The sequence below is a fragment of the Stenotrophomonas terrae genome, assembly GCF_039674165.1.
Taxonomy (GTDB): domain Bacteria; phylum Pseudomonadota; class Gammaproteobacteria; order Xanthomonadales; family Xanthomonadaceae; genus Stenotrophomonas; species Stenotrophomonas terrae_A.
The window spans coordinates 1-52418 of sequence record NZ_JBDJMY010000030.1; the positions used below are offsets into that span (position 1 = coordinate 1).

General features: G+C 63.7%; 37 protein-coding genes. 24 read left to right on the forward strand and 13 right to left on the reverse strand.

The genetic code is table 11. From position 1 onward, the window contains the following. Positions 1-131: 131 nt before the first annotated feature. Both ABE493_RS13175 and ABE493_RS13180 read right to left on the reverse strand, forming a co-directional pair. On the reverse strand, positions 132-2141 hold the full coding sequence (locus tag ABE493_RS13175; protein WP_346499369.1) for a M13 family metallopeptidase: 2010 nt from the start codon (positions 2139-2141) through the stop codon (positions 132-134). Between the two features lie 501 nt (positions 2142-2642). After that, a complete protein-coding gene (locus ABE493_RS13180; RefSeq protein WP_346499400.1) occupies positions 2643-4748 on the reverse strand; it encodes a M13 family metallopeptidase in 2106 nt (701 codons plus the stop codon). 169 nt (positions 4749-4917) lie between these two features. Between ABE493_RS13180 and ABE493_RS13185 the strand changes: the two genes are divergently transcribed. After that, the gene (locus ABE493_RS13185) at positions 4918-6519 is read left to right on the forward strand and encodes a phytoene desaturase family protein (RefSeq protein ID WP_346499370.1); all 1602 of its coding nucleotides are present in this window, start codon (positions 4918-4920) and stop codon (positions 6517-6519) included. A gap of 73 nt (positions 6520-6592) precedes the next feature. Further along, complete coding sequence (locus ABE493_RS13190; protein WP_346499371.1) at positions 6593-8170, forward strand: tetratricopeptide repeat-containing sulfotransferase family protein; 1578 nt, start codon at positions 6593-6595, stop codon at positions 8168-8170. 307 nt (positions 8171-8477) lie between these two features. Here ABE493_RS13190 and ABE493_RS13195 read toward each other — a convergent pair whose 3' ends face one another. Together ABE493_RS13195 and ABE493_RS13200 are read right to left on the reverse strand one after the other, a co-directional pair. After that, complete coding sequence (locus tag ABE493_RS13195) at positions 8478-11198, reverse strand: TonB-dependent receptor domain-containing protein (RefSeq protein WP_346499401.1); 2721 nt, start codon at positions 11196-11198, stop codon at positions 8478-8480. Positions 11199-11898: 700 nt separating this feature from the next. Then, a complete protein-coding gene (locus tag ABE493_RS13200; protein ID WP_346499372.1) occupies positions 11899-14988 on the reverse strand; it encodes a TonB-dependent receptor domain-containing protein in 3090 nt (1029 codons plus the stop codon). Between the two features lie 274 nt (positions 14989-15262). Here ABE493_RS13200 and apbC point away from each other — a divergent pair, with 274 nt between their 5' ends. Further along, entirely contained in the window at positions 15263-16120 is an 858-nt protein-coding gene (apbC, locus tag ABE493_RS13205; RefSeq protein ID WP_346499373.1) for an iron-sulfur cluster carrier protein ApbC, read from the forward strand. Between the two features lie 174 nt (positions 16121-16294). Next, on the forward strand, positions 16295-16867 hold the full coding sequence (gene dcd, locus ABE493_RS13210; protein WP_346499374.1) for a dCTP deaminase: 573 nt from the start codon (positions 16295-16297) through the stop codon (positions 16865-16867). Between the two features lie 69 nt (positions 16868-16936). Here the strand turns inward: dcd and ABE493_RS13215 are convergent, their stop codons facing one another. From ABE493_RS13215 to ABE493_RS13225, 3 genes are read right to left on the reverse strand one after another with little or no spacing between them, the layout of a single operon-like run. After that, positions 16937-17104, reverse strand: coding sequence for a LiaI-LiaF-like domain-containing protein (locus ABE493_RS13215; RefSeq protein ID WP_170183049.1), 168 nt, complete (start codon positions 17102-17104; stop codon positions 16937-16939). Between the two features lie 32 nt (positions 17105-17136). Continuing rightward, positions 17137-17559, reverse strand: a complete 423-nt coding sequence (locus tag ABE493_RS13220; protein WP_346499375.1) for an HIT family protein — start codon at positions 17557-17559, stop codon at positions 17137-17139. After that, positions 17556-18215, reverse strand: coding sequence for a dienelactone hydrolase family protein (locus tag ABE493_RS13225; RefSeq protein WP_346499376.1), 660 nt, complete (start codon positions 18213-18215; stop codon positions 17556-17558). Before ABE493_RS13225 ends, ABE493_RS13220 begins: the two co-directional genes overlap by 4 nt. A 302-nt stretch (positions 18216-18517) precedes the next feature. On the opposite strand from ABE493_RS13225, the gene rimO reads away from it, so the two are divergent. Beyond that, positions 18518-19882 (forward strand): 30S ribosomal protein S12 methylthiotransferase RimO, encoded by a 1365-nt coding sequence (gene rimO, locus ABE493_RS13230; protein WP_057630849.1) that lies wholly within the window; start codon positions 18518-18520, stop codon positions 19880-19882. Next, positions 19879-20715 carry a DUF3025 domain-containing protein gene (locus ABE493_RS13235; RefSeq protein ID WP_346499377.1) on the forward strand — a complete coding sequence of 279 codons (837 nt, stop codon included), beginning with the start codon at positions 19879-19881 and terminating at the stop codon, positions 20713-20715. Before rimO ends, ABE493_RS13235 begins: the two co-directional genes overlap by 4 nt. Here the strand turns inward: ABE493_RS13235 and greB are convergent. After that, on the reverse strand, positions 20699-21202 hold the full coding sequence (gene greB, locus ABE493_RS13240; protein WP_346499378.1) for a transcription elongation factor GreB: 504 nt from the start codon (positions 21200-21202) through the stop codon (positions 20699-20701). The two genes, ABE493_RS13235 and greB, sit on opposite strands and share 17 nt — an antisense overlap. 102 nt (positions 21203-21304) lie before the next feature. Between greB and ABE493_RS13245 the strand changes: the two genes are divergently transcribed. Further along, on the forward strand, positions 21305-22753 hold the full coding sequence (locus tag ABE493_RS13245; RefSeq protein WP_346499379.1) for a rhomboid family intramembrane serine protease: 1449 nt from the start codon (positions 21305-21307) through the stop codon (positions 22751-22753). Between the two features lie 220 nt (positions 22754-22973). Here ABE493_RS13245 and ABE493_RS13250 read toward each other — a convergent pair whose 3' ends face one another. Both ABE493_RS13250 and ABE493_RS13255 read right to left on the reverse strand, forming a co-directional pair. Next, entirely contained in the window at positions 22974-24239 is a 1266-nt protein-coding gene (locus tag ABE493_RS13250; RefSeq protein ID WP_346499380.1) for a hypothetical protein, read from the reverse strand. A gap of 78 nt (positions 24240-24317) precedes the next feature. Then, positions 24318-25823 carry a helicase HerA-like domain-containing protein gene (locus tag ABE493_RS13255; protein WP_346499402.1) on the reverse strand — a complete coding sequence of 502 codons (1506 nt, stop codon included), beginning with the start codon at positions 25821-25823 and terminating at the stop codon, positions 24318-24320. Between the two features lie 123 nt (positions 25824-25946). Here ABE493_RS13255 and ABE493_RS13260 point away from each other — a divergent pair, with 123 nt between their 5' ends. Further along, positions 25947-27530, forward strand: coding sequence for a transglycosylase SLT domain-containing protein (locus tag ABE493_RS13260; protein ID WP_346499381.1), 1584 nt, complete (start codon positions 25947-25949; stop codon positions 27528-27530). An 810-nt stretch (positions 27531-28340) separates the two neighbouring features. Here the strand turns inward: ABE493_RS13260 and asd are convergent. After that, positions 28341-29183 (reverse strand): archaetidylserine decarboxylase, encoded by an 843-nt coding sequence (asd, locus tag ABE493_RS13265; RefSeq protein WP_346499382.1) that lies wholly within the window; start codon positions 29181-29183, stop codon positions 28341-28343. After that, positions 29180-29827, reverse strand: a complete 648-nt coding sequence (locus ABE493_RS13270; protein ID WP_346499383.1) for an SCO family protein — start codon at positions 29825-29827, stop codon at positions 29180-29182. The genes asd and ABE493_RS13270 overlap by 4 nt, the downstream gene beginning before the upstream one ends. Before the next feature lie 214 nt (positions 29828-30041). Here ABE493_RS13270 and prmB point away from each other — a divergent pair, with 214 nt between their 5' ends. The 13 genes from prmB to ABE493_RS13335 all read left to right on the forward strand — a co-directional run bounded on the left by prmB (position 30042) and on the right by ABE493_RS13335 (position 48428). Beyond that, positions 30042-30971, forward strand: coding sequence for a 50S ribosomal protein L3 N(5)-glutamine methyltransferase (gene prmB, locus ABE493_RS13275; protein ID WP_346499384.1), 930 nt, complete (start codon positions 30042-30044; stop codon positions 30969-30971). A 74-nt stretch (positions 30972-31045) separates the two neighbouring features. Next, the gene (aroC, locus tag ABE493_RS13280; protein ID WP_346499385.1) at positions 31046-32143 is read left to right on the forward strand and encodes a chorismate synthase; all 1098 of its coding nucleotides are present in this window, start codon (positions 31046-31048) and stop codon (positions 32141-32143) included. Next, entirely contained in the window at positions 32136-33188 is a 1053-nt protein-coding gene (locus ABE493_RS13285; RefSeq protein ID WP_346499386.1) for a 2-hydroxyacid dehydrogenase, read from the forward strand. Before aroC ends, ABE493_RS13285 begins: the two co-directional genes overlap by 8 nt. 83 nt (positions 33189-33271) lie before the next feature. Then, complete coding sequence (locus ABE493_RS13290) at positions 33272-34297, forward strand: aspartate-semialdehyde dehydrogenase (RefSeq protein WP_346499387.1); 1026 nt, start codon at positions 33272-33274, stop codon at positions 34295-34297. A gap of 116 nt (positions 34298-34413) precedes the next feature. Then, positions 34414-36282, forward strand: coding sequence for a FimV/HubP family polar landmark protein (locus ABE493_RS13295; RefSeq protein ID WP_346499388.1), 1869 nt, complete (start codon positions 34414-34416; stop codon positions 36280-36282). Between the two features lie 14 nt (positions 36283-36296). Next, a complete protein-coding gene (locus tag ABE493_RS13300; RefSeq protein WP_346499389.1) occupies positions 36297-36656 on the forward strand; it encodes a VOC family protein in 360 nt (119 codons plus the stop codon). Between the two features lie 44 nt (positions 36657-36700). Continuing rightward, positions 36701-37474: a tRNA pseudouridine(38-40) synthase TruA gene (gene truA, locus ABE493_RS13305; RefSeq protein ID WP_346499390.1), complete on the forward strand. Its 774-nt coding sequence runs from the start codon at positions 36701-36703 to the stop codon at positions 37472-37474. Then, the gene (locus ABE493_RS13310) at positions 37471-38130 is read left to right on the forward strand and encodes a phosphoribosylanthranilate isomerase (RefSeq protein WP_346499391.1); all 660 of its coding nucleotides are present in this window, start codon (positions 37471-37473) and stop codon (positions 38128-38130) included. The genes truA and ABE493_RS13310 overlap by 4 nt, the downstream gene beginning before the upstream one ends. Positions 38131-38346: 216 nt before the next feature. Next, positions 38347-39039, forward strand: coding sequence for a hypothetical protein (locus ABE493_RS13315; RefSeq protein ID WP_346499392.1), 693 nt, complete (start codon positions 38347-38349; stop codon positions 39037-39039). After that, complete coding sequence (locus ABE493_RS13320; RefSeq protein ID WP_346499393.1) at positions 39039-41039, forward strand: flotillin family protein; 2001 nt, start codon at positions 39039-39041, stop codon at positions 41037-41039. Before ABE493_RS13315 ends, ABE493_RS13320 begins: the two co-directional genes overlap by 1 nt. A gap of 141 nt (positions 41040-41180) precedes the next feature. After that, the gene (locus ABE493_RS13325) at positions 41181-46547 is read left to right on the forward strand and encodes a DNA repair ATPase (RefSeq protein ID WP_346499394.1); all 5367 of its coding nucleotides are present in this window, start codon (positions 41181-41183) and stop codon (positions 46545-46547) included. After that, complete coding sequence (locus ABE493_RS13330; protein WP_346499395.1) at positions 46540-47262, forward strand: hypothetical protein; 723 nt, start codon at positions 46540-46542, stop codon at positions 47260-47262. The genes ABE493_RS13325 and ABE493_RS13330 overlap by 8 nt, the downstream gene beginning before the upstream one ends. Before the next feature lie 62 nt (positions 47263-47324). Beyond that, entirely contained in the window at positions 47325-48428 is a 1104-nt protein-coding gene (locus ABE493_RS13335) for a toxic anion resistance protein (protein ID WP_346499396.1), read from the forward strand. 181 nt (positions 48429-48609) lie between these two features. Here the strand turns inward: ABE493_RS13335 and ABE493_RS13340 are convergent, their stop codons facing one another. Continuing rightward, positions 48610-49500: a LysR family transcriptional regulator gene (locus tag ABE493_RS13340; RefSeq protein ID WP_430980781.1), complete on the reverse strand. Its 891-nt coding sequence runs from the start codon at positions 49498-49500 to the stop codon at positions 48610-48612. A gap of 95 nt (positions 49501-49595) precedes the next feature. Between ABE493_RS13340 and trpB the strand changes: the two genes are divergently transcribed. Genes trpB through trpA form a run of 3 tightly spaced genes read left to right on the forward strand, consistent with a single transcriptional unit; the run spans position 49596 to position 52274 of the window. Then, entirely contained in the window at positions 49596-50813 is a 1218-nt protein-coding gene (gene trpB / locus ABE493_RS13345) for a tryptophan synthase subunit beta (RefSeq protein ID WP_346499397.1), read from the forward strand. Beyond that, positions 50813-51472 carry a hypothetical protein gene (locus tag ABE493_RS13350; protein WP_346499398.1) on the forward strand — a complete coding sequence of 220 codons (660 nt, stop codon included), beginning with the start codon at positions 50813-50815 and terminating at the stop codon, positions 51470-51472. The genes trpB and ABE493_RS13350 overlap by 1 nt, the downstream gene beginning before the upstream one ends. A 1-nt stretch (position 51473) precedes the next feature. After that, positions 51474-52274 carry a tryptophan synthase subunit alpha gene (trpA, locus tag ABE493_RS13355; RefSeq protein ID WP_346499399.1) on the forward strand — a complete coding sequence of 267 codons (801 nt, stop codon included), beginning with the start codon at positions 51474-51476 and terminating at the stop codon, positions 52272-52274. Positions 52275-52418 lie beyond the last annotated feature (144 nt).

Consider the following 52418-nt stretch of genomic DNA (forward strand, 5'->3'; position numbering starts at 1 on the left):
CATGGCCCGGAATGTGGAACCCCCGGAACCGCACCCGCCGTGCTGGGCTCGGCACTACAGAAAGCAAACGACCAAAACGCAGAAAGGCGCGGAATCCGCGCCTTTCTGCTTTCTTCAATACCGCAACCGCATCAACGCCAGATCTTGATCTGCTCGGCGTCGGTGCGCTGCATCGGCTGGCCCGGCTTGCAGCTGAAGCTGGCGCCGAATGCCGGCAGGTTGGACAGCGGGGCGTTGCTGCGCCAGCGGCCCGGTGCACGTACGTCGGTGCGCAGACGCTGCACGGCTTCGTTCGGCGACAGCTGCTGCGCCCACAAGCTGGCCCAACCCTTGAAGAAGTCCTGCTTGTCGGCCGGCTTGGCGTCAGACTGGGCAGCGCTGAAGGCCTCGAAGGCGATCTCCATGCCCGAGATATCGGCCATGTTTTCGTCGCGGGTCAATTCGCCATTGACCTTGGCGTCCTTGACGCCCGGGAACGGGTAGCCGCTGTACTGCGCGGCGACGCGGTTGCCCAGCAGCGTCCAGGCACTCTTGTCGGCCGGCGTCCACCAGCTGCGCAGCTCGCCCTTGGCGTCGATCATGGCGCCCTTGACGTCGATGGCACGGCTGACTTCGTGCGCGACCAGGCCACCGAAGGCACCGAACTTCTCGGCATTGCTGGCGTTGCCGGCAAAGATCGGACCCTGCAGTGCGGCAGCGGTGACGATCAGACGGTTCTGGGCGATGTCGTAGGCGATGGACGGCTGCTGCGGCAGCACGTCCCAGCGGCGGTCGGCATTGCCCTTGCCGATGCGCTTCATTTCCTGGGCGTGGCGCCAGGTGGAGGCGATCAGCATGTTGCCACCAAAGCTGCCACGGCCCATCGGCTGCACGGTGTAGTCCAGGTCACGCAGCGGCGTGCCGATCTCGATCTTCATCGCTGCCAGCTTGGCTTCGGCCTCGGTCTTGGCCTCGGCGCTGAGCCAGGTGCTGCGCTTGACCGCGGCGATCTGCGCTTCGCGGATCTGGTCGACCATGATGCCGGCCTGGCGGCGGGTGTCGCGGTTCAGGTAGGTGTTGGCGTACTCGTGGCCCAGCATCGGGCCGGCGGCCACGTTGATGGCGTCAAGCACGGCTTCCGGACGCGCCGGGGCGATGGTCTGGCCACGCAGCACGCGGCCACGGAACTCAAACTCGGCATCGCGGTAGGCCTTGGACAGGTACGGCGACATCGAGTCACCCACGCGCCAGCGCAGGTAGGCCTTCCACTGGTTGGCCGGCAGGCGGCTGACCATGCTGTTGAGCTGCTGGAACAGGGCCGGATCGGCCAACGACACCAGGTCGTCGTTCACGCCCTGGGCCTTGAGGAAGGCGTCCAGCTGCAGGTTGCGGTAACGGCTGTTCAAGTCCTTGGTGGAGACCGGCGCGTAGTTGTTGAACGGGTTGTTGATGTCGGCGACCGAGTGCGCGCTGCGCGCCAGTTCGGTTTCCAGCTGGATGACCAGCGCCGATTCGGCATCAAGCTGCGCGGCCGGGGTGCCGGTCAGCGCCAGGATCTGCTTCACATAGGCGCGGTAACGGCCCATCAGCGCAACGGTGTCGGCATCGGTGCGGGTATAGAACGCCGGGTCCGGCAGGCCGGTGCCGCCCTGCATGAAGTAGCCGATGTGGCGGTCCAGCGCCTTCAGGTCCACGTCCGGGGCGAAGTTGAACGCCACCGGGATGCCGACCTGGTGCAGCGCGGCAATCGAGGCCGGGATGTCCTTGGCCTTCTTGATCGCGTTGATGCGGGTCAGCAGTGGTGCGATCGGCTTGGAGCCGTCGGCTTCCACGGCGGCCTCATCCAGGCCACTGGCCCAGAAGTCGCCCAGCAGCTTCTGTACGTTGCCCTGCGGGGCGGTCATCGCGCGATCAAGCAGCTGACGCTGCTGGGTGCGGGCATTGTCTGCCAGGGTGCCCAAGGCGCTGACCGCGCCGGTCTGCGGCACCGGGTTGGCCTTGAGCCAGTTGCCGTTGGTGGTTTCGTAGAAGTCCGTACAGGCCGCGCTCACTGCCGGTGCCCGGGCCGCAGGTTTTTTGCGGGCGGCCTGCGCATCGTTGGTGGACAGTACCGTCACCAGAGAGAAGGCCAGGGCCAGGGTAAGTGGGCGAACGTTTGGCATGTGGTGCATATCCGCAGAAGGACAAAGTGGGCGGAGTTTAACAAGCTGGCGCGGGATTGGTGCCGGGGCAGGGCACGGATTTGGGTACTGCATCAAAACCGGCGGTTGTAGGAGCGGCGCAAGCCGCGAAGCTGGCGGTGCCTGAGCTTCACGGCTGACGCCGTTCCCACAAGCGAAGCCGGGATTCTTGTAGGAGCGGCGTAAGCCGCGAAGCCACAGCAGATGAGGCAGGCGGCATAGCCGGGATTGCGTGCTGGAGCGAGGGCCAGGTTCGCTATCCGATACTGTGAGAGTTGCTAGCCCCGGAGTTTGTGGGAGCGGCGTCAGCCGCGAAGCAAACGCAAACGATGAGGTTGGCACTGCCGGGATTACGTTTATTCGGGGCGCTTTGGCTGGGTCAGCTTCGCGGCTGACGCCGCTCCCACAACCGCCTTTGGCAGCTGGCAAAAAACAAGGCCCGGCAATGCCGGGCCTTGTTTGGGTCTCACTGCGGGGCAGCGATTACCAGATCACCACCTGCTTGTCGCCAGCACGGACCATCGGCGAGCCGGCCTTGCACTGGAACGCAGCTGCGAAGGTCGGCAGGTTCGACGGCGCACCCATGGCGCGGAACTGCGCCGGGGCGTGCGGATCGGTCGCCAGGCGGACCTTGGCGTTCTCGGCGGTGTACTTGGTGCGCCACACGGTGGCCCAGTTGAAGAAGAAGCGCTGGTCACGGGTGAAGCCGTCAACCTTGGCGTCTTCCTTGCCGGTCGACGCCTTCTGCAGCGCGTCGTAGGCGGTGGCCAGGCCACCCAGGTCGGCGATGTTCTCGCCCAGGGTCAGCGAGCCGTTGACGCTCTGGTCGCCCACCTTGTACTCGTTGAACTGGTTGACCAGCTTGCCGGTCAGGCCTGCGAAGCCCTTCGAATCCGCCGGGGTCCACCAGTTTTCGAAGTTGCCGGTCGGGCCGAAGCGGCTGCCCTGGTCGTCGTAACCGTGGGTCATTTCATGGCCGATGACGGCACCGATGCCGCCGTAGTTCAGCGCGTCGTCGGCGTTCGGATCGAAGAACGGCGGCTGCAGGATGGCGGCCGGGAACACGATCTCGTTCTGCAGCGGGTTGTAATAGGCGTTGACCGTTTGCGGGGTCATGCCCCACTCGGTCTTGTCCACCGGCTGGCCGATCTTGGCCAGCGCCCACTTGTAGTTGAAGGCATTGGCAGCGCGCACATTGCCCAGGTAGTCGTCGTGGGTGGTGCTCAGGCCGCTCCAGTCACGCCACTTGTCCGGGTAGCCGATCTTCGGGGTGAAGGTTTCCCACTTGGCGATGGCCTTGGCCTTGGTTTCGTCGCTCATCCAGGCCAGGCCTTGGATACGGTCCTTCAGGGCGCCGGCCAGGTTCTTGACCAGCTCTTCCATCTTGGCCTTGGACTCCGGCGAGAAGGCGACCTTGACGTACATCTGGCCGAAGGCGTCACCGGCATCGCTTTCAATCGTGCCCAGTACCTGCTTCCAGCGCGGCTTGATTTCCTTCTGGCCGTTCAGTTCCTTGCCGTAGAACGCGTAGTTCTCCTGCACGAACTCATTGCTCAGGTAGGGGGCGGCGCCGTCCACGGTGTGGAAGCGCAGGTAGGCGCGCCATGCAGCTGGGTCGGTATCGGCCAGCATCTTGCTCACTTCCGCGTGGAAGGCGGGCATGGCCAGCGAGAACTTCTCCGGTGCAGCAACGCCCTGCGCCTGGAAGAAGGCAGCCCAGCTGAAGTTCGGGGTCAGCTTGTCGGCATCGGCCACGGTGACCGGGTTGTAGTACAGCGAAACGTCGCGCGAGAGCTCGACGCTGGACTTGGAAGCCTTGGCCAGGCGGGTTTCGAACTTGATCACGTCCTCGGCCTGCTTGGCGGCATCAGCTGCGGGCACGCCGCTGAGTTCCAGCACCTTGGCCACGTGGGCCTTGTAGGCGTTGAGCTTGTCGGCCTTGCTGGCGTCGGTGTAATAAGTGGTGTCCGGCAGGCCCAGGCCGCCCTGGCTGGCGTAGGCCATGTTCATGGCCGAGTTCTTGAAGTCCGCTTCCGGGCCGAAGCCGAACAGGAAATTCTCGCCCTTGGCGGCGGTGGTGCGCAGGTAATCGGCCAGCGCGGCGGTGTTCTGCAGGCCGTCGATGGCGGCCAGGTCGGCCTTCAGCGGGGTGATGCCGAGGCTATTGATCTTGGCCTCGTCCATGCCGGCGGCCCAGAAGTCACCGACGATCTTCTCGATGCCGGTGGCGTTCTTCATCGCCGCGGCCTGCTCGGCCAGCTGGTGCTGCACGGCAACCGAGCGTTCGTCGAGGATGGTGAAGGCGCCCCAGCTGGTGCGGTCGGCCGGAATTTCATTGGCGTTGAGCCACTTTTCGTTCACGTAACCGTTGAAATCGGTACACGCGTCCTTGCTGGCGTCCAGGTCGGCGGCAGTGAAGGCGTTGTAGGCCGGCAGCTTGGACTCGTCCAGCTTCAGCTCATTGGCAGCAGGGGCGGCCGGGGCAGCGGCGGTGGCCGCCGGCGGGGACTGCTCTTCCTGCTTGGGGCAGCCGGTCAGCGCGGCGGCGACGGCCAGCGACAGCAGGAGAATCTGGGGTTTGCGAACGATCACGGGAAAGGCCTCCGGGCCGGTTTCGAAGCATGAGTGGGGCCTCGGAATCCGGGGCCGAAGCAGGAAGATACGCCTGAAACCGATGCGGAAGGGGTGTAGAAGGTAATGGGTGGCCGCCGGCTTATTCCTATGGGCGGTGATGGCGGGCCGATGCTATACAGCTGCAATGACCAAGACATCGACCAAGCAGTGGGACGCGATCCTGATCGGCGGCGGCCATAACGGGCTGGTGTGTGCGGCCTACCTGGCCAAGGCCGGCAAGCGCGTATTGGTACTGGAGCGACGCGGTGTGGTGGGCGGCGCAGCGGTAACCGAGGAATTCCACCCCGGGTTCCGCAATTCGGTGGCCTCTTATACGGTGTCGCTGCTGCAGCCCAAGGTGATAGCCGAGCTGGAGCTGGAGCGGCATGGCCTGCGGGTGGTGTCGCGCAAACTCAACAACTTCCTGCCCTTGGGCAATGGCGAGTACCTGCTGGCAGGTGCCGGGCGTACCGCCGAGCAGGTCGCACGCTTTTCGGCGCGTGATGCAGCGCGCTTGCCGGAGTACGAACAGCGGCTGGAGATATTCGCAGATGTGTTGCGTGCGCAGGCACTGCAGGCGCCGCCCAATATCAGCGGCGCGAGCTGGTTGCGCGCATTGCCCGAGCTGTGGAAAGCAGGGCAGTTGGGCCGGCAGCTGCAGCGCCTGGATCCGGCGCTTCAACAGGAGCTGATGGATCTATTCACCATCTCCGCGGCCGAATACCTGGACCGCTGGTTTGAAAGCGCGCCGATCAAGGCCTTGTTCGGCTTCGACGGCATCGTCGGCAACTACGCCAGCCCGTATGCGCCCGGCACCGCCTATGTGCTGTTGCATCACGTGTTTGGCGAAAGCAACGGCGTCAAAGGTGCCTGGGGGCACGCAATCGGCGGCATGGGCGCGATCACCCAGGCGATGGGACGTGCGGCGGTCGAAGCTGGTGCCGAGATTCGTACCGATGCCGCCGTCGAGAAGGTGCTGGTAGAGCAGGGGCGTGCAGTCGGCGTTGCACTGGCGGGTGGCGAAGTGCTGCGTGGCTCGGCCATCGTTGCCAACGTCAATCCGAAGCTGCTTTACGAGCGTCTGTTCGATCCTGCCGATGTACCTGCGGCCACGTTGGAGCGCATGGCCAATTGGCGTTGCGGCTCGGGCACGTTCCGCATGAACGTGGCGCTGTCGCGGTTACCTGATTTCAGCGACCTGCCGGGGGGCGGTGATCATTTGACCGCAGGGATAATCATCGCGCCCAGCCTGGACTACATGGACCGCGCCTATCTGGATGCGCGTCAATATGGTTGGTCACGCGAACCGATCGTCGAGATGCTGATTCCCAGCACCTTGGATGATTCATTGGCGCCAGCCGGGCAGCATGTTGCGAGTCTGTTCTGCCAGCACGTAGCCCCGCAGCTACCGGATGGACGCAGCTGGGACGATCACCGCGAAGAAGTCGCAGATCTGATGATCGCCACCGTCGACAAGCATGCGCCGGGCTTTGCAGCTTCCGTGCTGGGCCGGCAGATCATGAGTCCGTTGGATCTTGAGCGCACGTTCGGCCTGATCGGCGGCGATATCTTCCACGGCGCGTTGAGCTTGAATCAGCTGTTCAACGCACGGCCGATGCTGGGGCAGGCTGGCTACAAGGGGGCGTTGCCCGGACTCTATCTATGCGGTTCGGGCACGCATCCGGGCGGTGGGGTTACGGGGGCGCCTGGGCATAACGCGGCGCGCGTGTTGCTTGAGAATTCCTGACCTCCTGCTCGCGAAGTTGAGCTTGTCGGATACGATAGGAACCCGCATTTCCAAATAAGTGTCAGGTGCTTTGATGAGCCAGCAGGTGATGCAACTCTACGCTCGAGCGGTGGAAGCGCTGAACCGCAAACAATGGCGTGAAGCTTGGGCCGTAGCGCAGCACTTGCTTGAGTCTGGCGTGGAACATGGCGGGGTCCACTTTGTCGCAGGTGTGGCGGCGATGGAGTTGGGGCATATGAAAGCGGCAATTGTGCATCTGCGCATGGCCACGCGAATCAGTCCCGAGCGTGCGGATTACGCAACCCAGATGGCGCGCCTCCTTGTCGCGTTGCGCGCGCCGCAGGAAGCATTCCAGTATGCCGAGGCAGCGGCAGCGCTTGAGCCCGAGGATGCGCACACGCTGGATACACTTGGCGTGGTTTTTACCCGGCTCAATGAACACGTCCGTGCGTTGGAAGCATTCACGGCCGCTGTTGGCAAATTGCCTGGTGAAGCGGTTTTTCATTACAACCATGCAACGTCGCTGCTGTTCTCCGGTCGAATTGCAGATGCGGAGTCAGCTTATCGTCGATGTCTGGAGCTGGCGCCAACCTATTGGAGGGCCTATACGTCGCTGGCCAATCTGCGTCGCTGGCGGAGTGATGAGAACAATGTCGCGCTCTATGCGCAGGCACTTGAGTTGGCTGGTCAGAGTTCCGAAGGGTGCCTGTACGTCAATCTCGCACTGGCGAAAGAGCTGGAGGATGTAGGCGATTACCCTTCAGCTTTCGCGAGTTATACCAAGGCCAAGGATTCGCAAAAATCGCTGCGTAATTATCAGTCTGAAAAAGACTTAATCTTGTTTGAGGGCTTGCGCGAAGCCTTCGATGGCGTGGGCGATGTTTCGCCAGGAGCGGCTAGCGAAGAGCCCATTTTCGTTGTGGGAATGCCACGAAGTGGCACTACCCTAGTTGAGCGCATCGTTTCCAGTCATCCTGACGTTCATTCGGCTGGCGAGCTTGAGAACTTTCCGGTGACTGTCAAGCGCTTTTCCGGCACGCGTACCAATGCGGTGACCGATATCGAGACGATGATCGCATTGCATGGGATAGACTGGAAGGCGCTTGGTGAGGCCTATGTAGAGTCAACCCGGCCCGGTACGGCTGGTTGCTCGCGCTTCGTTGACAAGCTACCGCATAATTTTTTGTATCTCGGGCACATCGCCATGGCGTTGCCTGCTGCGCGGATCGTGCTTCTACGGCGTGACAGCATGGATACATGTCTGAGCAACTTCAGGCAGCTGTTTTCATTGACATCTTCCGTCTACGACTATTCGTTCGATCTACTCGATACAGGGCGCTATTACCAGATGTTTGATCGGCTGATGCGCTATTGGTGTGATCGGTTGGGTGACCGCATCCTGATAGTCAACTATGAAGATCTTGTTGACGATCAAGAAGGTCAGACCCGGAGAATCATTGAATTCTGCGGTTTGGAATGGAATGACGCGTGCCTTCGTTTTGAGGAGAATGCCGCGCCCGTTGCGACAGCCAGTGTCGTTCAGGTTCGATCAAAGGTGACCAGGGATTACATCGGGCGCTGGAAGCGATATGGTGCAGCCGTCGATCCCCTTGCGCAGCTGTTGACCGGGGAGAGCGGTTCCAGCGTGTGATCGGGAAGCATGCTTCTCGCTGACGGTCCGACAGACCGTCCGCAGCATTCCCCAGAGGTGGCAGGTCACCGCGGTACACCGCGGTCGCGCCGGTCGACTGCCCACCCAGGTAGCGCATCTGCTGCCTGGAGCTATCTTGCCAGCTTGTTCGGTCAAGCTGGTGAATAACGGGCTGATTCCGCTGAGTTCGACGGCGGGTAGGCAATGTGGCGACTCGACGTCGGTGATTTCTATAAATGGGAATTCAAAAAGGCCCCGTCATAACGACGGGGCCTTTGTCTTTCAATCGCCAGGGTTCAGCTGGCAATCATTTCTTGCCGAATGCGTAGCGTGCTTCGATGTAGTAAGCACGTCCGTATACGTCGAAGTTGTACGAGTTGTACGGCGCGTTCGAGGTGCCAGGGTACGAGAAATCGTACGGCGGCATCTTGTTGAACACGTTGTTCACCATGAACGACACATCCATGCCCTCAAACAGCTGGTAGGAGATGCTGGCGTTGTGCTTGCTATAAGAGCCGAACTTCGCTGCGCGATTGCTTGCATAGCCAAGGTCGCTGATCGTGGCAGCATAGTTGGGGGTGGAGTCGATCCAGTTCACGTACCAAGTTGCAGAGAAGTTGCCCTTTGCCCAGGTCAGAGATCCGTCGGCCTTACGCTTCGGATCCGAGCTCCAATAGGGGTCGTTCAGCAGGTCAATGTAGCTGTCTTCCGGATACTGCTGGTACTTGTGGCTCAGCTTCTGCGTGTAGCTGGCACGAACACTTAGGTCGCCCCAGTTGCCGAAATCGTAGCCGTAGTTGAATGAAGCGTTGATCGCCTTGAGTTGCTGATTGGAGACATTCACCTTCGGGGTGAAAATCTCTGTGATGTTACCTGCGGAGTTACGCGTCACCTGATCCATGGTGATCTGGCAGAGCGGCGAGTTGACATCGTCGACGCCAGTGCGGCAGCGGTAGTCCTGCATCGACAGTTGGTTGGCGCTCTGCTGGGTGACCTCGTCCGAGATATCCCAGTTAAAGTAGTCAACGGTCAACGCCATCCGATCAAGCGGAGACCAGACAAAGCCTGCACTCCAGACGTCTGCATTGATCGGCTTCAGTTCAGTGCTGCCAACCTGGGTGCCGAAGAACTGGCGATTGGAGTAGGCGGTGGGGCAGTTATCAATATCGCCTGGGCCGAAGCCGCGCTGCGAGCACTGATAGTAGTCAATGACGCGGCTGTAGTAGCCACTCTCGCCTTGGTAGAGATCTGACAGGGTTGGGGCGCGGAATGCGGTGCCATACTTGCCGCGGAATAGCAGCGAGTCGATCGGGCGATACTCCAGACTGACCGCGTAGGTCGGTTTGTCGATGGTCTGGCTACCTGCCTTGAAAGCATCGTAACGGCCTGACAGCGAAATCGTCAGCGGCTCCCACAACGGAAGACGCAATTCGGAGGTGACCGCATAGCGGTCACGATCACCGCCACCGGCGACAGCCGTCTGTCCCCAGATCGAGCCATCCATGTAGCCCGCATCAGGGGTGTAGTCCCACTTCTGCTTGCCGAACTCGGCGACAACGGCGATGCCGGCATCGCCGCCGGGCAGCGTGAACAGGGATCCATTGGTTACCTGTGCACGCAGCATCGCGTCGGAGGTCTTGCTCTTGCTGGAAGCACGGCCGGTAAAGCTGGCGAATTCTTCCGGCGTGATCGGCGAGAAGAATGCGGCGTAGTTGGGCGTGTATACCGGGTAAGCACCATATAGCGGGTCTAGGCCCTGTTCAGCGCCGAGGACTCGATCAATGAAGAACTGATCAACCTTGTCTGCGTAACGGACGAAGCTGTTCTCGTCCAATTCGTACTTGGTGTAGGTGCCGCCGAAGTCGTAGTCCCAGTTGGTGCCTCCAAATACGCCTTTGGCGCCAAAGGTCACTCGGACGGATTCGCCCGTGTCTCGCGACATTGTATTGTTGAAACCGCCCGGGCCCATTTCTTCCGGTGCGAACGCGCGCTGCAGGTTCACCAGATCGCCAAGACTCGGGTCATAGTAGTAGCCGAAATCTGCACCCGTGCCCCACCACAGATAGCCGGATCCAGAGTGATATTTGGTCTGATCGTGGCTATAAAGAACATCGCCATAAAGCTGCAGGTTGTCGTTTACGTCGAAGGTGCCATGCAGATACGCCTGCGTGGAAGTCTTCTCGTTCATCAGCGTGCGGTAGCCTGCTGTGTTGAATGAACCACAGTAATATTCGTCGCCGAAACCGGGCCGCTGCTGCAGACCCTCGGTGCCGCCAAACAAGCCCTTCAGGTTTTCGCAGTTGTTTGGATCAGGGAATCGATAGCTGGTTTCGTAGCCAAGAACCACGAAATCTCGACTGGCCAGCGCGGGAGAATAACCGTCCGGATTGAACTGCTTGGTCAGATCGCGCTGGTAGCCCCAGATCGGCTTACGCTCTTCGTGCTGGATGCCGCCCAAGATGTTCACGCGACCATCAGCCGAAGTCCATCCATCGGCAATGCTGGCGCGGAAGCTTCCACCGCCACCCTCAGCATATCCACCACCGCGGATGGTCATCACCGTGCCATCCATGCTCTTTTTCAGGATGACGTTGATGACGCCGGCAATCGCATCTGAGCCGTAGAGAGAGGACTGTCCGCCCGGGAGGATCTCGATGCGTTCGATCAAGTCAACAGGAATGCCGCTGATGTTGTTGAACGTATCGCTGCCGTTGTAGAGGGCCGGATAGTTGGACATCGGCCGGCCATCGATCAGGTACTTGACGTAGCCCGGCGGCAAGCCGAACAAGCTGACTGTCTCCGCACCCTGGGTAAACGAGGCGGAGGTCTGTGCACCCTGCACGCCACCGGTCGACATTGAATTTTTCTGAAGAACTTCGGTGACCGAGCTGAAACCACGCGACTTGATGTCTTCAGCAGTGATGACCGTGACGGGGGTCGCGGTCTCGATCTGAGTCTGGGGGATGAGCGAGCCGGTGACCGTGACCTTGTCCAAGGTCTTGGCACTGCGCGCTTCATCCTGGGCCATCGCGGCGGCCGGGATCAAAACTGCGGTCAACAAGGCGCTGGTGAGCGCGCTGCGTTTGATGGAACTGCGCTTGTACGTCTTCACTGAAGTATGTCCCCTACTCAATCTGGAAGTTGTAGCCCCGGCAGTGCTTCAGGAGTTGTCTTGTTGACATCGGACAAGAACTGAAGGTGTTTTTGCCATGAACGTAACCTGACTTTAACGAACTAATTACGTCTGTGCACCAATTTTGTAAAAATCAGTCAATTGAAATGATGTAGAGGGGGGGGGGGGGCGGTGGCGCCCTGTGAGTTTTCAAGGCGGCCGCGCGCATTCAACCCTGGTAGACATTCAGCCATCCTCAAATTCGAGAGCATTTGAGAGATGGTGTGAGGTGGCTGGTTGCGACGGTTTTCACCGGGCTGGCGCAGTTGGCAAGGGTTCGCGGCGGAGTGCCGGGATCCAAGGCGGCAGATTGATCTCCCCGGGATGCATCTTCTGCTGTGAGAGAACCGATTATTCGAGGGCCCGTACTATCGCCGGGATCAAATCAGGGAAGGTGATACGAGCAGGTGATCCGCGCGCTTTGTCTGCAGCCCAACCGAGCACGAGTGCTGGCTCGAAACGCCTGGCATCGCGCCGGGTCCTTCGCTGGCGATTCCCAAAAAAAACAAGGCCCGGCGATTGCCGGGCCTTGTTTTCAACGCTTTTCAACTATTACTTACTGGAACTTGTAACGCAGGGACAGCATGAAGCGGCGGCCCAGCGAGTCGAGCACGTAGGGGAACGGGCCGACGTCGTCAGTGAGGTTGATGACCGCCAAGTTCAGGCGTGCATTCTCGGTGAAGCGGTAGCTGACGTTTGCATCCCAGGTGGTCCAGCTGTCGCGGACGAAGTACTGGCGGCTTTCCGGGGTGGCGACCAGACTGAACTGTGCGCTGCTGGTGTAGTTCGCCGCGAAGCCTGCGCTCCAGTTGCCGATCTTGTGCTGGGCGGTCCAGCGGAACTGGCGCTTCGGCTCAGTGAAGGTGCCGACCTGTTCCACGAACGGAACGTCCGCACTGGCGGCCTGACCACGGTTCTTCGGCATATAGCCGTAGAAGCCGAGGTCCAGGCGACCGAAACGGTCCATCTCCAAACGGTAGTCCACTTCGGCGGTCCAGCCGCGGAACATCAGGACCGGGCCGTTGCCGTACTGGGTCTTGATGTCGGTGGCGGCAGCGGTGACCGGGTCACGGGTAACCAGGCTGCAGAAGCGGTTTGCATTGGCGACGTCACTGGCGTTGAAGCTCGGGTTGTCGAAGCAGCCGGTGATGATGTCGTTCGGGCTGAGGGCGGTGATGACATCGGTGATTTCGATGTCGTACCAGTCAGCGGCGACGCGCAGGCCGTTGAGCCATTCCGGTGCAAAGACAATGCCGGCGGTCCACGACTCCGCCCTTTCGTTCTTCAGGCCGGTGTAGCCGTTGCTGGAGCCCAGCGTGGTCGTCGGCGAAGCAACGAAGGACGACGGGTTCACACTCGGGTAGGCAGCGAAGAATGCATTGCAGTTGTTGCGACGCACGGTCGGGTTGGCGCCGCCGCCGATCGATGCCAGGGTGCAGACTTCCGGAATGGCGTAGAAGGCCGGCTGCTGGTTGGTGTACAGCTCGGCAATCGACGGTGCGCGCATCGACTGGGTCTTGTTACCGCGCAGCTGGATGCCTGCGAACGGCTCGTACTGCAGGCCGTACGTGAATGCGGTAAAGCCACCAGCGACTGAGTTGTCGACGCGACGTACCTTGCCGGTGATGTCCAGGCGGTGCAGGCCCGGCAGGCCCCAATCCGGGTTGAACAGCGGCGCGAGGAACTCGGCGAACAGTTCATTGGTGTTGTATTCGCCGTGAGCGGACTGGATCGGCACCGAACGGCCCTGGCCCAGGCGCTGGTACTCGCTCGGGGTGAAGGAGCCTTCTTCGCGGCGGTGTTCATAACCACCGGCAACCGCGAACTCACCACCCGGCAGGTCGAACAGGCCGCCGGTAATGGAGGCGTTGATCACGGTCTGGCGGGTCTGTGCCTTGGCGACGGTGTTGGTGGAGACGTAGTCCAGTGCTTCGCGCGATGCCTGGTTTTCACCGAACAGGTTCAACGGACGGCAGGCGGCATCGACGGTGGTGCCGGCAGCGGCCGAGTCACAGACGATGTTGCCCGAAGCATCGCGCTTGACGTTGATGGCGTTGATGAAATTCTGCTGGATCAGGCCCGTGCCGAGGTAATCGAAGTCACCGCGGCCATGAACAACGCTGGCCTCCCAGTTGAAGTTGCGCTGGCCGATGTCGAAGTAGCCGTCGGCGCCGATGACAGCGCGGGTCAGACGGGTTTCAGTGCTCGAGTTGTTCATGCTCAGGTCGCGCGAGGAGCGCGACAGGCGGAACTGGGTGATGCCATTGTCAGCCAGGATCTTGCGCGACTCGGCACTCAGGTACGGGTTGTTGGCGTTGAACAGCAGGGCGCCGCTCAGGGCGCCGGTGCCGTTGTTGTTGGCGCGGCCGAACGAGATCGCGTTGTATACGTTCTGGTCCAGGGTTTCGCGTGCGGTGGCTTCGTAGCGGGACAGTTCGAAGAAGCCGCGCACGGAGTCGGTGAAGTCGAAGCTGCCGTTGGCATAAACGGTACGGCGCTCAAGATCAGCGATCAGCGGCAACGTCTCGTTCAGATTCAGGCCGTCGCCACCGGAGGCATTGCCGCCCGCATAGCTGGTACCCGGGTCGAACTCGACCAGGTTACCCGAGTTGTTGAACTGCCACAGCTTGTTCTGCGGACCGAAGCCGGCGATGGCGCCAAGCGGGTCGCGCTGATAGTTGGCGACATTTGGAACGATCAGACCGCCGAAGGTCATGCTGGCGATACGACGATTCTGGATCCAGACCTGATCGGCGATGCCGTCGGCCGGGCCGGTATTGAACGGAATGCCGCCGTCGATGCGGCCGTCGCTGCCCGGGGTGCGGCCCGGCTGCCACAGCGCTGCGTTGGCGGCGGTCGGGTTGGCCTGCAGGCTGTAGCCCTTGCGGTAGAAGTCACGCTGAAGGGCGTTGACGCCTTCGCTGTTGTCGAGCTCGGCTGCAATCGTGATGTTGCCGCGGTCGTCAGCGAAATTGGTGCCGAAGATGGCTGCCCACGAATAACGGTCGTTGTCGTGCTTGCTGGTGGTGCCGTAGCCCAGCTCGACTTCTGCGCCCTGGAACTTCTCGCGCAGGATGATGTTGGTCACGCCGGAGATGGCGTCGGAGCCGTAGGTTGGAGCACCGCCGACGCTCAGGTTTTCAATGCGGTCGACCATGATGCTCGGGATCGCATTCATATCAACCTGGATGCCTGAACCACCGCCTGCGCCGAAGATGGTCGGCGGGGTCGAGGTTACGTAACGGCGGCCGTTGACCAGGGTCAACAGGCGGTTGCTGCCCAGGCCGAAGCGGCTGGCAAAGTTCACACCGGCGCCGAAGCCGGCCTGGTCGCCACGCGAGCTGACACCGGCGGAAATGCCAGGCACCGTCGTCAGCGCGTCGATCAGGTTGGTCTGGCCATAGGCCTCCATGGTCTCGCGGTTTACAACAGCGGCGGGCTCAAGCGTGTCGAAGCCTGCGCGGTAAATGCGCGAGCCGGTGACCGTGATCCGGTCAAGCTGGGTGGCCTCCTTGTCTTCAGCAGTCTTTGCGGCCTCCGCTGCGGGAGTGTCCTGCGCGAAGGCGGGTCCGGCCACGGCTACGAAAAGTGCTGATGTCAGCGCCAGGCTCAGCGGGTGACGGCTGAGCGACTTGTGATTTGCCATTGAATCTCCCTCATGGAGTCGTTGTTGTCGGCCTTGGCTCGGCAAAAACAGGGCCTTCATCCTGGTTTCAAAAAAGTTTCATCTGCCGATAACTTTGGATTAACACACGGTTAACATTTTTAGTCAACGGTTAAGCTCCTGCTCATAAGTGCTTGAAATGCAAAATGAAATACCAATTTCAGTAAAGTGCCGCGGCGAATTCAGCAAAGCCGTCCCTGACCGTGGCTTTCTGCTTGACGCTATAGTTCCGGCCTAGTCTGGGAATGCGGGAGTCATGGTGGGCGGTTCGATCACATTGGGCGGTGCCCACAAAGTGCAGAAGGGGCTATCCCCCCATTCACGTATCCGCAATGTCATTGCGGTGGGCTCTGGCAAGGGCGGGGTGGGCAAGTCCACCACGGCGGTGAATTTGGCCCTGGCGCTGAAAGCGTTGGGTGCCCGGGTGGGTGTGCTGGATGCCGATATCTATGGGCCCAGCGTGCCGGCCATGCTGGGTTTGAGTGGGCGGCCGGAGAGCCCGGACAACAAATCCATCGAGCCGCTGCGGGCATTCGGGGTCGAGGCGATGTCGATCGGTTTCCTGATCGAGCCGGACTCACCGATGATCTGGCGTGGGCCGATGGCTACCTCGGCGCTGACCCAGCTGTTCAACGACACGCTGTGGGATGACCTGGATTTCCTGTTGATCGACCTGCCGCCCGGTACGGGCGACATCCAGCTGACGCTGTCGCAGAAGATCCCGGTCGCCGGTGCGGTGATCGTCACCACGCCGCAGGACATTGCCACGCTGGATGCGCGCAAGGCATTGAATATGTTCGAGAAGGTTGAAGTGCCGGTGTTGGGAATCATCGAGAACATGGCGGTGCATACCTGCAGCAACTGCGGCCATGTCGAGCATCTGTTCGGCGAAGGCGGCGGTCAGCGGATGGCCGAGCAGTACGGGGTGCCGTTGCTGGGCTCGTTGCCGCTGGACATCGGCATCCGTGAGCAGGGCGATGTTGGCGCACCGATCGTCGTTGCCCAGCCTGAGTCGGCAGCTGCGAAGGCCTATCTGGCAGCGGCGCAGCGGATGACCGAGGAATTGGCCAAGCGCCCACGCGCCAGCATTCCGATCCTGTCCTCGCTGACGTGAATCTGGCACCGGCAGGTGCCGGGATGGGGCCCGCGAATGCGGGCCCTTCTTATATATAGGCGTGGGAAAGGTGTGGGCGGCGAGGATTGGCTACGGCCCGGCGCCGGCTCTAAGCTAGAATCGACCACCCCCGGCCGCAGGCATGCTGCGGCACAACGTGAACAGGACCATTGAATGAGCATCAAGAGCGACCGTTGGATCCGCCAAATGTCCGAACAGCACGGCATGATCTCGCCGTACGAAGCCGGCCAGGTCAAGCAGGTGGACGGCCAGCGCATCGTCAGTTACGGCACTTCCAGCTATGGCTACGACGTGCGTTGCTCGCGTGAATTCAAGGTGTTCACCAACATCAACTCGACCATTGTCGACCCCAAGCACTTCGACCCGAAGAGCTTTGTCGATATCGAGGCCGATGAGTGCATCATCCCGCCGAATTCGTTCGCACTGGCGCGCACGGTGGAGTTCTTCCGCATCCCGCGTGACACCCTGGTGGTGTGCCTGGGCAAGAGTACCTATGCGCGGTGCGGCATCATCGTCAACGTCACCCCGCTGGAGCCGGAGTGGGAAGGTCATGTGACGCTGGAGTTCTCCAACACCACGCCACTGCCGGCCCGCATCTATGCCAACGAAGGCGTGGCGCAGATGCTGTTCTTCCAGGCCGACAAGGACGATGTCTGCGAAACCTCGTACAAGGATCGCGGTGGCAAGTACCAGGGCCAGACCGGCGTTACCTTGCCGCGTACCTGAGTGCTGCGGGCTGGAATGAAAAAGGCGCCGTCAGGCGCCTTTTCTTTATGCAGGATCCGGCGCAGCGGCTTACTTGCCGCGCCCGAACAACATGCCGATACCGACGGCAACCAGAATGGCCGGCCACCAGGTGGCGAGCATGGTGCCGATGTTGCCGTTGATCCAGCCAAGGTTCTTGGCCAGGAAGAACAGGCCAACGATGATCAGGATCAGGGCGGCGATCAGATTGGAGCGCATCGGCTTGCGGAGTCCGTAAGGGGAGAAGGTGCTTATCGTAGCCGCTGGCGCCAGATTTCGACACGTTCGGCCAGCACCTCCGGGTCGAAGCGCTGGGCCTTGCCATTGCCCCAGACCGGGCCGGGCCATGCGGCATCGTTTTCGTTGCGGCCAATCAGATGCACATGCAGCTGGCGCACGATATTGCCCAGGGCGCCGATATTGATCTTGCTGACATTGGGCTTGTGCTTCAGGTGCTGGGAGATCTGGTTGATTTCGGCCAGCAGCAGCCGTTGCTGGGCCCCGTCCAGGTCGATCCACTCGCTGGCCTCAGGCACGCGCGGCACCAGTACAACCCACGGAAAGCGGTCGTCATTCATCAGGCGGATCTGCGACAGGGGGCCGTCGGCGATCAGAACGCTGTCGGCGGCAAGGCGGGTATCAAGTACGAAATCGGACGTCACAACTTCGGTCATCGCAGGTTCTCGCTGAAGAAGGCCAAGGTGCGTTCGCGCGCCAAGTCGGCGCTGGGTGCGTGGTAGTGCATGCCGACCTCGCGGTTGAACGCGTGATCGGCTGGATACACATATACAGGCAAGTCGGGTTGCTTTTCACGGTGCGCTGCAACGGCGGCGGCCGGGATGGAGGCGTCCTGGTCGCCGAAGTGGAAGATCGCCGGCGCCTTGAACGGTGTATCCAGGAACGACACATTGCGCGCGCCGTAGTAGCTGGCCGACGGCAGGCCCAGGCGCTGCGCGGCCAGCATGGCGATGGTGCCGCCCCAGCAATAGCCGACGGTGCCGACCATGCCGTATTGCGCCAGGGTCGCGGCGGCGCTTTCCACAACGGTAACCGCGCGGTCCACGCCCAGTTCGTCGACCAGTGCCTTGCCGCGACTGACGCCGGCAGTGTCGTAGTCCAGCTGCAGGTCCGGCTCGATCAGGTCGAAGAAGGACGGCGCCAGCACCGCGTAGCCCTCGGCAGCGTACTGTTCGGCGACATGGCGGATATGCGCGTTGGCGCCGAAGATTTCCTGTATCACCACCAGCCCGGCGCGAGGGGTGCCTGCAGGCAGGGCCTGCCAGGCGCGGACGGCGCCGAGTGGGGTGGGGAGGGTGATCCAGTTGGGCATGGTGGGCTCCGGATTGAAGGGCGAAAAGCGGTGTTCCTTCTCCCGCTTGCGGGGGAAGGTGCCCGAAGGGCGGATGGGGGGAGCTTTTGGAGCGAAGGGTTTTGCTTGCTAGAGCCTCCCCTCACCCCAACCCCTCTCCCGTAAACGGGAGAGGGGCTCTAGTCAGTCATTCCCGCGATGAGACTGATTATCAGCTCTCTCACGTATTAAGCCAGCCGCAGGGCGAGGCTGCGCAGGCCCGGTATACTGGCCGGCTTTCCGGCCCTGCTGCCATTCCGGCCCGGCCCCAGGATTTCCAGATCATGTCCCAGCTGAACCCCAAAGTCGGCTTCGTCAGCCTTGGCTGCCCGAAAGCCCTTGTCGATTCCGAGCGCATCCTCACCCAGCTGCGGGTGGAAGGCTACGACATCGTGCCGTCCTACGACTCGGCCGACGTGGTGGTGGTCAATACCTGCGGCTTCATCGACTCGGCCGTTGCCGAATCGCTGGACGCCATCGGCGAGGCGATGAACGAGAACGGCAAGGTCATCGTCACCGGCTGCCTGGGCAAGAAGGGCGACATGATCCGCGAGCATTACCCGGATGTGCTATCGGTGTCCGGCCCGCAGGACTACACCACGGTGATGGAAGCGGTGCACGCAGCGCTACCGCCCAAGCACAATCCATTCGTGGACCTGGTGCCGGATTACGGCATCAAGCTGACCCCGCGCCACTACGCCTATCTGAAGATTTCCGAAGGCTGCAACCACCGTTGCAGCTTCTGCATCATTCCCTCGATGCGTGGCGATCTGGTGTCGCGCCCGGTCGATGAAGTGCTGCGTGAGGCCGAGCGCTTGGTGAAGGGTGGTGTGCGTGAGTTGCTGGTGGTATCGCAGGACACCTCGGCCTACGGCGTGGACCGCAAGTACGCGCCGGGCACCTGGCGCGGCAAGGAGTACGCAACGCGCATGAAGGCGCTGTGCGAGGGGCTGTCCGAGCTCGATGCCTGGACCCGTCTGCACTATGTCTATCCGTACCCGCACGTCGATGACGTGGTGCCGCTGATGGCCGAGGGCAAGATCCTGCCGTACCTGGACATCCCGTTCCAGCACGCAAGCCCGCGCATCCTCAAGCTGATGAAGCGCCCGGGTGCGGTCGACAAAACCCTGGAGCGCGTGTTGCGCTGGCGCGAGATCGCGCCGGACATCACCGTGCGTTCCACCTTCATCGTCGGCTTCCCGGGCGAAACCGATGCCGAGTTCGAGCAGCTGCTCGACTTCCTGGATACCGCCCAGCTCGACCGCGTTGGCGCCTTCGCCTATTCGCCGGTAGACGGTGCCACCGCCAACCAGCTGCCGGACCCGGTTCCCGAAGAAGTGAAGCAGGAGCGTCTGGCCCGTTTCATGGAAAAGCAGGCCGCCATTTCCGCCGCGAAGCTCGAAGCCAAGATCGGCAGCGTGCAGCAGTGCCTGATCGACGGCATTGAAGACGGCATCGCGGTGGCCCGTTCCAAGGCCGATGCGCCGGAAATCGATGGCCTGGTGCATATCCAGAACGCCGATGAGGCCAAGCTGCGGGTCGGCCAGTTCGTCGATGTCGAGATCACCGACAGCGATGAGCACGATCTGTTTGGCGATGCCATCGTCGATGCCAAGGCGGCCGCGCCGTTTGATCTCAAGGTGCTGTGACCTGCGCACTTGCCGCTGATGACGCCGGCTCAGGCCGGCGTCGTTTTCTGGCGCCACCGCGCGAGCAGGTGGCGCATCAGTGTTTTGAACAGCCCATATTTGGCGACTTTGCCAACTACACCGATCTGTTGGAGGGCGCCGACTGGCCGGGTATTGCTGCGCTCAACGCGCAGCTGGCCGTGCAGGGCAAGCAGTTCGTCATCCAGGACGAGGCCTTGCTTGGCGACGGACTGCACTACGAACAACGCATCGCCCAAGGGCGCATCGCCACCCGTGCGCAGAACTGGCATGACTTGTTCAATGCGCTGGTCTGGGCGCGCTATCCGGCGATCAAGTGCGCGCTCAATGCGCAGCAATGTCTGCATATCGCAGCGATGGGAACTGCGCAGCGCAACCGTGCGCAGGCTGCGCTGACCCAGTTCGACGAAACCGGCGTGATCGTGCGTGTCCGCGATGCGGACTTGCTGTCGGCATGGGATCGGCACGACTGGGCGACGCTGTTCGATCCGCGCTCGTGGCAGCGCGGCGATATCGCCATCTGCGCGCTCATCGGCCATGCCTTGCTGGAGCAGGCCTTGTTGCCCGGGCGCCTGCTGGTGGGCAAAAGCATCGTGGTGCTTGGCGAGGATGACGCGGCCTGCGTTGCCCGCGTCGCTGCGGCAATCGGTGAAGCTCAGCTGCTGGCCGAACCCTCCGAGCTGCGGCCATTGCCGCTGGCCGGCATTCCCGGTTGGCACGCGCCGCAGGATGCGGCCTTCTATCAGTCGTGCGACTACTTCCGCCCGCTGCGCGAGGGCCGAACGTACCCGGCCGCGCTCAGCCTTCGTAGCTGACGTCGAGGATGGCGAAGCGGGTCAGGCCGCTGGGCAGCTCCACCGCGAACTCATCGTCGATGCGCTTCTTCAACAGCGCCCGCGCCAACGGCGAATCGATACTGATCCAGCCGGCCGGTGCGTCGGTTTCGTCGGGGCCAACAATCCGGTAGACGACGGTCTGGCCCGAGTCGATGTTTTCCAGTTCCACCGTCGCGCCAAAGAACACCGCTTCCGGGTCGCTGGGCGTGGTGTCGACCACGCGCAGTGCTTCCAGGCGTTTGCTCAGGTAACGCACGCGACGGTCGATCTCGCCCAGCTGCTTCTTGCGGTAGGTGTATTCGGCATTCTCCGAGCGGTCGCCTTCGGCAGCTGCCGCCGCCAACGCCTTGACCACTTCCGGCCGCCGCTGCCGCCACAGCTCATCCAACTCGGCCTTGAGCCGGGCGTGGCCCTGCGCGGTGATCAGGGCGGTGCTTTTTTCTGCAGGGGGACGCCAGCGGCTCATTGCGGTCATGCATTGCGTGGATGCGGCATGGTAGCCGGGCTTGCTTGCGCAAGGCCAATCAATGGCTGAAGCTTCGCGTTCACCGACAAGGAAGTTTGGCCGATGTTGATCCTGCCGCTGCACAAGCCGCTGAACCTGAGCACCTTGCCGCTGGTGACGATGTTGCTGGTGCTGGTCAATGTCTATGTATTCTTCGGCTGGCAGGTGGACGACGAACACAAGGTGCAGGCGACGCAGGCCTGGTACCAGCAGTCGGGTCTGGCCGGCTACGAGCTGCCGGCCTACGAAAAACATCTGCGATTGACTGCGCAGCGCGATGCGCTGGCCGAGTTGGAAGCGCTGCCGGGGGAGGAGCGTGGCAGCTATGTGGGGATGGCGACCTTGAGCGATGTCAGCTTCCAAAAGGCGCTGCAACAGGGCGGCCTGTTCGAGTCGGAAGAACAGCAGGCAGAGTGGGCACCCTTGCGGCGTGAGTACCAGGCGCAGCTGGACCAGGTATTCACCCTGCGGCATATCCTGCGCAGCTCGGAATGGTCGCCGTGGCGGCTGTTGTCGGCGGCCTTCCTGCACGGCAGCGTGATGCATCTGCTGGGCAATATGCTGTTCCTGGTGGTCTTGGGTCTGCTGCTGGAAGGGGCGCTGGGTGGTTGGCGTTTCCTGGGGCTGTACCTGTTGGGCGCGGTTGGCTCCAGTGTTGCCAGTGTGTTGTGGCGCTGGGGCGAAGCGGGCGGTGGGTTGGGCGCGTCCGGTGCGATAGCGGCGGTGATGGGAGCGTTCTGCGTGGTGTGGGGAATGCGCCCGGTGCGGTTTTTCTATTGGTTCGGGGTGATCTTCGACTATGTACGGGCGCCGGCAATCTGCTTGTTGCCGTTGTGGTTGGGGTGGGAGGTATTCAACCTGCTGACCAACGACGAAGCCGGCATTGGTTTTGATGCGCATGCCGGTGGCCTGATCTGCGGCGCCGTGCTGGGTGGCGTGCTGGTGCTTACCCGGCAGACCCGCGATGACTATATGGCCGATGAAACCGAAGTGGCCGTCAACGATCAGCGTTGGCAGCAGGCCCAGCAATACATGGGGCGCCTGGATAATTCCGCCGCCGAGCGCGTGCTGGCGGAGTTGGCGACCGAACAACCGCAACGTCTGGATGTTGCACTGGCGCGCTATCGGGTTGCCGCCAACGCAGGCCGGTCAGCCGACATGCGTGCGCGCGCTGCCGATGTGCTGCGATTGGAGGCCGACGATACTGCCGGGCTAGCCGCGCAGCAGGCCATCATCAAACAGCTGCTTGCGGAGGACACAATCGCCGAGTTGGCGCCTGCTGCGTTTGAGCGCTGCCTCAAAGCCGGCTGGCTGCAGGAAGCCGAGGCGGTCTGGGAACAGGCCACCAAATTGCCCGGTGAAGCGCAGGCGCAGGGCTGGCTTCGTCTGGCCTTGCGGCATGGCGAGGCGCATGCCCATGCGCAGCGCCGGCGCCTGCTTGAATTGCTGCAGCAGCGTTTTGCGGCGACCCCGCAGGCCGGCAAGGCGCGGTTCCTGCTGGAGAACGACTGAGGGGTCTACCTCGGCGTAGACGAAGGTCCGGGGCGGATTGGCCCATGTTTTGTGCCGCATCGAATCTGCAGAGCCGACTTTTATCCGTAGCCCGGGTAAGCGCAGCGCACCCGGGAAGCAGGGATCTACGGGAAATCTCAAGTGTTCGCCAACAGCCCCGGGTGCGCTGCGCTTACCCGGGCTACGTTGACGATACGGTTCCGCTCAAGCGCGCCGGATCTCAGGCCGGGCTGACCTGCAGTGCGTTCTTGGCCGCCTCAAGCTTGCGGCGCTGCTCTTCGTCTTCGCAACGCTGCAGCGCCTCGTCGATCAGTTGCAGTGCTTCGGCGTCGCGGTTGTAGCGCTCGCCCAGCAGCAGAGCTGCCTGCAATGCCCACTGCGGCGCCTGCGGGTCGCGCGGCCAGGCCTTGAACATCGCTCGCAGGGTGTCCATCTGCAGCTGCAACTGGCCGCCCAGACGTGCGCGTTCGGCAAGCTGCGCGGCCTGCTGCGGTTCGGAGGGGGTGAAGTCCGCATCCACTTCCAGCATGTCGCGCAGGACGTTCATCGCTTCGCGTTCCTGCTTTTCGATCAGCAGGCGGTTGATGTACTGGCGGGCGTGCTCGCGCAGGGCATCGGATGCACCCTTGCGCCGAAGCAGGCGTTGATACAGCTCATGTACCTGCAGGCTCACCGCGCGGGAGCGCACCGAGCCGCGCAGGGCATCCAAAGCGGCATCAAGCTGGCCTTCGCGGACGAAATGTTCGGCCTCATCGAGCAGCTTCTGGTCCGGGTCATGCCGCAGCAGCGCGTCGTAGGCGCCTTCCGGTTCAAAGCCCAGTGCCTCGTGGTACTGATAAACCAGATAGCCCAGCAGATGGAAGGTGCTGAACAGGCCCCAGATGCTGAAGAAATTGAGCACCAGCTCGCCTACCACCGGCGGCATGAAGGTGTGCAGCCACTGGCCGGCGGTCAAGGCGCTGGCCTGGATGACGAACAGCAGCAGGAAGGCGGCCAGGTAGGGCCAGCCAATCCGCAGCGCAATGGTGATCGAGGTAGCGGGGTTGGCGGCATGGCGCAGGCTGCCGTCCATCGCCAGCGAGATCACACAGCCGGGCTGCAGCAGCACCACCGCGCCGAGCGTCAGCAGGCCAATCACCGGGCCGAGGAAGATCGCCACCGTCACCACGAAGACGCCCATCAGGATCATCAGGCCGAGCAAGCGGATGACGGTGCCGTCGCTGCTGCTGAGGGTGTTTTCGGGCGAGGCCATGCGGCCGTTGGCGGTTTCGCGCAGGATCTCGAACGAATAGCGGTAGATCGCCACCCAGATGATGATGCCGAGCAGCCAGCCTATGGCCGGCAACCAGGTCAGCAACGTGCACAGGGTGAGCGCGATCAGCGAATACAGCGCCGAGCCCCGTACCGGATAGAGCGTGATGGCCGGCAGTCGTTGCCAGAACGGTTGTGGGCGTTGCGCATTCGCGCCGCGCTTGCGGTCTTCCATGACATTCCCCCGAGAGTCAGGTGCCAATTGTGGCGCCTGCGATGCAGGGCCGGCAATGGGCCGGCCCTGGCGTGGCAGTCAGCGCTTGCCGCCGAAAATGCTGCCGAGGATGCCGCGCACGATCTGGTTGCCCAGCTTGGTGCCCACGGTGCGGGTGGTCTGTTTGGCCATGGTTTCGATCATGCCCTGACGGCGCTTGGTGCCGAAGATCGCATCCTTGATGCTCTGGCCGAAGCCGCCCTCCTGCTCCTCGTCCTGCTGACGGGTGCGAGCGGCAGGCGCTTTTGCCTGCTCGACGACCTTCTCCGCACGCTGCGCCAGCAGTTCGGCGGCCGATTCACGGTTCACGGCGTTGTCATAGCGGGTACCCACCGGGCTGCCGGCACGCACCTGGGCGCGTTCGGCATCGGTGATCGAGCCCATGCGGCAGCGCGGTGGGGCGATCAGGGTCTTCTGCACCGGTGCGGGAATGCCCTTGTCCTGCAGCGTGGACACCAGCGCCTCGCCGGTGCCGAGCTGCGACAGGGTGGCGACTACATCGAGCTTGGGGTTCTGCACGAAGGTCTCTGCCGCCGTCTTGACCGCCTTCTGGTCGCGCGGGGTGAAGGCACGCAGGGCGTGCTGCACGCGGTTGCCGAGCTGGCCAAGGATGTTGCCGGGCACGTCATCCGGGAACTGCGAGCAGAAGTACACGCCCACGCCCTTGGAGCGGATCAATCGCACTACCTGCTCGATGCGCTGCACCAGCGCTGGCGGTGCATCGTCGAACAACAGGTGGGCCTCGTCGAAAATGAAGACCAGCTTGGGCTTTTCCAGGTCTCCCACTTCCGGCAGCTGCTCGAACAGCTCGGACAGCAGCCACAACAGGAAGGTGGAATACAGGCGCGGCTTGAGGATCAGCTGGGCGGCGGCAAGGATGCCGATCACGCCGCGGCCGTCGTGATTGACCCACATGATGTCGGCCAGTTCCAGCGCCGGCTCGCCGAAGAAGGCTTCGCCGCCGTCCTGCGACAGGCGCAGCAGCGAGCGCTGGATGGCGGCCACCGACTGCGCGCTGACCAGGCCGTATTCGGTGGAGATGTCCTTGCGCTCCTCGGCCACCAGGCCGAGCAGGGCGCGCAGGTCGTCCAGGTCGAGCAGCAGCAGGCCACGGTCATCGGCCAGCTTGAAGACGATGTCGAGCACGCCGGACTGGGTGTCATTGAGCTCCAGGATGCGCGCGAGCAGGGTAGGGCCCATTTCGCTGACGGTGGTGCGCACCGGGTGGCCGAGCTTGCCGTACAGGTCCCAGAACACCACCGGGCTGGCCGCTGGCGCAAAACCATCGACGCCGATCTCGGCCGCGCGCTGGGCCAGCTTTTCGCCGCCCTCGCCAGCGACCGCAAGGCCAGCCACGTCGCCCTTCACATCGGCCATGAATACCGGCACGCCCAGCCGTGAAAACCCCTCGGCCAGCGTCATCAGCGTCACCGTCTTGCCAGTGCCGGTAGCGCCGGCCACCAGGCCATGGCGGTTGCCGAAGCGCGGGAGCAGGGTGACGGCGATGTCGTCGGTGACGCCTTTGCCGAGCAGGATCGGGTCCATGGAGGCACTCATTGATGAATGAAGGGGGGATTCTAACGGCCGACTGTATCGCTGCGGTGGCAATGTTGCCCCCGGGTCTGTCTGCCAGCTACCCTGCCTCACCTTTGTCATGCAGTGCTGCTGATGCCCGTATCCCTGTTATCCGCTCGTCCTTGGTCGTTGTTGCTGGCGACCTCGTTGTTGACCGTGGTTCCGGCCGCCCATGCGATCTCGGCCCGGGACAAGGTCAAGGTGGATGCCATCGAGGCGCGGATGACGGTGGCGGAAAAACGTTACAGCGACGCGCTGGTGCTGGTTGCCAACGCCGACCCCAAGGGCGCCAGCGAGGGCGATGCCGCGCTGGAAGACATGGAAGACGTGATCAGCGCCTGTATCGCGCAGAAGGGTTGCCAGGTCAGCAATCTGCTGGCCACCTACAAGCGCCTGCTCAAGCAGCGCGCCGACGCCAGCAACAGCGCCGAGGGCGACGATGGTGGTCCGCTGGAAGCCGATCCCGACCATATCGCACCACTGGTAGCCGATGTGCCTGAAGCGGCACGCGCGGCGGCCCTGCTCAATGATCACCGCCACGCCTTCGATGAGATGGTCGAGTACAACCCGGCCATCCAGGCCGGCATCCGCCGTTGGCTCACCGACATGCGTCCCTCGCTGCTGACCAGCTACGAGAACTACATGAACCTGCGCGCGGTGATGTGGCCGGAGTGGGAAAAGGACGCGCTGCCTGAGGCGTTGTTGTTCGGCATCATGGCCAAGGAATCCAACGGCCGCGTCCATGCGTCGTCGCGGGTGGGGGCAGCGGGCCTGATGCAGTTCATGCCGGCCACCGGCCGCCGCTTCGGGCTGGGCCCGGATGGTACCGGCTTCGACACTCGCTTTGATCCGCGCAGTGCCGCCAGTGCCAGCGCCGATTACATGAACGAGCGCATGCGCGGGCTGAACAAGAACATCGAGTACGCCTTGGCCGCCTATAACGGGGGCGAAGGTCGCGCCGCGCGCATCTACCGCGAGACCGGCGGCCAGAGCTTCTGGACCGACACCTCGTACAACCAATTCCCAGGCGAAACCAAGGACTACGTGCCGATGGTGATCGCCGCGGCGTGGATCTTCCTGCACCCGCAGCAGTACGGCGTGGAGTTCCCGAAGATCAACGCGCAACCGGCGACGATCCGCCTGGCCAAATCCACCACCATCTATGAGCTGACCATCTGCCTGGGCAGCACCGGCACCCGCGACGGTTACATGCGCGCGCTGCGCAACCTCAACCCGCGCTATGAAGCCGATGGTTGGATCCCGTCGGGCACCACCATCAATGCCACCACCCGCATTGCCGGCCTGTACAACCGCTACTGCGTGAGCGGCCCGCGTGCCGATCTGGCGCGTGCGTTGATCACCGCCGACCTGAATGCCGCGATCAAGCGGCCCTCGGCGGCGAGCTTTACCGGCAGCGTGGCGGTGGGTGATGTGCAGGCGATGCAGGCTGCGCAGGCCGTCGCGCCGGTAACCGCTCCGGTGGCTGCGCCGCGGCCGGCGACGCCTGCACGACGTGCCGCGCGCAGCTACAAGGTTGCCAGAGGCGACACCCTCGGCGGCATCGCCAACCGCTTCCAATGCGAACTGCCGGCGTTGGCGCGCGCCAATGGTCTGCGTGCACCCGCGTATGCACTCAAGCCCGGGCAAAGCCTGAAGCTGGAAGGCTGCGGCCGTTGAACAAGAAGGGCGCCGCAAGGCGCCCTTCTTGTATGCGCGCGCTGTGTTTTTTGTGGGAGCGGCGTAAGCCGCGAAGCAGGTGGATCGCCAGATCCCAGCAATAGCACCCGCCTTGTAGGAGCGGCGTAAGCCGCGAAGCAGATGGATCGCCAGATCCCAACGCTGCCGCTCGCGGAGGAAATGCCAGCTTCGCGACTGACGTCGCTCCTACAAAACCCAGGTTGCCTGTGGGAGCGGCGTGAGCCGCGAAGTAGAGGGGTCATCAGATCCCAACACTGCCGCTCGCGGAGGAAATACCAGCTTCGCGGCTCACGTCGCTCCCACAAAAGCCAGGTTGCCTGTAGGAGCGGCGTAAGCCGCGAAGCAGATGGAGCATCAGACCCCAACGTTGTCGCTAGCGGAAGAAACACCAGCTTCGCGACTGCCGTCGCTCCTACAAAAGCCAGGTTGCCTGTGGGAGCGGCGTGAGCCGCGAAGCAGTGGGGTCATCAGATCCCAGCACTGCCGCTCGCAGAAGAAACCCCAGCTTCGCGACTGACGTCGCTCCCACAAAAGCCGGGTTGCTTGTGGGAGCAGCGTAAGCCGCGAAGCAGATGGATCGCCAGATCGCAGCGTTGTCGCTCGCGGAGGAAATACCAGCTTCGCGACTGACGTCGCTCCTACAAAAGCCGGGTTGCCTGTGGGAGCGGCGTTAGCCGCGAAGCAGATGGGTCATCAGATTGCACAAGCCCGGGGCGCTGGTGCGATCCGGGCTTCGCGGCTTACGCCGCTCCTACAGGAGGGCGCCGCTCCTGCGATCAGTCCTGCTTCTCAGCGCAGCTTCGCCAGCGGCTGGCCCAGTTGCACCGGGCTTTCGGCCTTCAATGACGGATCAAAATCGGCCACCCCCGGCGGCAGCAGCACGATCACCGTGGAGCCGTAGTTGAAACGCGCCATCTCGGCAAAGCGTTCCAGGGTGATGCCCTTGCCGCGCCAGTCCTTGCGGGTGATGCGGTCGCCGTACGCCGGGATTTCCTCGCCACTCCACACCGTCTCCACGCCGCTGACCAGCAGCGCGCCGACCATCACCTGCACCATCGGCCCGAAATCGGTGTCGAAATGGCAGACCAGGCGTTCGTTGCGGGCGAACAGGCGCGGGACGTTGGCCACCGCATCGGTGCCTACGCTGAACAGGCGGCCGGGTACATGCACGGTTTCGCGCAGGGTGCCGGTCCAGGCCATGTGCACGCGGTGATAGTCGCGCGGTGACAGGTAGACGGTGGCGAACAGGCCGTCGTTGAACGGCAGTGCATCGGCAGCATCGCCGAGCAGCTCGGCGGCGGTGAATGACTGGCCCTTGGCCTGGAAGATGCGGCCATCTTCAATCGGCCCCAACTGGCTGATGCGGCCATCGGCCGGCATGGTCAGGGTGCGCGGATCGGCGGCGGGTACGCGCGCGCCCGGCTTCAAGGCGCGGGTGAAGAAGGCATTGAAGCTGGGGTAGCTGCGCGGGTCCGGGTTGGCCGCTTCGCCAAGATTGACATTGAACTTGCGCGACACGGTGTCGATCAGCCAGCGCGAGATGCGCGGGTTCTGCGAATAGGCCAGCGAGCGGGCCATCGACGACAGCAGGCGGTGCGGCAATACGTAGGTGAGGCGTGTAACCAGACTCATGGTGCGGATTTCTCGGTCAGCTTGATCAGGTCGCTGGCAATTGCCTGCGGGTTGAACGGGGGACGCATCAGGCCGGCCAGGCGCCCCTGCGGGTCGAGCACGGCGATGCTGGCGGAGTGATCCATGCTGTAGTCGTCGGGGTTCTGCTCGAAGTGCTTGCCGGGGGCTTTCTGGAACACCATGCCCAGCGAGGTGGCAAAACGCTCCAGCGACGGCACATCGGCGGTGGCGGCGAGGGTGTCCTTGTGGAAGGCATGGGCGTACTCGCCCAGGCGGTTCGGGGTGTCACGCTCGGGGTCCACCGACACCAGTACCACGCGCGGGCGCAGGCTGTCGGGGATGGCTTCCCACTGCTTCTGGGCCTGGGCCAGCTCGGTCAGGGTGGTGGGGCAGACGTCCGGGCAGGAGGTGAAACCCAGGAATACCAGGGTCCAGTGGCCGCGCAGCTCACCGGGGATCAGGCGGGTGCCGTCGGACTGGGCCAGATCGAACTCAGGCAGGGTGCGCGGGGTGCCGTAGAACAGGATGCTGCTGGCCTCCTGGCTGCCCTTGGCGGACGGCCCGAAGACCTTCTGCGCCAACAACAGGCCCAGGCCGGCGGCCAGGGCGATGGCCAGGATGATGCCGGTATTTCGATTGAACATGAGCGCGGGCTTCCGTTCGGGTACTGCGGCTGGACGGGGCGTCAGCCGTGGGCGGGATACGGGAGTGTAGGGGATTGCAGGCGTATACCCCGCCAACTGGCCGGTGTTTGGCCGCCGTTTGCGGGCCATTGCCGAAGTTTCGGCTGCAACTGGACAATCAATATACCGGTCAGGTGCCTATAATCGCAGACCTTTCAAGTATTTCCGTATTGCCATGACTGCCGAAGCGGCCGCTGAACTCAAAACGATCGTCGATCTGATCCGCTACGGCGCAAGCCGTTTCAATGCTGCTGGCCTGAGCTTTGGCCACAGCTATGACAATGCCCTGGACGAGGCGACCCAGCTGACCCTGCACAGCCTGCACCTGCCACCGGACCTGGGCCCGGCCTATGGCACGGCGCGGGTGCTGCTGGAAGAACGGCAGCAGGTGCTGGCGCTGTTCCAGCGCCGCATCGACGAGCGTCAGCCGGCTGCCTACCTGACCGGTGAGGCCTGGTTCGCGGGCTTGAGCTTCAAGAGCGACGCGCGCGCGCTGGTGCCGCGTTCGCCGATTGCCGAGCTGATCCTCAATGGCTTCGAGCCGTGGCTGGCCGGTCGCGACGTCACCCACGCGCTGGACCTGTGCACCGGCTCGGGCTGCATCGCCATCGCCATGGGCCATTACTACCCGAACTGGCAGGTGGATGGCAGCGACGTCAATGACGCCGCGCTGTCGCTGGCGGTCGAGAACAAGGAGCGCCTGCTCGCCCACAACGTCGAGCTGGTCAAGAGTGACCTGTTCACCGGGCTGCAGGGCCGCGTCTACGACCTGATCGTGACCAATCCGCCTTACGTCACCAATGACGAGACCGACGCGCTGCCGAAGGAATACCAGCACGAGCCGGACCTGGCGCTGCGTGCCGGCGACGACGGCCTGGACCTGGTGCTGAAAATCCTGCGCGACGCGCCGGACCATCTGAGCGAAGACGGCCTGCTGATCTGCGAAGTAGGCGATTCCCAGCAGCACCTGGAGAAGCTGCTGCCGGAGGTCTACATGTCCTGGGTCGAGTTCAAGGTCGGGCAGATGGGTATCTTCGCTGTCGAAGCGGCCGAGCTGCGTGCACACCATGCACGCATCGCCGAGCTGGCTGCCGCACGTCCCTGACTCATGCTTACGCCGTCACTCCGCCCAGGCAGGGTGACGGCAACGGCCAGCGCAACTGCAAGAGCACAACGGCATTGAATACATTCGGACAACTTCTTCGCGTCACCACCTTCGGTGAATCCCACGGGCCGGCCATCGGCTGCGTGATCGATGGGTGCCCGCCCGGCCTGGAAATCTCGCCCGAAGAATTCGCCCACGACCTGCAGCGCCGCGCCACCGGCAAGAGCCGCCATACCTCGGCCCGTCGTGAGGCCGACGAGGTCGAGATCCTGTCCGGTGTGTACGAAGGCCGTACCACCGGCACGCCGATCGCACTGCTGATCCGCAACACCGATCAGCGCAGCAAGGATTACAGCAACATCGCCCAGCAGTTCCGGCCGGGCCATGCCGACTACAGCTACTGGCAGAAGTACGGCATCCGCGATCCGCGCGGCGGTGGCCGTTCCTCGGCGCGTGAAACCACCATGCGCGTGGCCGCTGGCGTCGTCGCCAAGAAGTGGCTGCAGCAGCGCCACGGCGTCAGCGTGCGCGGTTACCTGTCGCAGCTGGGCGAAATCACCCCGGCCGGTTTCGACTGGAGCGCGGTCGAAGAGAACCCCTTCTTCTGGCCCGATGCCGCCCAGGTGCCGGCGCTGGAAACGTATATGGATGCGCTGCGCAAGTCCGGTGATTCGGTCGGTGCGCGCGTGACCGTGGTGGCCGATGGCGTGCCGCCGGGCTGGGGTGAGCCGATCTACGGCAAGCTCGATGGCGACATCGCCGCCGCGCTGATGAGCATCAACGCGGTCAAGGGCGTTGAAATTGGTGATGGCTTTGCCAGCGCTGCACAGAAGGGCACCGAGCACCGTGACCTGATCACGCCGCAAGGCTTCCAGTCCAACCACGCCGGCGGCATCCTCGGTGGTATCTCCACCGGTCAGCAGATCGTCGCGGCGATGGTGCTCAAGCCCACCTCCAGCCTGCGCCTGCCGGGCGCCACGGTGGATACGGCGGGCAACGCGGTGGATGTGATCACCACCGGGCGTCACGATCCCTGTGTCGGCATCCGCGCCACTCCCATCGCCGAGGCGATGCTGGCACTGGTGCTGATGGACCAGGCCATGCGCCATCGCGGCCAGTGCGGTGATGTCGGCGACATGAGCCCGCGCATTCCCGGTCAGCTCGATGGCTGATCGGCGGCCCCGCGTCTGGATATCGCAGCCCCTGTTCGACGATACCGTCGCGCAGCTGGCGGCGTACTGCGACGTGGTTGCCACCGAACAGGTCAGCGCCCACAGTGCGGCCGAGCTTGCCGCGCAGCTGGCCGAGGTCGATGGCGCGCTGGTCACCCTCAACGACCGTATCGGCGCTGCGGAAATCACCAACGCGCTGGCGTTGAAGATGATCGCCAATGTCGGCGTCGGCTATAACAATCTGGATATCGGCGCGCTGAGCGCGGCCGGTATCGTTGCCAGCAATACCCCGGACGTATTGACCGAAACCACCGCCGACCTCGGCTTCTCGTTGTTGATGGCAGCCGCGCGTCGCATCGTCGAATCTGATCGTTGGCTGCGCGACGGCAACTGGGGGCAGTGGTCTTTTACCACCATGCTCGGTGCCGATCTGCACGGCAGCACCCTGGGCATCCTGGGCATGGGCCGCATCGGCCAAGCCATCGCGCGGCGCGGCCACCATGGCTTCGGCATGAAGGTGCTGTACCACAATCGATCACAGCTGCCTGCGGAGCAGGAGCAGGCGGTGGGTGCCCGTTATGTCGGCTTCGACGAGCTGCTGGCCGGCGTCGATCACCTGATTCTGGTGTTGCCGTATACCGCGCAGAACCATCACATCATCAACGCCGCTGCACTGGCACGGATGAAGCCGACCGCCACGCTGGTGAACATCGCCCGTGGCGGCATCGTCGATGAGCTGGCGCTGGCCGACGCGCTGGCCCATGGCCGGCTGGCATCGGCGGCACTGGACGTATACGAGAACGAGCCGAACGTGCGCCCGGAGCTGCTGGCCCTGCGCAACATCGTGCTGACCCCGCATATCGGCAGCGCGTCGCTGGCCACGCGCCGGGCGATGGTGCAGGTGGCGGTGGACAACCTGCTGGCTGGCCTGGGCATCGGCCCGGATGCAGGCAAGCCAGCCAATGCCATCAATGCCGAGCTGCTCGGCGATGGCGCCGCGCGCATTGCCGCGGCCGGCAAGAAAATCGACGACAAAAAACGATAGGGAGCCTCCCAGGCCGTGTGCTGGAGGTTCCCCGAACCTGGATCGATGTGTGTCTCCCCCCTCTTATTCTTTCGAGTATCTCCATGAGCAATGAAGCCCGTCGTTTCCATGTAGCCGTTGTTGGCGCCACCGGCGCTGTCGGCCAGACCATGCTGTCCATCCTGGCCGAGCGCAAGTTCCCGATCAGCAAGCTGACCCTGCTCGCCTCCGAGCGTTCGGCCGGCCAGCAGGTTGATTTCGAAGGCCAGAAGATCACCATCCAGGAGCTGGCCACGTTCGATCCGGCCGGTGTCGAGATTGCACTGTTCTCGGCAGGCGGCGGTATTTCGAAGGAGTTCGCGCCCAAGTTCGCCGCTGCCGGCGCGGTGGTGATCGATAACTCGTCCACCTTCCGTTACGACGATGACGTGCCGCTGGTGGTGTCCGAGGTCAACCCGGAAGCCGCCAGGAACCGTCCGCGCGGCATCATCGCCAACCCGAACTGCTCGACCATGCAGCTGATGCCGGTGCTGGCGCCGATCCACCGCGAGTACGGCATCGAGCGCATCAACATCGCCACCTACCAGTCGGTGTCCGGCGCTGGCCAGACCGGCATGGAAGAGCTTGGCAAGCAGACCGCGCAGCTGCTGGGCTTCCAGGAGATCGAGCCGACCAAGTTCCCGGTGCAGATTGCCTTCAACCTGATCCCGCATATCGATGAGTTCCTCGACAACGGTTTCACCAAGGAAGAAATGAAGCTGGTCTGGGAAACCCGCAAGATCCTCGGCGACGACAGCATCCTGGTGAACCCCACCGCGGTGCGCGTGCCGGTGTTCTACGGCCACTCCGAGGCGGTCAACATCGAGACCAAGAAGAAGATCACCACCGAACAGGCGCGCGAGCTGCTGGCTGCGTCGCCGGGTGTGAAGGTGGTGGACGAGCGCAAGGCCGGTGGCTATCCGACCCCGGTCACCCATGCCTCGGGCACCGACCCGGTCTACGTCGGCCGCATCCGCGAGGACATCTCGCACCCGCGTGGCCTGAACATGTGGGTGGTGGCTGACAACATCCGCAAGGGCGCCGCACTGAACGCCGTGCAGGTCGCCGAACTGGTCGCCAACGGCGGCTGATGGTCCCAACGACGCCGGCTTGATGCCGGCGTCGTCGTATCTGGGCGGTACAGCGGTATTCGAAAGCCGGGCCAGCCGTTATATTGGCCGCCATGAAACTATGGGGCAGGGGCGCGATGCGCTCATTACAAGGCGTGCTGGTCCTCGGCCTGGCGCTGTTCAGTAGCGCAGCGATGGCATTGGGGCTGGGCAATATCCGCGTCCTGTCCAAGCCGGGGCAGCCGTTGGTGGCTGAAATCCCGGTCATCACCAGTGATCCTGGCGAACTGGACAACGCCAAGGCCGGCCTGGCCTCCGCGGCCACGTTCGAACGTGTTGGGCTGGCGGCCCCCACCGGCCTGGTCGGTGAGCTGCAGTTCCAGTTCGTGCAGGACCGCGATGGGCGCGCAGTGATCCGCGTCACCAGCGCACAGCCGGTGCAGGTGGCATCGGTAGGCTTCCTGATCGAAGTGGATTGGGGCCAGGGCCGCCTGGTGCGTGAATATTCCGCCTTGGTTGCCGCGCCGGAGGCCGCAACCGTGGTCGCCGAGCCGATGATCGAAGCGCCGGCAGCGGCACAGTCCAATCTGATCGTACGCGAACCGCAACAGCAGCCCGAACAGCTTCCGGAGGCGCCGCCAGCCGCTGCTCCCCGTGCAGCGCCGGCAGCGGCACAGCCGGCGCCGGTAGCGTCGGCGCCGCGGTCCGCGCCAGTGATGCAGGCTGATGGCCAGCTGGCGCCGGTACAGCGCGGGCAGAGCCTGTCGCAGATTGCCCGCGAGCTGTCGCGTGACAGCGGCGCCTCGTTGAACCAGACCATGGTCGCGCTGATGCGCGCCAATCCGGAAGCCTTCATCCGCGGCAACATCAACCTGCTCAAGCAAGGGGCGGTGCTGCGTACCCCGGCACAGGAAGAGCTGGCACGGGTAGATGCCGCCGAGGCGCGCGCCATCGTGCGTGACCAGACTGCACAGTGGCGGCAGGCACGCGCGCCGATTCCACAGCCGGCGGTGGCGGATGCGGCGGCAGCTGCGCCTGCCGCGGCCGCACGCCCGGCTGCAACTGCGGCCGGCGCAAGTGGCGCACGCTTGGAAATCGCCCCGGCCGTGGCCGGTGCGCAACAGACCGCAGGAATGACGACCGGCCTCGATGCCGGTGGCGAGGGTGACATGTTGGCCAACGAACAGCTGCAGCAAGCCAAGGAAGAACTGGCCACGCGTGATGCGGAGCTGCAGGAGCTGCGCGATCGCGTTGGCGAACTGGAAAATCTGCAGAAGCAACAGCAGACGCTGATTGCGATGAAGGATTCGGACCTGGCTGCCGCCCAGCAGCGTCTGGGCGAGGCCGCCAAGCGTGATGGCGCAGGCTCGTTCGGCTGGGTGTGGTTGGGTTTGGCGCTGGTGCTGCTGGGTGCGCTTGGTTGGTGGCTGAGCCGCCGCCGCAAGCCGTTGCCGCCGGCACCGCGCAGTGATTCGGTGGCGGAAAATCTTGCCGCGACGATGCCGGTGATGGGCGTTGCGGCCGTGCAGGGGCCGTGGGAGACGGAGGCCGCCGAGGAAACCAGCGACCTGGCCGAGCCACATGCCCTGGCTGAAGACACCATGCCAGCGGCACAGCCGCAAGCCTACGAAGAGCCGATGCCGGCCTGGCTCAAATCCAGCCCACCGGCACGTGTCGAACCGGTCGTCCCGGTTGTCGCCCCCAAGGTCGAGCACAAGCCGGTGCTGTTGTTCGAAGCCTCGCGTCAGAACGATGTGCTGCCCGAGCCGGCCGCGACTCGGCCTGAGCCTGCGGCAGCGGACGAGGCCAGCTGGTTGGCCGGTGACATGGCAGCGGTGACGCCCTTGAATCCGGCGCCTGCCGGCCGCGAGCGGCTGGAGCTGGCCATCGCCTATCTGGACCTGGGTGATGCCGAAACCGCGCGCACCCTGCTCAATGAAGTGGCCGCCAGCGCAGATCCGCTGGCGCGCAACGAAGCATTGGAACTACTTGGCCGCATGGCTTGAGGGAGACGGCAAAGATGAAGCGCGAGCGCCGGATTGACTATGTGGAATTCGCCTCGCGTGACCCGGCGGCCAGCCGCGGGTTCTTCGAGCAGGTATTTGGCTGGCAGTTCGAAGACTACGGCCCCGACTACACCGCGTTTGACGATGGCGAGCTGCAGGGTGGGTTTTTCCGTGGGACCCCGCTGACCGCAAGTGCCGGCGCGCCGTTGATCGTGCTGTATGCCGCACAGCTGGAGCCCGTGTTGGCCGTGGTTGCCGCGCACGGCGGCGACGTGGTCAAGCCGATCTTCACCTTCCCGGGTGGCCGCCGCTTCCAGTTCATCGAGCCCGGTGGCAATGAACTGGCCGTGTGGTCCGAGCGCGACCACGACTGAGTGGTTGCCGGACCCGGCGGCCCAACAAATCAAGAGGTTCAAACATGCGTTACGCGCTGGGCGTGGAATACGACGGCAGCGAGTTCAAGGGCTGGCAGCAGCTCGGTGAAAGCGGCTGCGCCAGTGTCCAGGCCACCTTGCAGGACGCATTGTCCTCGGTAGCTGACACCCCGATCAGCGTGGTCTGCGCCGGGCGTACCGACGCCGGTGTGCATGGCGAATGCCAGGTGGTGCACTTTGACAGTGATGTCGAGCGCAGCCCGCGCAGCTGGGTGCTGGGCACCACCACGCGGTTGCCAGCCTCGGTCTGCGTGCGTTGGTGTGTGCCGGTGGCGGACGATTTCCATGCGCGCTTTTCGGCCAGGGCACGGCGCTATCGTTATCGCATCCTCAACCGCCAGGTGCGGCCGGCGTTGTACCGGCAGATCCTGAGCTGGGACAGGCGTCCGCTGGACGCCGATGCGATGCACCGGGCCGCGCAGGCCCTGCGGGGCGAGAACGATTTCGGCGCCTTCCGCAGTGCGCAGTGCCAGGCCCTGCATGCACGCCGCGAGCTGCAGTCCATTGCCATCCATCGGCAGGGCGAAGTGGTTGAGGTCGAGGTCCAGGCCAATGCCTTCCTGCATCACATGGTGCGCAACATCGTTGGCTCGCTGCTGATGGTGGGAGCAGGGGAGAAGCCTGAAAGCTGGATCGGGGAGTTGCTGGCAGGGCGTGATCGCAATCTGGCCGGTCCAACTGCGCCGCCGCAGGGGCTGGTATTCGTCGGTCCGCTGTATGCTGGCAGCTGGAAACTGCCGGACGAGGTGACACTGTGAGCCGTACGCTGTTTCGTACCCGCATCAAGTTCTGCGGCATGACCCGTGCCGGTGACATCCGTCTTGCCAGCGAGCTGGGCGTGGACGCCATTGGTTTCATCTTTGCCAAGGGCAGTGCGCGCCGGGTGGCGCCCTCCGAGGCGCGTGCCATGCGCCAGGCAATTCCACCCATGGTCGAGGTTGTGGCCTTGTTCCAGCAGAACAATCGCGAGGAAGTGCGCGAGGTGTTGCGCGCGGTACGGCCAACCCTGCTGCAGTTCCATGGCGACGAGGACGATGCGTTCTGCCGCAGTTTCAACATGCCTTATCTGAAGGCGATCGCGATGGGCGGGCGCACCGAGGTCACCGCCCGTGGCTTGCAGCAGATGTACCCGCATGCCGCCGGCTTTCTATTCGACAGCCATGTGGCCGGGGGCAGCGGCGGCACCGGTGTTGCGTTCGACTGGGCGCAGATTCCACCCGGCGTGCACCGCCCCTATCTCTTGGCCGGTGGTATCCGCCCGGAAAACGTGCACGACGCCATTCTGGCCACCCAGCCCTGGGGCGTGGATGTGTCCAGTGGCATCGAGGCCGCGCCCGGGCTCAAGGACGGCTACAAGATGCGCCAGTTCGTGGAAGAGGTGCGCCGCGCCGACACCCAGCCCGAGCAGGACTGAATACGCCTGCCGCACGTATTTGCGTGTTGCAGCCGCTATCAGGGCGACGTGCGGCACATTTGGGACGTTGCCGGCCGGTCATGTCAGGGTTGATTCCCTTATGATGGGGATCTCGGCGACAAGCACGGATGCCTGCGGGTCGGGGATGTAACTGCACCGGCCTCAGGGCTGGGGCGGATCCCGCAAAGGCAGCTGGGCGCCACAAGGAAAGTGTGCATGGCGGAGTTTCTGGAAGTAGCGCTATCGTTTCCGACGTTGCCTTACAGCGTCGTGCTTTGCTTTGCGGTCATCTACTGGATGCTTGCCGCCACTGGCATTGTTGACGACGACGGTGGCATCGGTAGCGGCGATGGGGCGGATTTTCATTCCCATGGTGGCGAGCACGGTGCCAGCGGTATTTCCGCGATGTTTGCCCGGCTCGGGCTCGGCGGTGCACCGACCATGCTGGTGGTGCTGCTGCTGGCCTTCTTCGGCTGGACCATCACCTATCTGGTACAGCTCTTTTTCCTGCAGTCCTTGCCGGCCGTGTTGCGTTGGGGCATCGGCACTGCGGTGGCGGTTGCGGCGTTGATTCCCGGTGCGGTGGTCTCGGCCTGGGTATTGCGGCCGATCCGTAGGCTGTTGCTCAAACTGCGCCCGGTGGCGCAGGAATCCATTCTCGGCAGGGTTGCACTGATCACCTCGCCGGAGGTCACTGCCGAGCAGGGCTATGCAAGCTTTGATGACGGCGGCGCTGGCTTGATCCTGCATGTGCGCATGCGTGATGGCAGCCGGCTCGCGCGCGGCCAGCGGGTAAGGCTGGTGGAATACCTGCACGACAAGAATCATTACCTGGTGGTCGCCGACAACGACCTGCCGGGTCTGGACGTTTTCCCTTCTGATGTATCAGGCGACAAGGAGATCCACTGATGAGTACTGCTGCTCTGGCCCCTTTTATTATCGGGGTAGTTGCCCTGCTGGTTTTTTTCCTTGGCCTGGCCGGTTTGTTCAAGGCGTTCTATAAAAAGGTCGATCAGGGCACCGCACTGATCGTCAACGACATGAGTGCGCAGCCCAAGGTCCACTTCACCGGTGCGTTGATCATCCCGGTGCTGTACCGCGCCGAGCATATGAAGATCAGCCTGATCACCCTGCAGGTGGATCGCCGTGGCAAGGAAGGCCTGATCTGCCGCGACAACATGCGTGCCGACATCACCGTGGCCTTCTATCTGCGGGTCAATGAAACCCAGGCTGACGTGCTGCGCGTGGCCAAGGCCATCGGCGCCGACCGTGCCTCGGACAAGAACGCGGTGGATGATCTGTTCAATGCCAAGTTCTCCGAAGCACTGAAGACCGTTGGCAAGAAGTTCGATTTCACCCAGCTGTTCGAAAAGCGCCAGGAATTCCGCGACGAAATCATTGCGGTGATCGGCAATGACCTCAATGGCTATGCGCTGGAAGACGTGGCCATCGATTACCTGGAACAGACGCCCAAGTCGCTGCTGGATCCAAGCAATATTCTCGATGCCGAAGGCATCCGCAAGATCACCGAGCTGACCGCCGCGCAGAACGTGATCACCAACGAATTGGCGCAGAACGAGCGCCTGGCCATCACCAAGAAGAACGTTGAAGCCAAGGAAGCCACGCTGGCGCTGGAACGCCAGCAGGCCGAGGCGGAAGCACGCCAGCGCCGCGAGGTGGAAACCATCCGTGCCCGCGAACAGGCTGAAACCCTGAAGGTGCAGGAAGAACAGCGCCAGCTGTCCGAGAACGCGCGCATCGAAGCGCAGCAGCTGATCGACATCCGCGACCAGAACCGTCTGCGTGAAGTGGAAGTGGCCGAGCAGAACCGTCAGCGCGCCGTTGCCATCGAAATCGAGCGGGTCACACGTGCGCGCCAGCTGGAGCAGGTCACCACTGATCGCGAAGTGCAGCTGCAGGGCGTGGAGCGCGACAAGGTGGTCGAGCAGGGCCTGATGGATGTGGCCAACATCACCCGCGAGCGTATTTCCATCGACAAGACCGTGGCGCAGGAAGAAGAACGCATCAAGGAAGTGCGGCAGGTGTCCGAGGCTGATCGCTTGAAGCAGGTCGCCATCCTGGAAGCCGAGGCTGAGGCGCAGGAAGCCATGCTCAAGCAGGTCAAGGAAGCCGAGGCCAGCGAGGCAGCGGCCAAGCACCGCGCGGTGGAGATCACCACGTTGGCACAGGCCGAGTTTGATGCGGCCAGCAAGCAGGCCGAAGCGAAGAAAGCACTGGCAGAAGGTCTGCGTGCCGAGCGCGCGGCACCGGGTCTGGCCGATGCGCAGGTCAAGGAAGCCGGTGCGCTGGCCATTGAAAAGGTAGGCATTGCCGAAGCCCGCGTAGTTGATGCGATGGCCGATGCCAACCTGAAGCAGGGCACTGCGGAAGCCAAGGTGCTGGCCGAACAGCTGGCTGCGCGCGCCCAGGGCGAGGAACAGATGGGCCGCGCCAAGGCTACCGCCACCGAAACGCTGGGCGTGGCCGAAGCCACCGTCATCGAGAAGAAGCTGTTTGCCGAGGCCGATGGTCTGACCCGCAAGTTCCAGGCGATCGATTCGCTGGGCGATACCGCACGCGGCCACGAAGAGTTCCGCATGACGCTGGAAACAGGTCTGCGCCAGGCCTTGGCGGCAATCGACGCCGGCAAGGAAGTGACCAAGGACAATGCCGAGATGATTGCCAGCGCACTGCGCAACGCCAAGATCGACATGGTCGGCGGCGACGGTGGCATGTTCGAGAACCTGGTCAAGGCGGTATCGCTGGGCAAGTCGATTGAAGGCCTGACTGACAAGAGCCCGATCGTGCAGGACCTGATGCAGCGCTATCTGGGCGTGGACATGTCCGCGCGTGGCCTGCCGTCGCGTCGCGCCGCCGATGTGCCGGCGGTGCAGTCGGACGCAGGCTGAGCGAAAACGCACCCTGTGCGGTAGCACCGCGCAGGGTGTGGGCGCGCCGCATGGCCGGGAGCCAGCGGCATACGAAGATGAAGGCGTCAGCGGCATCGTCCCTGGGGCGATGCCTGCCGATGTCGGAGCAGGGAACAAGCGATGGCCGATATGAACCAGGACGCAGCTGCTGCCGCGCAGGCCGGCACTCTCGCCGACCAGGCGGTCGCGCAGGGTGGCGCCTATGAGGTGCTGCGCAAGCGGCTGAGCGATCAGGGCGTACGCCTGCGGCAGGTGGTGGACGCACTCAACCAGCGCCGCCTGCAGGAATTCGGCGACAGCCGGATGGAAGTGATCGGGCGTTTCCGTATCCGCAGTGAAAACAACTGCGTCGGCCGCGACGTGGTGCAGGTGGGTGATGACCTGCTGCTGTTTGGCTACAACGTCTTCATCGGCCTGAAAACGCAGACCCGGGTGGAGGATGTGTTCGGGCTGTACCGGCTGGTGGAAGGTGCCGAGGGCTACGACGTCAACCCGGTCGACCTGAAGACCAGCTTCCTCGCCCAGCCCGGCTTCGTCCATGATTTCGGTGAGCTGTACGCCTATTACAAGAATGCACGCCTGCTGCAGCTGATCGTGCGCGACGGCAAGTTGCTGGCGGCGTTCCAGATAGGCGAGCGCAGCAGCGACGTACGCGTGTTCCGCTGGGCCATGGCGCCCAGTGGCGAGCTGACCTATATCGATGCGCGCGGTGAGCGCGATATCGCGCTGCCACCGCCGTTCGACTTCGAATGGACCCGCGCCGGTCGCGACATGATGATCAGCGGGCGTTTCCCGCACCTGAACATCCTCGATACGATCTTCGTGGAGACCACCGGTGGCGACCTGACCATCAAGGTCGAGAACAACACCGAGACCGGCCAAGGGGTATACAGCGAGCCAGTCGAGGACAGTACCCAGTCGGTGGACGATGCCACCATCGATTTTGCCAAGGTGGGCTCGCTGATCCTGCTGAAGATTCTGCCGTATCAGGAGAGCACCTGGCGCGGCCTGATCTACAACACGCTGACCGGCAAGGTGGTGCGCAATGACGCCATCGTCCAGGCCTGCGTGCAGCTGCCCGATGACCATGGCGTCATCTTCCCCGGTGGCTATTACCTGCAGAATGGCGAACACAAGGCCTTCGACGCCTCGATGCAGGGCATGCGCTACAAGCGCTCGATCCGCTCGCCCAACGGCGAAGACATGCTGTACATCTTCTACGAACGCGAGGCCGGCAAGTCGGCGCTGTTTGTCTACAACAGCATCCAGCGGGTGCTGCAGAATCCGGTGTTCGGCCTGGGCTACGCCTTCATGCGCGATGGCCGCATGGTGCTGTTCAATGCCGAGAACGAAGAGCCCACCCGCGTCCATCCGATGCAGGTCTGGCAGACGCCGTTCAGCAGCGACGAATTCGCCGCACACACGCCCACGGGCACCAGTTTCATGGCCCGTATCGGCAATGCCGAGCTGGTGCGTGGTATTTCCAACCTGCTTGATCTTGGTCGCGAGATTGACAGTCGTGAGGTGTCGCTGCCGCGTTACGAGTTGCTGACCCACAACGCGCGTCGCCTGTTCGACGCACACCACTGGTTGGACGATGCCAACTGTGATGGTGCCGCCACGCTGCTGCGCGAGATCAGTGCGACCGGCGAGTCGATGCTCGACGAATACGAGAAAGTGGAGAGCATCCGCAAGCAGTCGGCGCAGGCGATGGCCGATGTCACCAGCGCGCACAAACTTTTGTTGGGGCGGCTGCAGCCGCAGAACTGGACGAAGATCGGCGAATTCGTCGAATCACTCGGTGACATCGGCAAGCTGCGTGGCCGCCTGCTGACCGTGCGCGATTTCCGCTATGTGGACATCGCCGCCATCGATACGATGAATGTATCGCTGCAGGAGGCGCACGACCGCGTCGGTTCGGCGGCGGGCGAATTCCTGGGCAGCGACAAGTCGCTGCAACCCTTCGCAGAACGTCTGCAGGAGCTGGACGCGGCCGCCCAGGTCGCGCAGACCGCCAAGCAGCTGTCCGAGCAGATCGCGCAGATGCAGGTGATGTCGGGCGATCTGGACATGCTGTCCGAGCTGATGGCCAGCCTCAAGGTCGACGATGCCGCGCAGCGCACGCGCGTGGTAGAGGCCATTTCCACGATATATGCCAAGCTCAACCAGGCGCGTGCACGGGCAGATCAGCGTCGCCGTTCGCTGGGCTCGGCCGAAGCCGTGGCGCAGTTCGGCGCGCAGTTTTCCTTGTTCAGCCAGGCCATCACCAGCGCCCTGGGCCTGGCCACCGATCCGGAGCGGGCCGACGAGCAGCTGTCGCGGCTGATGGTGCAGCTGGAAGAGCTGGAGAGCCAGTTCGGCGAACACGAACAGTTTCTCGGCGACATCCTCAACAAGCGCGAGGAGCTGCTCGATACCTTCGAGTCGCACAAGCAGACGTTGCTGGATGCCCGCCAGCGCAAGGCGCAGTCGGTGCTGGATGCGGCCAATCGCATTCTTGATGGTCTGGCCAAACGTACAGAACGCTTCACCACCGTCGATGAACTCAATGCTTTCTTCGCTGGTGACCCGCTGATCCTGAAGCTGCGTGAGCTGGCTGATCGTCTGCGCGACTACAAGGACAGCGTCAAGGCCGATGATGTGGAAGCGCGGCTCAAGGGCGTGCGTGACCAGGCCGTGCGGGCGCTGCGCGATCGCAGTGATCTGTTCGAGGGCGGTGGCAACATCATCCGCCTGGGCCGGCATCGTTTCAGTGTCAACACCCAGCCGCTGGACCTGACCATCCTGCCGCGCGGCGATGGCTTGGCGGTGCATCTGACCGGCACCGACTACTACGAGTCCATCGTCGACCCGGAGCTGGAGGAACTGCGTGACTACTGGCCGGTGACGCTGGATTCGGAAGCGCCGGCGCTGTATCGCGGCGAATACCTGGCAGGCTTGATCCTGGACGCGGCAATCAACGGGCGTGATGGGCTGAGCCTGGACGTACTGCTGCGCGATGCGGCACAGGCCGAGGTACTCGGCAAGCGGGTCAGCGACTTCGCCGCACCGCGTTATCGCGAAGGCTATGAAAAGGGCATCCACGATCACGACGCCAGTCTGATCCTGCAGGCGCTGTTGCCGCTGTACCAGGCTGGCGGTTCGCTGGTGCATGGCGCAGGCCCGCGTGCGCTGGCGCTGCTGTTCTGGGCACGCGAAGGCAAGCGCGAGGACGTGAGCCAGTGGATCGAGCGCGCTGCCGGTGCGTTCGCCATCGCCCGGCTGTTCAATGTGCGCGACGGTCTTGAAGCCTTGCGCGCTGAAATCGCGCTCGCCTTGGCGGCGTTCCAGCAGGAAAACACGCTCCCGTTCGACACCGGCATGCCGGCATTGGCGGCCGAATATCTGTTGGCCGAGCTGGCCAACGGCGAACCGACCTTCGCCTTCAGTGGTTACGCCCGGCAGTTGCTGACAGCCCTGCGCGAACAGCTGCAGGCCGCCGGCCAGGCCGATGCCTTTGATCGCAGCATGCAGCGTTTGAATACGCGCTTGGCCCTGCAATGGGGGCAGGCCGTGCAATGGCTGCAGGCCATGTGTGGGCAGCCGAAGTTCGCTGCCATGTGCGGTTACGTACCCGAAGCGGCGGCGATGTTGCTGGGCGAGCGTGCGCTGCGCAGCCAGGTACGCGAGGTGACCTTGATTGCCGACATCGGCGGCCTGCTCGGTGAACACCCGCGCATCGCCCGGGGTCACCTGCAGCTGGCGGTAGATGATTTCCTGCAGCGCTGGCAGTCGCATCGTCGCCAGTTCCAACCCGGCTTCGAACGCTACCAGGCCTTGCGCCACCGCATCAGTGCGCGCGAGCGCGACGCCCTGCGGCTGAGTGAATTCCAGGCCCGTCCGCTCAGTTCGTTCGTGCGCAACAAGCTGATCAATGATGTCTACCTGCCCATCATCGGTGACAACCTCGCCAAGCAGATGGGCACGGTGGGCGAGAACAAGCGCAGCGACCTGATGGGTCTGCTGATGATGATCAGCCCGCCCGGCTACGGCAAAACCACCTTGATGGAATACGTGGCCAATCGTCTGGGCCTGGTCTTCATGAAGATCAACGGCCCGGCGCTCGGCCATGAGGTGCGCTCGCTGGACCCGGAGCAGGCGCCGGACGCCACCTCGCGGCAGGAGCTGCACAAGCTCAACCTGGCGCTGGAGATGGGCAACAACACCATGCTGTATGTCGATGACATCCAGCACACCCATCCCGAGTTCCTGCAGAAGTTCATCTCGCTGTGCGATGGCACCCGCCGCATTGAAGGTGTCTGGAAGGGGCGCACCAAGACCTATGACCTGCGCGGCAAGAAGTTCTGCGTGGTGATGGCGGGCAACCCGTACACCGAATCCGGCGAAGTCTTCAAGGTGCCGGACATGCTGGCCAACCGTGCCGACATCTACAACCTGGGCGATGTGCTGGGTGGCATGGACGAGGCCTTCAAGCTCAGCTACATCGAGAACAGCCTGACCTCCAGCCAGGTGCTGGCGCCGATGGCGACCCGCGACCTGGCCGATCTCTACCTGTTGGTCGACAAGGCCGCAGGCAAGGAGGTGTCCACCAATACACTCAGCCATGCTTACAGTGGCGCGGAGATCAACGAGATCGTCGCAACTTTGCAGCGCTTGATGCAGGTCCGCGATGTGGTCTACCGGGTCAACCAGCAGTACATCGCTAGTGCCGCGCAGGCCGACAAATACCGCGTCGAACCGCCGTTCCGGCTGCAGGGCAGCTACCGCAACATGAACAAGCTGTCGGAAAAGATTTCGCCGGTGATGAATGCCGCCGAGCTGCAGCAGCTGGTAACCGATCACTATCTGGGCGAATCGCAGCTGCTGACCAGCGGTTCGGAAGAAAACCTGCTCAAGCTCGGTGAGTTGCGTGAGGCGCTGGATGCACCGCAGCTGGCGCGCTGGGAGCAGATCAAGCGCGATTTCATGCGCGACAAGGCCATGGGCGGCGACGACGCCGATACCGGTGCGCGGATGGTGGCGCAGTTGGCCGATATCGCCAGCGGGCTGCAGGGCTTGCGCGCTGACGAGCCCGCACCGGTTGCGCCGGTGGCCGAGCAGGCGCAGGCGCCGTGGGAACAGATTCTTGCCTTGTTGCAGGCGCTGGCTGACCGCCCTGCCGCCGTGATGACGCCGCCAGCGCCGCCGGCTGCCGCGCCAGCAGCGGCAGCGCCGGCACAGGACCTGACACCGTTGTTGCAGGCCTTGGCGGCGGGGCATCAGCGCGAAGGGCAGATTGGTGACGCGCTGGCGGGTTTGGCTGCGCAGTTGCAGGACTGGCTGTCCAAGGACAGTGGCAGCAGCAAGCCGGCACCACGCGTGCGACGCGCGCGCACGCCCGAAGAAAAGGCGCTGGATGAAGCCTTGATGCGCCATTTCTACGGCGGCAATGTGGTGGTGCCTGGGCAGCAGGGTAGTCGTGGGAATGACGTTGCCGACGATGCCTGATACGACGCCATCGTTGTTGCCGGCACCGCCGCAGCCCGCGCTGCAGGCTGACGATGCCTTGGCTGTTGCCGGCTACGGTGCGCCGCTGCTGCTGGCGGTGGAACGCCTGCTCGCCGCGCCAGCGGCCACAGGCGCTGCGCAGCGGCTGGTGGCGGAGATGGACAATATCCGCCAGGCGATGTCGGCGCGCGATGCGCGGCAGATTCGTCGTTCGGCCGGCCTGTTCGGCCGCTTGCTTGGCCGCGATGTCGAGGCGCAGCTGCAGGCAGAGCAACTGGCACGCCAGCTGGATATCTGCCTGCTGCGCGCCGATGGCAGCCTGCAGGAGCTGCAACACGAGCTTGCCCAACATCTGCTGCAACTCGTGCGGGTGGAAGCGGCAGTAGCGGCCATCGATGACTGGGCCGCAGCCGGCGAAGCGGTCCCGGCACCCGCCGATACGTTGGCGCAGGCGGCCCTGCAGCGGCGGCTGCAGCATCTGCGCGGGCTTGCGCGGCTGCGCCAGACCGAGGCTGGGCAGTTGCGCCTGTTGCACGCCCAGGCCGTGGAACTGATCGAGCGTTACCAGCGCATCCGCGACGTGCTGTTGCCGCTGTGGCGGCAGCAGTTGCTGGCGAACCAGGCGGCGCGGATGCCGGCTACGCTGGCGCAGGCTGCCGATGCCCAGGCGCGGATCCTCGACGAGGTGACGGCCATGCAGGCTAGACTGCGCTGAAACCACCCTGCACATGATTGCTCGCGCGCCACGGCGCGCCTCTTGCTCAAGGAGAACTGCTGATGACCCAGGATTCGTTGCCGCTGCCGGCCGGCCCTTCTGCCGATGTTGATGGCACCACCCTGGTTGCGCTCGGTTTGAGCGAAGCGGACCGCCCGCAGATCGCACAGATCGTACGTACGCTGGACGACATCAGCCCGGGCAACCTGCACGTGTTTGGTCGCGAGGCTGCGGGCAAGAGTGCGGCGTTCTCCAGCCAGTTGCTCGACCATGTGCGGAACCGCGACCTGGATGCCTCCGGCGAAAAGCTGGGCGAAGTGGTGCGTATCGCCCGCTCGCTGAAGCTCGATGGCTTGAACGAGCGCTCCAAGATGCCGGTGATCGGCGGGCTCATAGATCGCATGCGCGCCTCCAAGGGCGAGCTGGTGCAGAAGTTCAGCGACACCAATCAACAGATCGAGAGCTTGCTACGGGATGTTGGCACTCAGCAGGCGCAGATGGGCCAGCGTGTCGGCGAGTTTGATCGCATGCATGCCATCGTTCGTGACGAGCGCCAGAGTCTTGGTCTGCACATTGCGGCGGGCAAGCAGCGCTTGGCCGAGCTCAACAACGAACTGCATGCGCTGGTTGGATTGGAAGACCCGCAATCGCGCATCCGCCGTGGCGAGATCGACAACGCGATCCGCCTGCTCGACAAGCGCGTGGGTGACCTGACGGTGATGCAGCATGCGGCCGACCAGTCGCTGCCGATGATCCGTTTGATCCAGGCCAATGCGATCCAGCTGATCGAGAAATTCAACGCCGTACGCGACATCACCATCCCGTCGTGGAAGCGCCAGTTCGCCATCCAGCTGTCGCTGGGTGAGCAGAAGAACGCGGTGGATCTGTCCAATGCTATCGATGACGCTACCAATGAGCTGATGCGTCGCAATGCCGACTTGATGCGCCAGACCTCGGTGGAAACGGCGAAGGCCAACCAGCGTGCGGTGATCGACGTCGCAACCCTGCGCCATGTGCATGAGCAGTTGATCGCCACGGTGGAAGAAGTGCGCAGCATCCATCGCGAAGGCATGCAGCAGCGCCAGCAGGCCGAGGTCGAGCTCGCCCGCCTGCGCGAAGACGTGCAGCAGCGCTTGGCGCAGCCGACGCAGGGAAGCGCAGCCTAGGAGCGGCACAGTTGTAGGAGCGGCGTGAGCCGCGAAACTGCAGATGCAGCAGGATCCAGCGCTATAGCCCCCTCCCTTTGCCGAAGGCAAGGGGAGGCTTGGAGAGGGGGTTAGGCTCTTAGGCCTTTCAAGCTTTGCCAGCTTCGCGGCTAACGCCGCTCCCACAAAAGCCTGCAAAGCCTCACAACAGCTGCTTGCGCAGCCAATCCGCCAATGCAGTCACACGCGGGTCCTGCTGATCACCCGCAGTGCACAGCGCCCAGCAGCCATCGGTTTCAACAAAACCCCACGGCGCGATCAGGCGGCCGTTGACCAGATCATCGGCGACCAGCGGTTCCGGGGCAATTGCAATGCCCAGGCCGGCAACTGCGGCTTCCAGCATGTAATACAGATGTTCCAAGCCGGTGCCGTAGCTCAGCTTGTCGGCATCGATGTCATTGCGCGCGGCCCAGGCCGGCCACGCCTGTGGGCGTGAGCGCGTATGCAGCAGTGCATGTCCAAGCACGGCAGTGATCGGTTGATGGGCCAATACGTGCGCGCCATGCATCGAGGGGCTGAACACCGGTCCGATCCGCTCAGCAGCAAGCGTGTGTACCTGCCAGCCGACCGGCCACGGTGCCTGGCCCAGCATCAGCGCCGCATCCATGCCGTCCAGGCGCGGGGCGAAATCGCCATCCTGTGCGGCCAGGTGCAGGGTCAGGCCGGGCAGATCGCGTTGCAGGTCCTGCAGGCGCGGGATCATCCAGCGGGCCAGCAGGCTGCCCGGGCAGCCCAGCACGAAGGCGTCATCGCGCTGCGGGCGGCGCAGGGCAGAAATGCAATCGCGCAGTTGCGAGAACGCTCCGGAAGTTGCTTCCAGCAGGCGGTGGCCGGCGGCGGTGGGGCGGATGCCGCGCCCATCGCGTTCAAACAGGCTCAGCCCCAGTTCCTCCTCCAGTGCACGCAGCTGCCGGCTCACCGCGCCGTGGGTGACATGCAGTTCGGCCGCAGCCTGGCTGACGCTGCGCAGACGCGCAGCGGCTTCAAACGCACGCAGGGCATTGAGTGAAGGCAGGGGCTGGCGGGGGATCATGTGAGTTTTTCTAACATGTTGCCGCTGAATTATCCATTTTTTAGTCATCAGCCCTGCGTTAGAGTGATGGCCTGTTCCTTGTGGCTGTTACCCCCATGACTGACCCGTCGATCTCCGATTTCCATGCCTATCCCGATGCGCGGGGCCACTTTGGCCGCTTTGGTGGCAGCTTTGTCGCTGAGACCCTGGTCGGGCCCTTGCAGGAACTGGCAGCTGCCTACGATCAGGCACGCATCGATCCGTCCTTCATCGCCGCCTACGACAAAGACCTGAAACATTACGTCGGCCGCCCCAGCCCGATCTACCACGCCGAGCGCCTGAGCAAGGACGTGGGCGGTGCGCAGATCCTGCTCAAGCGCGAGGACCTGAACCACACCGGCGCGCACAAGGTGAACAACACCATCGGCCAGGCCCTGCTGGCCGCGCGCATGGGCAAGACCCGCATCATCGCCGAGACCGGTGCCGGCCAGCACGGCGTGGCCTCGGCCACGGTGGCGGCGCGCTTGGGCCTGGAGTGCGTGGTGTACATGGGCGCCACCGACATCGAGCGGCAGAAAATCAATGTCTACCGGATGAAGTTGCTTGGTGCCACCGTGGTGCCGGTCAACAGTGGCTCGGCCACGCTCAAGGACGCGCTCAACGAGGCGATGCGTGACTGGGTCACCAATGTGCGCGACACCTTCTACATCATCGGCACCGTTGCCGGCCCGGATCCGTATCCGCGCATGGTGCGTGACTTCAATGCCATCGTCGGTCGCGAAGCGCGTGCACAGATGCTGGAGGACTACGGCCGGCTGCCGGATGCGATCACTGCCTGCGTCGGCGGCGGCTCCAATGCGATCGGCTTGTTCCACGCCTTCCTCAATGACCGCCAGGTCAAGATCTACGGCGCCGAAGCAGCAGGCGAGGGCATCCATACCGGACGCCACGCCGCCTCGATCTCAGCCGGACGCCCGGGTGTGCTGCATGGCAACCGCACCTATGTGCTGTGCGATGACGACGGCCAGATCACTGAAACCCATTCCATTTCCGCCGGTCTGGACTACCCCGGTGTCGGCCCGGAGCATTCCTTCCTGTCCGATAGCGGCCGCGCCCAGTACGTGGGCATCACCGATGAGGAGGCATTGGCGGCCTTCCACCGCCTGACCCGCATCGAGGGCATCCTGCCGGCGCTGGAATCCAGCCACGCGGTCGCCCATGCGATCAAGCTGGCGCGCGAGCTGCCCAAGGACGCGCTGGTGCTGTGCAATCTGTCCGGTCGTGGCGACAAGGACGTGCACACCATCGCCGCGCGCGAAGGGCTGGTGCTGTAATGACCGGCCGGCTGCGTATCCCTGTTCTACTGGGTCTGGTGGCGGCGTTGTCGGCATGTGCGCCATCTGCGCCTGCACCGGAAACAACGGCTCCCGCCCCCGTCGCTGCCCCGCAGGCGGCACCGGAATTGGCCGTCGTTGCGCCAGCCGCGACGCCTGTCCCTGCAGCGGTTGCCAGTACCGGCACCGACCTGAGCCAGGTCGGCACGCTGCGCATCGGCGCGCCATTCGGCAAGGCACCGGGCGACAAGGCCTTCGTCTCGGCCGGCATGCGCGAGGCGATGGAAGGTGATTGCGAGTACTACGACAAGGGCAGCCTGCCCGACGGCATGGCGATGATGGTGATCGCCGACCGCATTGCCCGTTTCGAGGTGGATGTCGCCGGCGACCCCGGTGTTCGCGTCACCGCACCGCCGGCCGGTGCCGCCGCATTGCCGTATGGCCTGTGGGTGGGTATGACGGTCGACGAGGCCAAGCAACGCCTGCCGGCCGGCGTGGTCACCAGTCCGCATGCCTACAACTCGCCCAATGGCGAATACCTGACCTGGACGGACAAGGCAGCCAAGCTGGCCTTGCGCCTGGAAACACTCGACGGCCTGATCACCTCCATTTACTGGGGCCAGCCCGATGCAGTCGAACTGATTGAAGGATGTGCCTGAGATGGCTGTTGCCCGAATTGACGAATGTTTTGCACGCCTGCGCGCCACCGGCCGCAAGGCGCTGATTCCTTTCATCACCGCAGGCGATCCGTCGCTGGAGGCGACCGTGCCGGTGATGCATGCCCTGGTCCAGGCCGGCGCGGATGTGATTGAGCTTGGTGTGCCGTTTTCAGACCCGATGGCCGATGGCCCGACCATCCAGCGCAGTTCCGAGCGGGCCTTGGCGCGCGGGGCAGGGCGGCAATACGTGCTGGATACCGTGGCGCGTTTCCGGCAGACCGATGCCACCACGCCGGTGGTGCTGATGGGCTATCTGAACCCGGTCGAGATCCGTGGCTATGCGCGCTTTGCCGAAGAGGCCGTGGCGGCGGGCGTGGACGGCGTGCTGCTGGTCGATCTGCCACCGGAAGAGGCCGATGAGCCGCGCGCGGCGTTTGCAGCCGCCGGGCTGGCCTTGATCCTGCTGGCCTCGCCGACCAGCAGTGATGCCCGCCTGGACAGCCTGTGCCAGGCCGCGCAGGGCTATCTGTATTACGTCAGCTTTGCCGGTGTGACAGGCGCCTCCGAGCGCCTGGACAGCAGCGCGGCCGGCGAACGCCTGCGACTGCTGCGCAGCCGTTCCAATGCGCCAGTGGTGGCCGGGTTCGGCATCAAGGACGCAGCCAGCGCGGCGGCAATGGCGGTGGACGCCGACGGCGTAGTGGTGGGGAGTGCGCTGGTCTCGGCAATGGCTGAGACGGCCGATCCAGTGGCTGCAGCCGCAACGTTCCTCAAGCCGCTGCGCGAAGCCCTGGATCGCTGAACAGGCGTCCTGTAGTGCCGAGCCATGCTCGGCAGGGGCCTTACCAGCAGAGCGCCTTTGTAGTGCCGAGCCATGCTCGGCAAGGGGCCTTACCGATAGAGCGCCTTTGTAGTGCCGAGCCATGCTCGGCAGGGGCCTTACCGG

Excerpts from the sequence above, each read along its gene's own strand:
- ABE493_RS13330 (WP_346499395.1), top strand. The coding sequence starts at position 46,540 with ATGCCTGATACGACGCCATCGTTGTTGCCGGCACCGCCGCAGCCCGCG.
- truA (WP_346499390.1), top strand. The coding sequence starts at position 36,701 with ATGCGTTACGCGCTGGGCGTGGAATACGACGGCAGCGAGTTCAAGGGC.
- ABE493_RS13225 (WP_346499376.1), bottom strand. The coding sequence starts at position 18,215 with ATGCCCAACTGGATCACCCTCCCCACCCCACTCGGCGCCGTCCGCGCC.
- greB (WP_346499378.1), bottom strand. The coding sequence starts at position 21,202 with ATGAGCCGCTGGCGTCCCCCTGCAGAAAAAAGCACCGCCCTGATCACC.
- ABE493_RS13260 (WP_346499381.1), top strand. The coding sequence starts at position 25,947 with ATGCCCGTATCCCTGTTATCCGCTCGTCCTTGGTCGTTGTTGCTGGCG.
- ABE493_RS13315 (WP_346499392.1), top strand. The coding sequence starts at position 38,347 with ATGGCGGAGTTTCTGGAAGTAGCGCTATCGTTTCCGACGTTGCCTTAC.
- ABE493_RS13200 (WP_346499372.1), bottom strand. The coding sequence starts at position 14,988 with ATGGCAAATCACAAGTCGCTCAGCCGTCACCCGCTGAGCCTGGCGCTG.
- apbC (WP_346499373.1), top strand. The coding sequence starts at position 15,263 with ATGGTGGGCGGTTCGATCACATTGGGCGGTGCCCACAAAGTGCAGAAG.
- ABE493_RS13270 (WP_346499383.1), bottom strand. The coding sequence starts at position 29,827 with ATGTTCAATCGAAATACCGGCATCATCCTGGCCATCGCCCTGGCCGCC.
- ABE493_RS13340 (WP_430980781.1), bottom strand. The coding sequence starts at position 49,500 with ATGATCCCCCGCCAGCCCCTGCCTTCACTCAATGCCCTGCGTGCGTTT.
- ABE493_RS13295 (WP_346499388.1), top strand. The coding sequence starts at position 34,414 with ATGCGCTCATTACAAGGCGTGCTGGTCCTCGGCCTGGCGCTGTTCAGT.
- ABE493_RS13245 (WP_346499379.1), top strand. The coding sequence starts at position 21,305 with ATGTTGATCCTGCCGCTGCACAAGCCGCTGAACCTGAGCACCTTGCCG.
- ABE493_RS13215 (WP_170183049.1), bottom strand. The coding sequence starts at position 17,104 with ATGCGCTCCAATCTGATCGCCGCCCTGATCCTGATCATCGTTGGCCTG.
- trpB (WP_346499397.1), top strand. The coding sequence starts at position 49,596 with ATGACTGACCCGTCGATCTCCGATTTCCATGCCTATCCCGATGCGCGG.
- ABE493_RS13190 (WP_346499371.1), top strand. The coding sequence starts at position 6,593 with ATGAGCCAGCAGGTGATGCAACTCTACGCTCGAGCGGTGGAAGCGCTG.
- ABE493_RS13350 (WP_346499398.1), top strand. The coding sequence starts at position 50,813 with ATGACCGGCCGGCTGCGTATCCCTGTTCTACTGGGTCTGGTGGCGGCG.
- ABE493_RS13250 (WP_346499380.1), bottom strand. The coding sequence starts at position 24,239 with ATGGAAGACCGCAAGCGCGGCGCGAATGCGCAACGCCCACAACCGTTC.
- ABE493_RS13300 (WP_346499389.1), top strand. The coding sequence starts at position 36,297 with ATGAAGCGCGAGCGCCGGATTGACTATGTGGAATTCGCCTCGCGTGAC.
- trpA (WP_346499399.1), top strand. The coding sequence starts at position 51,474 with ATGGCTGTTGCCCGAATTGACGAATGTTTTGCACGCCTGCGCGCCACC.
- dcd (WP_346499374.1), top strand. The coding sequence starts at position 16,295 with ATGAGCATCAAGAGCGACCGTTGGATCCGCCAAATGTCCGAACAGCAC.
- ABE493_RS13335 (WP_346499396.1), top strand. The coding sequence starts at position 47,325 with ATGACCCAGGATTCGTTGCCGCTGCCGGCCGGCCCTTCTGCCGATGTT.
- rimO (WP_057630849.1), top strand. The coding sequence starts at position 18,518 with ATGTCCCAGCTGAACCCCAAAGTCGGCTTCGTCAGCCTTGGCTGCCCG.
- prmB (WP_346499384.1), top strand. The coding sequence starts at position 30,042 with ATGACTGCCGAAGCGGCCGCTGAACTCAAAACGATCGTCGATCTGATC.
- ABE493_RS13285 (WP_346499386.1), top strand. The coding sequence starts at position 32,136 with ATGGCTGATCGGCGGCCCCGCGTCTGGATATCGCAGCCCCTGTTCGAC.
- ABE493_RS13320 (WP_346499393.1), top strand. The coding sequence starts at position 39,039 with ATGAGTACTGCTGCTCTGGCCCCTTTTATTATCGGGGTAGTTGCCCTG.
- ABE493_RS13220 (WP_346499375.1), bottom strand. The coding sequence starts at position 17,559 with ATGACCGAAGTTGTGACGTCCGATTTCGTACTTGATACCCGCCTTGCC.
- ABE493_RS13290 (WP_346499387.1), top strand. The coding sequence starts at position 33,272 with ATGAGCAATGAAGCCCGTCGTTTCCATGTAGCCGTTGTTGGCGCCACC.
- ABE493_RS13255 (WP_346499402.1), bottom strand. The coding sequence starts at position 25,823 with ATGGACCCGATCCTGCTCGGCAAAGGCGTCACCGACGACATCGCCGTC.
- ABE493_RS13185 (WP_346499370.1), top strand. The coding sequence starts at position 4,918 with ATGACCAAGACATCGACCAAGCAGTGGGACGCGATCCTGATCGGCGGC.
- asd (WP_346499382.1), bottom strand. The coding sequence starts at position 29,183 with ATGAGTCTGGTTACACGCCTCACCTACGTATTGCCGCACCGCCTGCTG.
- ABE493_RS13195 (WP_346499401.1), bottom strand. The coding sequence starts at position 11,198 with ATGGCCCAGGATGAAGCGCGCAGTGCCAAGACCTTGGACAAGGTCACG.
- ABE493_RS13325 (WP_346499394.1), top strand. The coding sequence starts at position 41,181 with ATGGCCGATATGAACCAGGACGCAGCTGCTGCCGCGCAGGCCGGCACT.
- ABE493_RS13175 (WP_346499369.1), bottom strand. The coding sequence starts at position 2,141 with ATGCCAAACGTTCGCCCACTTACCCTGGCCCTGGCCTTCTCTCTGGTG.